At 55.8% G+C, this 44416-nt stretch carries 30 protein-coding genes and 2 pseudogenes (1 of these 32 running past the window's edge); 15 read left to right on the forward strand and 17 right to left on the reverse strand.

Features of this window, described 5'->3' with window-relative positions; genetic code table 11:
- Window positions 1-577, forward strand: a pseudogene (locus FFS64_RS19035) (MFS transporter); it begins 721 nt to the left of the window's first position.
- 161 nt (window positions 578-738) lie between these two features.
- Here FFS64_RS19035 and FFS64_RS19040 read toward each other — a convergent pair.
- From FFS64_RS19040 to FFS64_RS19060, 5 genes are all read right to left on the reverse strand, one after another.
- Window positions 739-2412: a methyl-accepting chemotaxis protein gene (locus tag FFS64_RS19040; protein WP_137806691.1), complete on the reverse strand. Its 1674-nt coding sequence runs from the start codon at window positions 2410-2412 to the stop codon at window positions 739-741.
- An 80-nt stretch (window positions 2413-2492) separates the two neighbouring features.
- Complete coding sequence (locus FFS64_RS19045) at window positions 2493-3746, reverse strand: OprD family porin (protein WP_137806692.1); 1254 nt, start codon at window positions 3744-3746, stop codon at window positions 2493-2495.
- A gap of 91 nt (window positions 3747-3837) precedes the next feature.
- Entirely contained in the window at window positions 3838-5142 is a 1305-nt protein-coding gene (locus tag FFS64_RS19050) for a CitMHS family transporter (protein WP_137806693.1), read from the reverse strand.
- Between the two features lie 141 nt (window positions 5143-5283).
- Complete coding sequence (gene dctA / locus FFS64_RS19055) at window positions 5284-6615, reverse strand: C4-dicarboxylate transporter DctA (protein ID WP_137806694.1); 1332 nt, start codon at window positions 6613-6615, stop codon at window positions 5284-5286.
- A 43-nt stretch (window positions 6616-6658) separates the two neighbouring features.
- Window positions 6659-7741: a 4-oxalomesaconate tautomerase gene (locus FFS64_RS19060; protein ID WP_137806695.1), complete on the reverse strand. Its 1083-nt coding sequence runs from the start codon at window positions 7739-7741 to the stop codon at window positions 6659-6661.
- Window positions 7742-7907: 166 nt separating this feature from the next.
- Here FFS64_RS19060 and FFS64_RS19065 point away from each other — a divergent pair, with 166 nt between their 5' ends.
- Both FFS64_RS19065 and FFS64_RS19070 read left to right on the forward strand, forming a co-directional pair.
- Complete coding sequence (locus FFS64_RS19065) at window positions 7908-8798, forward strand: LysR family transcriptional regulator (RefSeq protein WP_137806696.1); 891 nt, start codon at window positions 7908-7910, stop codon at window positions 8796-8798.
- Window positions 8799-8829: 31 nt separating this feature from the next.
- Window positions 8830-9531: pseudogene (locus FFS64_RS19070) on the forward strand (transposase); the annotation flags it as partial.
- Between the two features lie 194 nt (window positions 9532-9725).
- On the opposite strand, the gene FFS64_RS19075 reads toward FFS64_RS19070, so the two are convergent.
- The 7 genes from FFS64_RS19075 to FFS64_RS19105 all read right to left on the reverse strand — a co-directional run bounded on the left by FFS64_RS19075 (window position 9726) and on the right by FFS64_RS19105 (window position 21214).
- Window positions 9726-11162: an IS1182 family transposase gene (locus tag FFS64_RS19075; RefSeq protein WP_137806697.1), complete on the reverse strand. Its 1437-nt coding sequence runs from the start codon at window positions 11160-11162 to the stop codon at window positions 9726-9728.
- 215 nt (window positions 11163-11377) lie between these two features.
- Window positions 11378-12895 (reverse strand): efflux transporter outer membrane subunit, encoded by a 1518-nt coding sequence (locus FFS64_RS19080; protein WP_137806698.1) that lies wholly within the window; start codon window positions 12893-12895, stop codon window positions 11378-11380.
- Window positions 12892-16029, reverse strand: a complete 3138-nt coding sequence (locus tag FFS64_RS19085; RefSeq protein ID WP_137806699.1) for an efflux RND transporter permease subunit — start codon at window positions 16027-16029, stop codon at window positions 12892-12894. The genes FFS64_RS19080 and FFS64_RS19085 overlap by 4 nt, the downstream gene beginning before the upstream one ends.
- 22 nt (window positions 16030-16051) lie before the next feature.
- Window positions 16052-17278 (reverse strand): efflux RND transporter periplasmic adaptor subunit, encoded by a 1227-nt coding sequence (locus FFS64_RS19090; RefSeq protein ID WP_137806700.1) that lies wholly within the window; start codon window positions 17276-17278, stop codon window positions 16052-16054.
- Window positions 17279-17570: 292 nt separating this feature from the next.
- Window positions 17571-19616, reverse strand: a complete 2046-nt coding sequence (locus FFS64_RS19095; RefSeq protein ID WP_137806701.1) for a pyridoxamine 5'-phosphate oxidase family protein — start codon at window positions 19614-19616, stop codon at window positions 17571-17573.
- 51 nt (window positions 19617-19667) lie between these two features.
- A complete protein-coding gene (locus FFS64_RS19100; RefSeq protein ID WP_137806702.1) occupies window positions 19668-20294 on the reverse strand; it encodes a glutathione S-transferase family protein in 627 nt (208 codons plus the stop codon).
- Window positions 20295-20326: 32 nt separating this feature from the next.
- Complete coding sequence (locus FFS64_RS19105) at window positions 20327-21214, reverse strand: alpha/beta fold hydrolase (RefSeq protein ID WP_137806703.1); 888 nt, start codon at window positions 21212-21214, stop codon at window positions 20327-20329.
- A 172-nt stretch (window positions 21215-21386) separates the two neighbouring features.
- On the opposite strand from FFS64_RS19105, the gene FFS64_RS19110 reads away from it, so the two are divergent.
- Window positions 21387-21965, forward strand: a complete 579-nt coding sequence (locus tag FFS64_RS19110) for a CGNR zinc finger domain-containing protein (protein WP_137806704.1) — start codon at window positions 21387-21389, stop codon at window positions 21963-21965.
- Between the two features lie 237 nt (window positions 21966-22202).
- Here the strand turns inward: FFS64_RS19110 and FFS64_RS19115 are convergent, their stop codons facing one another.
- Window positions 22203-23087: a LysR family transcriptional regulator gene (locus FFS64_RS19115; RefSeq protein ID WP_218571088.1), complete on the reverse strand. Its 885-nt coding sequence runs from the start codon at window positions 23085-23087 to the stop codon at window positions 22203-22205.
- Between the two features lie 181 nt (window positions 23088-23268).
- Between FFS64_RS19115 and FFS64_RS19120 the strand changes: the two genes are divergently transcribed.
- The 6 genes from FFS64_RS19120 to FFS64_RS19145 all read left to right on the forward strand — a co-directional run bounded on the left by FFS64_RS19120 (window position 23269) and on the right by FFS64_RS19145 (window position 33454).
- On the forward strand, window positions 23269-24477 hold the full coding sequence (locus tag FFS64_RS19120) for an MFS transporter (RefSeq protein WP_137806706.1): 1209 nt from the start codon (window positions 23269-23271) through the stop codon (window positions 24475-24477).
- Between the two features lie 74 nt (window positions 24478-24551).
- On the forward strand, window positions 24552-25727 hold the full coding sequence (locus FFS64_RS19125; RefSeq protein ID WP_137806707.1) for an efflux RND transporter periplasmic adaptor subunit: 1176 nt from the start codon (window positions 24552-24554) through the stop codon (window positions 25725-25727).
- Between the two features lie 82 nt (window positions 25728-25809).
- A complete protein-coding gene (locus FFS64_RS19130; protein WP_137806708.1) occupies window positions 25810-28986 on the forward strand; it encodes an efflux RND transporter permease subunit in 3177 nt (1058 codons plus the stop codon).
- Complete coding sequence (locus tag FFS64_RS19135) at window positions 28979-30397, forward strand: efflux transporter outer membrane subunit (RefSeq protein WP_137806709.1); 1419 nt, start codon at window positions 28979-28981, stop codon at window positions 30395-30397. Before FFS64_RS19130 ends, FFS64_RS19135 begins: the two co-directional genes overlap by 8 nt.
- Window positions 30398-31015: 618 nt before the next feature.
- A complete protein-coding gene (locus FFS64_RS19140) occupies window positions 31016-32389 on the forward strand; it encodes a transposase (RefSeq protein WP_137806710.1) in 1374 nt (457 codons plus the stop codon).
- Window positions 32390-32794: 405 nt separating this feature from the next.
- Window positions 32795-33454: a carbonic anhydrase gene (locus tag FFS64_RS19145; protein WP_137806711.1), complete on the forward strand. Its 660-nt coding sequence runs from the start codon at window positions 32795-32797 to the stop codon at window positions 33452-33454.
- 733 nt (window positions 33455-34187) lie between these two features.
- Here the strand turns inward: FFS64_RS19145 and FFS64_RS19150 are convergent.
- Complete coding sequence (locus tag FFS64_RS19150) at window positions 34188-35903, reverse strand: cyanophycinase (protein ID WP_256660492.1); 1716 nt, start codon at window positions 35901-35903, stop codon at window positions 34188-34190.
- A 337-nt stretch (window positions 35904-36240) separates the two neighbouring features.
- Between FFS64_RS19150 and FFS64_RS19155 the strand changes: the two genes are divergently transcribed.
- The 4 genes from FFS64_RS19155 (at window position 36241) to FFS64_RS32230 (ending at window position 40839) form a co-directional block, all read left to right on the forward strand.
- Window positions 36241-37017 (forward strand): ABC transporter substrate-binding protein, encoded by a 777-nt coding sequence (locus FFS64_RS19155; protein ID WP_137806712.1) that lies wholly within the window; start codon window positions 36241-36243, stop codon window positions 37015-37017.
- A 58-nt stretch (window positions 37018-37075) separates the two neighbouring features.
- Entirely contained in the window at window positions 37076-38188 is a 1113-nt protein-coding gene (locus FFS64_RS19160) for a succinylglutamate desuccinylase/aspartoacylase family protein (RefSeq protein ID WP_137806720.1), read from the forward strand.
- 70 nt (window positions 38189-38258) lie between these two features.
- Window positions 38259-39185 carry a MurR/RpiR family transcriptional regulator gene (locus tag FFS64_RS19165; RefSeq protein WP_137806721.1) on the forward strand — a complete coding sequence of 309 codons (927 nt, stop codon included), beginning with the start codon at window positions 38259-38261 and terminating at the stop codon, window positions 39183-39185.
- A 1324-nt stretch (window positions 39186-40509) separates the two neighbouring features.
- The gene (locus FFS64_RS32230) at window positions 40510-40839 is read left to right on the forward strand and encodes an SH3 domain-containing protein (protein ID WP_372242177.1); all 330 of its coding nucleotides are present in this window, start codon (window positions 40510-40512) and stop codon (window positions 40837-40839) included.
- Window positions 40840-41153: 314 nt separating this feature from the next.
- Here FFS64_RS32230 and FFS64_RS19170 read toward each other — a convergent pair whose 3' ends face one another.
- Window positions 41154-41771, reverse strand: coding sequence for a hypothetical protein (locus FFS64_RS19170; RefSeq protein WP_137806713.1), 618 nt, complete (start codon window positions 41769-41771; stop codon window positions 41154-41156).
- 61 nt (window positions 41772-41832) lie between these two features.
- Window positions 41833-42042, reverse strand: coding sequence for a hypothetical protein (locus tag FFS64_RS19175; protein WP_137806714.1), 210 nt, complete (start codon window positions 42040-42042; stop codon window positions 41833-41835).
- A 322-nt stretch (window positions 42043-42364) separates the two neighbouring features.
- On the opposite strand from FFS64_RS19175, the gene FFS64_RS19185 reads away from it, so the two are divergent.
- On the forward strand, window positions 42365-43621 hold the full coding sequence (locus tag FFS64_RS19185) for a hypothetical protein (protein ID WP_137806716.1): 1257 nt from the start codon (window positions 42365-42367) through the stop codon (window positions 43619-43621).
- Between the two features lie 660 nt (window positions 43622-44281).
- Here FFS64_RS19185 and FFS64_RS19195 read toward each other — a convergent pair.
- On the reverse strand, window positions 44282-44416 hold a 135-nt coding region (locus FFS64_RS19195), incomplete at its 5' end, for an integrase core domain-containing protein (protein ID WP_171017041.1).

The raw sequence follows: 44416 nt of genomic DNA on the forward strand, positions 1-44416 counted from the left end.
CGGTATTGGCTGGTGGACTATTAGCTTCGATGACTACAACCACGTTCTATCTGATAACGGTCTACACACCGACCTTCGGCCGGTCCGTATTGAACCTGAGCACCACCGACAGCCTGGTGGTCACGCTCTTCGTCGGCCTGAGCAACTTCATTTGGCTGCCCATCGGCGGCACACTATCGGACCGCATCGGCCGTCGCCCCTTGTTGCTGGCAATATCCTTGTTGTGCATCTTCACTGCTGATCCCGCCATGCATTGGCTGGCCGCAGCGGCCAGTTTCGAACGGCTGCTCAGCGTGCTGCTGTACTTCTCTTTTTTTTTGGCATTTACAACGGCGCGATGGTGGCGGCATTGACCGAGGTGATGCCCCAAAACGTAAGGGTCGTAGGGTTTTCCCTGGCATTCAGTTTGGCGACGGCTGTGTTTGGCGGCTTCACACCGGCAGTATCTACCATCCTGGTGCAGGCAACCGGCGACAAGGCGTCGCCTGCCTATTGGCTGATGTTTGCGGCTTTGTGCGGGTTCACAGCGACGACGATTTTGTATCGCAGGCAAAAAGTAATGCCTGTCAACGCTTGATGAAAGAGAGGTCTCGGTGGAATTCAGAGCCTTGCGCTGAATAAATATCGCCCCCTCGCCTGCATTGACTCATTCTTCGTATCAATGCAGGCCGACCACGTACTTATCCTGTCTATCGCCCTGCTCCACCATCGAACTGACAAGCGCCGTACAGGTCGCCTTCATATCTTGAATTGTCCTAGCAAACCTTGTAGACGCCTGCCGATCAAATACAACTCATCGACTGTCTTGACCCCGAGTTCAGTCTGGCCGGCTACGCTATCAATTGCCCGCGCGATCTGATGCACCCCGCGGTTGATCTCTTCGGCCACCGAGGTCTGCTCCTCTGCAGCGCTCGCAATCTGCGCGTTCATCGCATTGATAGTAGCGATCAGTTCGACCGTGTTGCCCAGAAACTCACCCGCCTGATCGGCCTGAGCGTTAGCGCCTTGAGCGGCTTGCGTGGATTGGTGCATGGCGCTTACTACGCCACCCGTGGTGTTCTTGAGACGCTCGACCATCGCCTGGATTTCTTCGGTACTGCGCTGGGTACGACTGGCCAAGGCTCGTACTTCATCGGCCACCACCGCAAACCCGCGCCCGGCAGCACCGGCACGGGCCGCTTCAATGGCCGCATTGAGAGCTAGAAGATTGGTCTGCTCAGCAATCGAGCGAATCACATCCAGCACGGTGACGATAGAAGTTACATCGTTCTGAAGACCCTTCATGGAGACACCACTCTCACCGAGTTCGACGGTCAGTGCCTGTATTCGAGTCATGCTGCCATTGACTATCTGCCTCGCGTGTCGAGACTGTCTGTCGGTCTCGACAGCCGCGTCTGCGGCATTTTGCGCGCTGACCGCCACTTCTTGCGCCGCCGATGACATCTCGTTTATGGCCGCGGCCACCTGGTCGGTTTCCTGGCGCTGCCTATCCATAGCGCGGTCAATGTGTCTGCTCTGCTCGGCTACATGAGTGACGGATCCATTCAACTGCTCGCTCATGGCAACGATCTGACTGACGAGGCTGTGAATCTTTTCGATAAACGCGTTGAAAGAACCGGCAAGTTGTCCCAGTTCATCTCGACTTACCAGCGGCAGACGCTGCGTCAAATCACCTTCACCCGCGGCGATTTCGTCAAGATGGGTCCGGATCAAGGTTAAGGGACGCAAGCTGCGCCTGACCAGCAGTAGAGTCAGTGCTCCGATAACGCCAACCAGCGTGATAGCGATAATGCCAATACTGAACATCAAGTTACGTACCCGCGAATCTACATTGGCCCGCACCTTGGCGACCTGAACCTCAATACTGTCCAGATTGATCGCGGTAACCACAACCATGTCCCACTTGGGCAAATAAAAACTGTATGCGAGTTTCGGCACGACTTTATCGGTGTTGACTACCCCACCGGTATAGTTGACGAAATGAGTGTCATTTTTTGCCGCAGCGACCATTTCACGGTTCAAGTATTTCCCGTTGTTGTCTTTGCGATCACTCATGTTGATGCCAACGCCTTCGCTGCTGTCACCGCGGAAAAGACGTACAACCTGACTGTCATAACCGATGAAATAACCGTCATCACCATACTTCACTTTCGACAAGCGACTGATCGCCAAGGCTCGGCTGGACGGATCCCCAGGAGCAGCCCGATCATAAAGTTCGGCTATGGAAGTGCGAGCAATGTTCGCGTAATCCTTGAGTCGGGTACGGCTTGCCTCAAGCAGTCGCTCGCGGGTCTGAGCGACTTCTTGCTCGGCTTGGGACTGCAAGGTGCCGCGGGCGCTGAAACTTAAAACCAGGGCAAACAACATCACCGGAAATAAGGTCAGCAACAGTATTTTGGTTTTGAACGACATCATTGAAATCCTTCACCCAATCCTATGAAACCGCCGCTGAAATGGCGGCCTGCGAATAGCTCGAGGCCGCGATCAGGGGATCACCAGAGAGCGATGTCGTAGGTAAAGTAGATCCGGTTGCTATCTCGTCCACGGGAGTAATCCGAACGGTAAACGTAGTTACGCAACCGCACACCCAGACCTTTGAAGGCGCCTTGTTGCACGACGTAAGCCAGCTCGGCGTCACGCTCCCACTCCTTGACCGTGGTGTCGGACTTACCGTCGTTACCGCTCAGATAACGGGTGGAGAACGTCAGGCCCGGTACACCGACGGCAGCAAAGTTATAGCCGTAATTGAGCATCCAGGTTTTTTCATCTTCCTCGACGAACTTGCCTATCCCGGCGTTGCTGAACGAGTAAACCGTTGCGCCACTGATAAAAGGCAATCCGGCATCGCCACTGAGGGTCTGGTATCCACCACCGAAGGTATGGCCGGAGATGGCGTAGAACAGCTGTCCGCTCAGCATGTTGTTGTCGATTTTGCCACCGAAGGCTGAGCCGGTATCGACACTGTTGAAGTAGCGCAAGTCACTGGTCAGCACGCCGCCACCCAAGGGCAGATCGTGCTGGATACCTGCAAAGTTCTGCCGGTAAAAGTTTTCCAGTTCGCCGTAGAAGTAACTCAAGCGAATTGTTTTACCCAGCTTGTATTCGGCCCCGGCATAGCTGAAGTCCCCTGATTTATCTCCGCCATAACCGTCGGGCACAATCGGCATGCTGTCGGTGGAATCACGCTGTTTGAATCGATCCAGGTAGCCCCCGGTGAGGGTGAGGTTGTCGATGTCGACGCTACTGATCTGTGTGCCCTGGAACGTTTGCGGCAACAGTCGCGCATCGTTGTAAATGAGCACCGGAGTCTTGGGTAACAAGGTGCCGTATTTGACCGTGGTCTTGGCCAGCTGGGCCTTGGCCGTCATGCCCAGGCTTGCAAACTCGTCAGCCGCGCGACCGTCGTCATGGACGGGCAGCAAGCCCGTACCGCTGCGGCCACGGCCGGAGTCGAGCTTGACCCCGAACAGGCCAAGTGCATCTACACCAAACCCGAGGGTGCCAGGGGTAAATCCCGACTGGTAATCCATCAGAAACCCCTGGGCCCACTCGGTTCGTTCGCTCTTCGCCGTCCTTGCTGCTCTGGCACTCAAGCCATGCTCGTCACGGAAGTTTTCGTTGAAATAAACGTTGCGCAATTGCAGCTTGAGCTTGCTGTCGTCGATAAAACCTTCAGCGCTAACACTCGCCAGTGGCAACAGTGCAAGAAGAGGGAATGAAACGCCACGGGTGAACACAGTCTTCATAGCGAACTACTCATTGTTGTTATTTAGGGTGCAGAACAGCGCGCGCCTCGCTTGAGAGGCGCGTGAGGAAAAAACAGGTGGTCTGGTTGATTCAGCTGAAGAGACTGATCGCCCCGGTCAGCAGGGCTAGTGCAGTGACTACCAATGAAGTGAGTACCGCCCATTTGACGGTGGCTTTCTGGAAGTCGCCGATATCGCGATCGACCATCCCCACCAGCAACAGGGTTGAGGCTACCAACGGACTCATCAGGTGTACCGGCTGGCCGAGAATCGATGCGCGAGCAATTTCTACCGGGTCAATGCCATAGGCTGCAGCGGCATTCGCAAGGATAGGCACCACACCAAAGTAGTAAGCATCGTTGGACAGGACGAAGGTCAGCGGCATGCTGGTAATCGCCACCACCAGCGGGAACAGATGCCCCCAGGACGGTGGAATCCAGTCAACCAGGGTTTGAGCCAGAGAGTCGACCATCTTGGTGCCCGAGAAGATCCCGGCAAAGATGCCTGCGGCAAACACCAACAGTACGACGGTCATGGCGTTGCCCGAATGGGCAAGAATGCGTTCCTTCTGAATATCCAGTTGCGGATAGTTGATCATCAGCGCCAATACGAACCCGATCAGGAACAGGATCGCCGAATGCATGACCCCCATTACCAGCGCGACCATCACAGCGATCACCAACAGCAAGTTTACGTAGGCCAGTTTCGGTCGCTTGTGCGGCGTGTCTTCAAGAATCGCCTTGATGTAGCAGTCTCCCCCGCCGCTTTCCAACTGGATATTGCCGATCCGTTTACGTTCGGCGCGACCCAGAAGGAAAGCTGTGAACACCACCCACATTGCACCGCCAATCATGGTCGGCAGCAATGGAACGAAGTATTCGCCGGCATCCAGGCCCAGCGCCGCGATCGCCCGAGTCGCGGGCCCTCCCCAAGGGGTCATGCCACTCATGATGCTCAGGGAAAGCATGGCAATAGTCGCCAGAATCATCGGATTCATCCCGATACGCTTGTACAGGGGAAGCATGGCCGCACAAGTGATCATGTAGGTGGTGGTGCCATCACCGTCCAGGGCCACCAACAGCGAGAGCAACGCTGTACCGACAGCGATTTTCATAGGATCGCCATTGACTCGCTTGAGGATCTTGCGAATCAGCGGGTCAAACAGGCCGGCGTCGATCATCAAGCCGAAAAACAGGATTGCGAACAGTAGCAACGCGGCCGAAGGAGCGACCATTTTCAAACCGTCGAGCATCATTTTTCCGGTGGTACCACCGAAACCACCAATGACGGCAAATACAATCGGCACCACTGTCAATGCGACAATCGGCGACAACCGTTTGGTCATTATCAAGACGGTGAAGACCACCACCATGGCCAAGCCAAGCAATGCGAGCATAGGTAAGTTCTCTTGTTCTTATGAGTAGCGTGGCCGACGCACAGGCGCACGACCCCGTCCCCGCCTGATGGCACGACCAACGGTGCCTGGCGGGAGGTGTTCGCTTGATTATTTAAGGGGTATCGATTCAGCCGCGACCGGTTAGATGTGTTTCGTGACCTTCAGGTCGTCCCATTCCGGGAGCTGAACCGGGATTGGGGTCGCAGCGGACGAAGGTTTGCCGTCCAGGGTCCGCAACAATGTTTCGCGGTCGCAGGCGTTCTCCGAGATGGACATCACCACGGTAGCCACCGCGTTGCTTGCCAGGCTGGTCAAAGCCCGGGCTTCCGACATGAAACGGTCGATACCGATCAGCAGCGCCAGGCCGGCCAGGGGAATGTCATGGATCACCGTGAGTGTCGAGGCCAGCGCGACAAAACCGGCGCCGGTGACACCTGCAGCACCCTTGGAGGACAACAGCATGATGGCCAGCATGGTCACGGTCTGAGTCAGACTCAGTTCGATATTGCAGGCCTGAGCAATGAACACCGCTGCCAGCGAGAGATAAATCGCTGTGCCGTCGAGGTTGAATGAGTAACCCGTTGGCAGCACCAGCCCTACCACACCCTTTTTGCAACCCAGGGCTTGCAGCTTTTCCAACATCCGCGGCATCACCGGCTCAGTGGAAGAGGTCCCGAGCACCACCAGGAATTCTTCGCGGAAGTAACGCAGCAACTTCCACAGACTGAAGCCATTCGCCCGGCAAATGCTCCCCAGCACCACAATGACGAAGAAGGCACAGGCGATGTACAAGGTCATGATCAGCTTGACCAACGAGCCCAACGAGGTAATACCGTACTGGCCCACGGTGAACGCCAAAGCGCCAAAGGCACCGATCGGAGCGAAGCGCATCAGGTAGGAGAAGATCTTGAACACCATGTGCGAGGCGGATTCCAGTACATCCAGTACCGGCTTGCCACGCTCGCCTATGGCCGAAAGAGCAAATCCGCTCAGCACCGCAATGAACAACACCGGCAGCACTTCACCTTTATTGAAAGCGCCGATGAACGTGTCGGGGATGATGTGCATGAAAAACTCGACCACACCCAGTTTCGCAGCGGAATCGGTGTACTGCGACAGGCCCTTGGTGCTCAACTGGGTGGGGTCGATGTTCATGCCCACACCGGGCTTGAACAGGTAGACCGCCACCAGGCCGATGATCAAACTGATCACCGTCAACCCCAGGAACAGCAGCATGGTCTTGCTCAACAGGCGCCCAAGAGAGCGCTTGTCGCTCATGCCGGCGATACCGGTGACGATGGTGCAGAACACCACCGGAGCGATCATCATCTTGATCAGCTTGATGAAGGCATCACCCAGCGGTTTCAAGGCAACGGCCTGTTGTGACCAGAAATGCCCGACCAGCACACCCAACAGCACGGCTAAAAGAATCTGGAAGTAGAGCGATTTTACAACTTTCATGGCATCACCCATTTTTAGAATTGTGCTGATGCAGAAACGGCAATGACCAGGGAATTTATCCGGCAAGTCGTTGGGAAGCCGCGGCGTAGACAAAACCGGAGAACAGCCTGCGTGATGTACGCACCACCGAAGCTCGAATTGTCTCACCCTGAATACCGGTGTAGGACAATACGACATCTATTCCACCACTTGGGTGTTCAATTCGTACTTGTTTCAAGCGCGGCTCGCTAACTCCGCCAAGCAATTGCGCGACCACACTGCCTTGCGTGACGCAAGCAGTGGCCAGGCCGATGGAACCGGTGATCGCCAAGGCACGGTGACAGTTGTGTGGCATGAAGTAGCGCACCTGGATGGTCCCGCCAGCCTTGGCCGGTGATACCAGAACTGGCTTGGGGATCACTTTGTCACTGACATCACCCAGGCCCATTGCCAGGCCAGCCTGCAGTCGCAAGGACTCCAGGCGACGCAGGAACTCTTTGTCGGCATCCAGCTCCGTAGGACTTTCATCGCCGCGCTTACCCAGCTGGCCGGCTTCGACGATCATCATCGGCATCGCCATGTCGATACAGGTCACTGCAGTACCGTCGATCACATCCTGCGTTTGACCGGTCGGAAACAGTTTTCCGGTCTTGCTGCCAGCAGCATCCAGGAAGGTCAGTTGCACAGGAGCGGCGGTACCCGGCACACCATCGATAGCGGTGTCGCCCTCATAGCTGACCGTGCCACCGGGCGTCTGCACTTCCGAGTTCACAAAAGTCCCCGTGTTGATGTTGCGGATACGCACACGGGTGATGTCTTTGGAGGCTTTTACCAGACCCTGCTCGATGGCGAACGGGCCAACGGCGCAAAGCATGTTGCCGCAATTGGGCGCAGTGTCGACTCGACGCTGAGAGACCATGACTTGAACGAACAGATAGTCGACATCCGCCTCAGGATGCAGCGACGGGCTGACAATCGCGACCTTGCTGGTTTGAGGACTGCCACCACCGATGCCGTCAATTTCCAGCTCATGGCCCGAACCCATAAGGTTGAGTAACAGCTCATCACGGTCTTCGATCGCAACAGGTAGATCCCAGGCGAGAAATACTGGGCCCTTGGAAGTACCGCCGCGCATTAACACACAGGGAATTCGTTGCATGAATACTGACTCTTGTTGATCAATCGGGGCAATTGATGTCTTGCAAGCAAGAGTCGCAGGCTTTCAAAATTGTTTCCAATGCAAATATCAGCCTTATTATTGCGTTTGACGAATGATAAATTTAGAATGAACTGGCTGGATCACTCTCGTCTGCAGAGATAAAAAATTGAATTATGAGCTCAATGACATCCGATCTTTCGTGAAGATCGCAGAACTTGGAAGCTTCCACGAGGCTGCCGATGCATTGCACCTCTCCCAGCCAGCGCTGAGTCGGAGAATGAAAAAGCTTGAGGAGGGATTGGGAACAGCACTTCTTGATCGCACCACAAGAAGGGTCAGTCTCACCAGCGTTGGGCGAGACTTCCTGCCCAAGGCACGACGCTTACTGGATGACTTCGATGACTCGATACTTAACATCCGAGAGCTGGCCGAGCGGCAGAGCGGCCGTGTAACCCTTGCCTGTATCCCCACTGCAGCTTTCTACTTCCTCCCCTCGGTAATCCGCCTCTACAACGAGCGCTATCCACAAATCCGCATTCGCTTGCTTGATCTCAGTGCAAACGAAGGGCTGGAGGCTGTTCTGCGTGGCGAAGCCGACTTTGGCATCAACATGATGAGCGGCCAGCACCCAGATATAGAGTTCGTGCCGTTGGTCAACGAGCCTTTTGTTTTAGCTTGTCGACGTGATCATGAGCTGGCTGAGCGTAGCTCGGTAACCTGGTCTGAACTGAGCAATTACCGCCTTATCGGGGTCGGTCGCCTAAGCGGCAACCGCATGTTGCTTGACCACGCTTTGTCGGGCTTGAGCTGGCGTCCACAGTGGTTCTATGAGGTACAACACCTGTCTACATCGCTGGGCCTGGTAGAAGCTGGATTAGGCGTCTCGGCAATGCCGAGCCTCGCAATGCCTGCTGTGGATCATCCAACATTGGTGAGCGTCCCTTTGATAGAGCCCGTAGTTAACCGATCGTTGGGACTGGTTTACCGAAGAGGCGCCTCACTATCTCCGGCAGCAGAAAAATTCGTCTCGATACTGCTGGAACAGTGGGAGCAATGACCTCAGACACCTTTGGGATCTTTCAAGTAGCCGAGGCCAAGGCACCTTACTTCCCGAGAGCCTTGACGACTACGTCAGCGATACCAATCCGGTGCGCGTAGTCGACGTCTTTGTCGACGAACTCGACCTGGTCAAGCTGGGTTTTGAAGGTGCCATTCCAGCCGATACTGGACGGCCGGCTTACCACCCCGCGATCCTGTTAAAGATCTACATCTACGGCTATCTCAACCGCATTCAGTCGAGCCGTCGGCTGGAACGAGAAGCTCAACGCAACGTCGAGCTGATGTGGTTGAACGGGCGTTTGATGCCGGATTTCAAGACCATCGCCAACTTCCGAAAAGACAACAGCAAGGCCATCCGAGGCGTCTGTCGCCAGTTCGTTGTGCTGTGTCAGCAGTTGGGGCTGTTTGGAGAAAATCTGGTCGCCATCGATGGCAGTAAATTCAAGGCAGTCAACAACCGCGACCGCAATTTCACCAGCGCCAAACTGAAACGACGCATGGAAGAAATTGAATCGAGTATCAATCGTTACCTGGCGGCACTCGATGCTGCCGATCGGCAAGAACCAACAGCTTCCGAGCCCAGCGCCGTGCGGCTGGAAGAGAAAATCGCCAAGCTAAAAACTCAAATGAAGGAGCTTCAAGCGATCGAAATCCAGCTCAATGAATCGCCGGATAAACAGGTCTCACTGACCGATCCAGACGCCCGTTCCATGATGACGCGCGGCACAGGAAACCGTCCGCTTTGGGTCCAGGCTGTGTGAAAACGCACTGCACACATCGAAAACTGAGAGCTACGGGCGCTGCCTGCGAAACCAGCAGACGGAAGCGTGAATTGCCTTAGTCAGCTACATAGGCGTTCGTAAATGCTGTTTGGGCCGCGTCAGCGGCCCAAACAGCCACTCACTGACGATCAAGCAGCTTGGATTCACGCCCTGATCGCTTCAAGCAGTCCTGAGATGCCGAAGATGCTCATCATTCGTTTGAGGTTGTAGGCGAGCACATGAAGGCTCATCTCGGTGCTTACCCTCGGCAAAGTTTTGGTCAGGAAGTGGATACTTCCCATCCAGTATTTGAGCGTTCCAAATGGCTGTTCAACGGTCTGTCGGCGACGCCTCATCATCGTTGGATCATTTTCCAGTCGAGCCTGCATCGCATCGATTACAGCCTCATGTTCCCAGCGCTTCACACGGCGCTCCTTACCCGTCGTACATTGCTTGTGCATTGCGCAGGACTGGCAGCCCGAGAACCAATAACAGTGCAATAGCATGCCGTCTTCCACCGAAGAATGCCGCCGGGTCAGTAACTGTCCCGCAGGGCATCGATACTCGTCCGATGCAGCAAGGTAGATAAAGTCCTGCTTACCAAATCGGCCTTCAGCTTTGCTGCCCGATGTCAGGGGTTTCGGTACGAAGGTGGTGATGCCAGCCTGCTCGCAGGCAAGGATTTCCAGACCCTTGTAATAACCTCGGTCGGCTACCACCGTCAGCGACTCCGCGCCGATCTCTTTACGCGCCTGGATCGCCATATTGCTGAGCTGCGTCCGGTCATTGCCAACGTTGGTCACCTCATGGGCAATGATCAGATGGTGCTTGTCGTCGACGGCTGTTTGGACGTTGTAGCCAACCGTTCCGGTGCCTCGGCCACTCGTGGCCATTGAGCGTGTATCTGGATCAGTAAGAGAGATTTGCTGGTCCGGACTGTCCTGAAGCTGCGCCTCGATGTCTTTGAGTTTCTGCATCTGCTGTTTCAGGGTTTCTATCTTTTCTTTAAGCTGCTCTGCTTTGGCCTCGGCCACTTCGGGCGTTGCCCGATCCGCCGAATCCATCGCCGCCAGATATCGATCTATGCTCTGCTCGATCTGCAGCATGCGTGCCTTCACCTTGCCCTGGGTGAAGTTGCGGTCGCGGTTGTTGACGGCTTTGAACTTGCTGCCATCGATGGCGATGATCGACTGAGAGAAGAGATTAAGGTTGCGACAAAGCACCACGAATTGCCGGCAGACGCTGCGAATAGCTTTGCCGTTATCTTTGCGAAAGTCGGCGATGGTTTTGAAGTCAGGAGCCAAACGCCCCGTCAGCCACATCAACTCGACGTTGCGCTCGGCCTCACGTTGAAGCCGGCGACTGGACTGAATCCGATTGAGATAGCCGTAGATATAGATCTTCAGCAAGATCGCGGGATGGTAGGCCGGACGCCCCGTTGCAGCAGGATCAACACCCTCAAACCCAAGTGCACCCAGATCGAGCTCATCGACGAAAACGGCGACCACTCGCACTGGATTTTCTTCGGCTACGTAATCGTCCAGGCACTCCGGCAGCAACGTGACTTGCGTCCGAGCCTCACCTTCAATGAATCGCTTCATGATCGTCCCCGCCACGATCTAGACGATCAGAAGATTAGACAAACGCTGGTGTTTTCACACAGCCTGGGCCGGTAACTGCCCGTCGCGACAGACAGAAAACGGCCATGAGCTGCCTCCAGTGGATGTGACCATCTGCGTAATGCTGAGCTTCCATGCTGCTATCCCTGCAGGAACTAGCACGCCGACGACTAAGAGGATTCCCCCGTAGGAGTTTGCTAAGAGGAAGGCACTCTTGGATCTGGCTCTTCGACGGAAGAGATCGCTGGCTGGTCTTGTTGTGCTGGGGGTGTCGCCGGATCCCAGCCTCCACCAAGGGCGCGGAAGACCCCCACCGCGGCTCGTGCAGCATCAGCACGGTTCGCGTCGAGTTCATCGCGCGCCGTCAGCAACTGACGATCTGCGTCCAGGACATCGGTCAGGGTGATCGATCCTGCACGGTAAGCCTGTTCAGACAGATTCCGAGATTTTTCCAAGGCCTCCACCTGCTCCTGAAGCTGGACCACGTGGATCACGGTCTGACCCAGCTGAATGAAGGAGTTCTCCACATCTTCTGCGGCCCGAAGGACGGATTGTCGATAGATGGCCAAAGCTTCGGCATTGGCGCCGCGAGCTTGTGCGACTTCAGCGTCGACCTTACCGAAATCGAATAGCCGCCAGCGCAGGCCAACTCCACCAATCGTGGTGAAGGATTTCGAACTGAAGAGGCTGCCACTCGTGCTATCGAAGCCCAATGCCCCTGAAAGCGAGATCTTGGGATAGTAATTCGAGATCGCCGCACCGATGAGTTCATTTGAAGCCGCTAATCGGCGTTCAGCCGCAATAACGTCAGGGCGTCGACGGAGCACGTCACTGGGCTGTACCTCGGCCGGAATGCCTGGGACGAATGGAATATCCGTCACGTACTCAAGATTTTTGGCATAGGTCCCTGGTTGTACGCCCATCAGTACGTCGAGTCGGTTCAGTTGCCGCTCCAAAGCTATTCGGAGCGGCGGCACGGTTGCCCGCGCATGCTTGAGCAGCGCATCGGCCTGAGCCACTTCTAGCCCCTGGGCTGCACCCGCTTCATACCGATCCTGCACGAGTTGCAAAAGATGTTGATCGGTTTCAATTTGCTGCTGCGCGATCACCAGGCGGGCTTGGTAGCCACGGATCTGGAAGTACGCATCAGCTACATCGGCCGCAACAACTACTCGCGTACCGACTTGCTCAGCCTCGGCAGCTTGGGCCCCGTTTTCAGCAGCCTTGGCACTACGGCGCAGTCCGCCGAAGAGGTCAAGTTCCCAGCTCGCTGCAGGACCGATGGTGGTGTCGTGCATGTTCCGTTCGAAGCCGGGACTATCACCTGCGATCGTCGCTATGGGGCCACGCATGCTCTGGCGCTGAGCAGTGGCTGCAGCACCTAGGTCAACGGTGGGCAAGAGCTTAGCACCCGCCCCGGAAGCCAAGGCACGAGCTTGGCTGACACGTGCAAAAGCCGCCGCCAAATCCAGATTCTGATCCAGCGCCCGCTGGACCACAGTGACCAGCATGGGATCGTTGAAACCGGTCCACCAACTATCGAGGGGAGGTGCCGATGGCACCTTTTTATTCTCCACCGCGTCAGCGTTAGGCAGTGGAGCGAGGTCGGGGGTCGAGGCCACATAGTCAGGACCAACGACACAGCTGGCCAACGAGATACCAATAGCCAAGCTGCTCAAGGCAGTCTGAAATGCCTTTGCATTGAAGCAGTTCATACCGCCCCCCTGCTGCTGAGCTTGCGAATGAGGGTGTAGAAGGCCGGGGTAAACAGCAGACCGAAGACGGTTACCCCGAGCATGCCGAAAAACACGGTGGTGCCGAGGGACTGACGCATTTCCGAGCCGGCGCCGTGAGCAACTACCAGTGGGGCAACCCCTGCGATGAATGCAATTGAGGTCATCAGGATGGGGCGCAAACGAGTACGCGCTGCGTGGACCGCTGCTTCTTCAGCGCCGACGCCGTCCTCGTCCTGGCGCTGCTTGGCGAACTCGACGATCAGGATCGCATTTTTTGCTGCGAGCCCTACCAGCACCACGAATCCAATCTGGGCCAGGATGTCGATCGGCATATTGCGCAGGTCCAGGCCGAATGAGGCGGCGAGCAAGCACATTGGAACGATCATCACGATGGCCAACGGCAGTCTCCAGCTTTCGTACTGAGCCGCGAGCACCAGGAACACGAACAGTGCAGAGGCCGCGAAAATCAGCAGAGTAGGCGTGCCAGCTTTTTTCTCTTGATACGACAAGTCAGTCCACTCAAGGCTGATACCCGCCGGGAGAACCTGCTTGGCCAATTCCTCGATGCGCTGCATGGCCGTGCCAGAGGCAATGCCTGGTGCTGCAGCGCCGAGGATCTCGGAGGCCGGGAACAAGTTATAGCGCGGCACACGATACGGCGCAGTCTGGTCTTTGAAGGACGCGACAGTACCGATCGGGACCATGTCGCCGCTAACGTTACGCACCTTGAGCTGAGAGATGTCTTCCTTGGTCTTGCGGAACTGCTCGTCTCCTTGCACGACTACTTGGTAAGTACGCCCCAGATAGTTGAAGTCGTTGACGTACTGGGACCCGAGATATAGCTGCAGCGTCGAAAACACATCTGGAGGTGTCAGGCCGACTTTTTCAGCTTTCAGGCGATCGATATCCGCAAAAACGGACGGCGAACCTGCGTTGTACAGGGTAAATACGCCTCCAAAGATCGGGTCTTGGTTGGCGGCCGCAACCAAGTCGTTGGTTGCTTTGGCCAGCGCTTGAGCACCAAGACCTTCTTTGTCTTTCAGCATTAGCTTGAACCCACCAGCAGCGCCCAGGCCTTGTACTGCAGGCGGTTGAATCACGATGACATAGGCGTCTTTGATACCGGCCAGGCGTTGGCGCAGCGCTTGAACCATCGAAGCCGCATTGACACCAGGAATGTGCTTTCCATAAAGCGATGGAAGCGAGGTAAAAACGGTGGCCACGTTCGGCGCCGTGGTCGACGTCGCAACGTCAAACCCGTTAATGGCCGAGGTATGTTCGATACCGGGAGTCGTCAGGGCAATTTCATTGATCTCTCGAACGACCTTCTCGGTACGTGGCAGGCTGGAGCCTGGGGGCAACATAACAAGAATGGCGAGGTAGCCAATGTCCTGATCCGGAATGAATCCGGTGCTCATACGTGACATCTGCAACCCCGTCAGCCCCATCAGGCCGACATACACCGCCAGAATGACCATGGTGGCTCTGACGAAGCGGCCGGTCATATTGCCGTAGTGGTTCGACAACCATTCGAAACTCGCGTTGAAGCGACCGAACAAGCCATTGAGGACCCAGCTAATTCCGCGCGGGCCGTGCTTCTCGTTCGGTACATGCGGTTTCAGGAATGCTGCACACAGTGCTGGGCTCAGGGTCAGCGAAACGAATGCCGAGATGATCGTCGAAGCAGCGATGGTGATGGCAAATTGTTTGAAGAACAGCCCCGTGATGCCGCTGATGAACGCTGCAGGGACAAACACGGCACATAGTGTAAGAGCGATCGCGATCAGTGCACCGGATACCTCGTCCATTGTGCGGTGAGCAGCCTCGCGGGCGGACATGCCCCTGGCCATGTTTCGCTCGACGTTCTCCACCACAACAATAGCGTCGTCGACCACGATACCCACCGCCAGCACAATACCGAACAGGGATAAGTTGTTGATTGAGACACCAAACAAGGCCAGGACTATGAAGGTACCGATGAGCGAGATCGGAATGGCCAGCACCGGGATGATGGTTGCGCGCCAGCTCTGCAGGAAGAGATACACAACGCCGACCACCAGGAGAATCGCTTCAAAGATGGTGATGATCACCTTCTCGATGGACTGGCTGACGAAAGTCGTAGGGTCATAGATGTTGCTGTAGTCGACGCCAGCTGGGAAGGTCTTCTTAAGCTCTTCCATCTTGGCCCAAACGGACCGCTCGACCTCGACTACGTCCGCGCCGGGAGTAGCGATCACCCAGAAAGGGGTCGAGATGTAGCGGTCGGCGTAGGCAATCGAGCCGTAATCCGCCGAACCCAGTTCGACCCGTCCGATATCACGAATCCGAGTGACCCGGCCCTGGCCATCCGCCTTGACGATGATGTTGTCGAATTGCTCCGGAGTGGTGAGCCGTCCAAGTGCTTCGACGTTGATCTGGAAAGCAGCGTCGCTCGCTACAGGTGGCTGATTGAGCACACCTGCAGAGACTTGCGCGTTCTGGGCACGCAGAGCCGCGAGGATCTCACTGGCACTGATGTTGTAGGAAGCAGCTTTGTCCGGGTCGATCCAAATCCGCATGGCGTATTGACGCTCGCCGAGGACCCAGAAGTCCGCTACACCTGGAAGGCGTGCAATTTCGTCTCGAATGCGCAGCGTGTAGTTCGAAAGGTATTGCACATCACGCGATCCATCGGGCGAGTACATGTGCACGCCGAGCAGGAGAGCCAGGATCGTCTTCTTTGCCTGGACACCCTGTAACTGAACTTCCTGAGGCAGGCGCGACAGGGCATCTTGTACCCGGTTGCGCGTGAGCATCAGAGCCAGGTTCGGGTCAGTGCCAATCTTGAAAATCACCGTAATGGTGAGCTGGCCGTTACCGGTCGACTGGCTACTGATGTACTCCATATTCTCGACGCCGTTGATGGCTTGCTCAAGCGGCGTTGCAACAGTCTTGGCGACTGTCTCAGCCGAAGCGCCCGGATAAACCGTGGTGATCTGGACGGTTGGCGGAACGATGTTTGGATACTGTGCAACCGATAGCTGTGTCATCGCAGCCAAGCCGAACAGCATCAGGAATATATTGATCACCGCCGCAAAACGCGGGCGCTCAATAAAAAAGTGGGCGAGTTTCATGATCGATTTCCTAAGCCTCGTCCTAACCTTGCTCGGTGCTGAAATGGATGGATTCGGCACGCGGCTCGACCGTAGCGCCAGGTGCTGCGATCGGGATGCTGTCGATGATTACGCGGTCCGAAGGCTCGAGTCCCGAGCGGATTACGCGCAAACCACCACGAACATCCCCCACCTCCACCTGCTTGGGCGCGACCTTATTGTCTTGTCCAACGGTCAAGACGATGTGTTTGAACTGTTCTGGTAGTACGGAGGAATCGGGCACGAGTAACACAGGGGCGGCTTTCGAATAGTCCATGCGAACGCGTGCGAACCCGCCGGGGGTCAGAAGAAGATCCGGATTGGCCACAATGGCGCGTGCATGAATGGTCCCGCTGGAGCGGTTCAAAGAGTGGTCGACGAAATCAAGGGTGCCTTGACGCTGGTAAGTGCCCTCGTCGGCCAAAGAAATATCGACTTTTCCGCCGATAGCGCTCTTCTGATCAGCGCGACCACGCATGAAGGTCATGTAGTCACCTTCGCTCATGTCGAAGTCCAGATACACAGGGTCGAGAGACACCAGAGTGGTCAGCAATGTGGTGGGGCTAGTCGCGGCCCGACTACCTGCTACCAGGTTGCCGACCGACACCAAGTGAGCTCCGATACGGCCGGTGAAGGGTGCGGTTATGCGGCAATGATCGAGGTCGAACCGAGCATCACGAACCAGTGCTTTGGCTTCATCCACCGAAGCTTGCGCAGCTCGTTTTTCCGCCGCGCGTTGATCGACGTTCTGAACACTGCCCGCATCCTTTTGCCGCAGTTTTTCAGCACGATCCAACTCGCGGATGGCCAGATCAAGACGCGCGTTGGCACTCGCCTGTTGGGCTGTGGCCTGGGCCAATTTGATCTCGTAAGGAGCTGGGTCGATTACAAAAAGCAGCTCGCCCTGGCGTACGATATCGCCGTCTTTAAAGTGGATTCCGGTGAGTGTGCCCCCTACTTGGGCGCGTAGCTCCACCTTCTTCACAGCCGAAAATTGTCCGAGGAAACCCAACCGCGGCGCGATGTTCTGTTGCAGCGGCGTAGCGACACCGACTGAAGGGATAATCGGCTGAACTGCAGCCGTGGGTGCTTGCGAGTTGAAGGTTGCAATAGCACCGATGGTCATCGCTACTGCGGTTGCTGCCGTAATGCCCCAAAACTTGATGTTTGGTTGGAACCTACGTTGGCCTTCTAGCGCATTGGTTATGGGCCGGGAGATTTCTTTTTTCATTGTTTGCAGCTCCAAAAAAACATCACATGTACATTTGCCATCGCAACAACAGCGCGCCGCTTACTACATCAGGCACTCACCATGGCCTTCCGAATAAATGCGACTGGCTTTGTAGCCGGCCGTTGCCAGGAGGCGTTCAGGCCTAGGTCGTTTCTCAACCAGCGCCTAACCGGTGCAAGCGAGCGTTTCGAACCGAATCTTGAGATTTCCCTGGCCAGCCACAGCACGGAAGGTTTCAGTCCGGTGATGAAGACGATGGAAGTGATTTCATCGGCTATTTCGTTGTTCCTCATCAAATGTCCAGAACCAGCGGCTGCACTCCGCTTTCGTCTAAAGCGGGCACAGCGCAGCAGATCAGCGCGATGCCTTCGTCAGGCATTTGCGCCGGGGGATTGGGGTAGTGCACCCGGCCGCTAAGAACTTTCGCCCTGCAAATGCCGCAGGAACCACCACGGCAACTGAAGTCGAGAGACAGCCCACGGCTTTCCGCCAGTTCCAGCAAGCTGCCACTCTCTGGCTTCCAGCGGGCTTCCTTGGCCGAGGCAGCGAAATACACCGGTACTGGACCCGAGGCCGCTGGCGGTTGATCGAATTTGGCTGTCTGGCTGTTCACCTCGCGTTGCAGAGTCGAGGGGCCGAAGGTCTCGGCGTGGATGCGTCGATCAGCGATGCTCAGTGCACGCAGGCCGTCGTAAATCGTCTGGATAAAGCCCCCTGGGCCGCACAGGTAAAAGTCGTAGTCGTCCATCGGCAGGTGAGCCTTGATCGTCGCGAGGTCGAGGCGTCCGACCAGTTCATGATCCCGGCCCAACAAAGTGTTTTCTTCCGGACGGCTAAGGGCACGATGCACCTGCAGCGTGTTGGGGCTACGCTGCTGTAATTCAGCGATCTCCTGCTGGAAAGGCAAATGCTGCAAGGTTCGCGCGGACTGGAACAGGTGGACGCGGCGTTTGCTTCCCGACAGCAGGTTCTGCGCCATCAGTTCCCTCAGCATCGAAAGCAATGGCGTAATGCCGACACCAGCGCCGATCAGCACCACAGGTCGTTCCGTGCTTTCGGAAAGTGTGAAGCTACCCATGGGCGCGCGCACCTGTAGCCGGTCGCCGGCCCGGATCTGTTCGTGCAGGTGCCGCGAGACCAATCCTTGGGCTTTCACGCTGATTCGCAGGTGCCCGTCAGAGGGGGCGCTGGACAGGCTGTAGGTGCGAACCAGCACGTCCTCCCCGGTAACCGCAGGAATACGCAGCGGTAGATGCTGTCCCGGTTTGAAACTGACCATCTCGCCATTTGGGGGTTGGAGGTAGAAGGAGCAAATGTCCTTGCTCTCTTGCTCCCGGCGAATCACCTGCCACTCCTGCCACTGACCACGCTGCTTCTCATCAGCCTCGGCCCAGGTACCGGTCATCAGGCTTGTCGGTGCGTACGCCTGAAAATCCCAATGGATCGACAACGCGCGCGGCCGGAGTACGGCCTGCTGTACATCGAGGGTCCAGAGGCGCTGAGCGCCCTTGAAGGCGCCCATCATCGGGCTGTTTGAAATCAGCTCTGTCGTTCCACTCAATTGCAGTACATCACCGCTGACGAAATCGACAAAAAGCAGTCCAGCAACTGGATTGAGCTGGAGGTTGCCCAGGGTGTTGAAGTGCAGGTTGCCGGCGTAATCAGGGATGGTCAGACGATTCCCAGTGACTTTAATGAAGCCAGGTCGACCGCCGCGATGTGAAACATCGACTGAACGTAGACCGTCGTCATGCTCGATGTAGCTGGCAACGAAGAACGTGTCAGCTTTGCGAATCATCTCTCTCAGGGTCTCGTCCATTAACGTGAAATCCTGACGTGCGCCCTGCTCCTTACGACGTATGTCCTCGCGGGTGTAGGTGCGCTGCTGGATGTACTGCGGGCAGTTACCGAAGGAGTGCTCGACGGCGACTTCCAGACGGCCCGCGTCCCCTTGTTGGACAATGCCGTTGATGCGGTTGCGTCTGCGCGTATGCAACTCAATGCCCAACAGGCCGATAGCGCTGCCAGCGTCGAACCCACTTGCAGCCGGGTCCTGAGGGTCGAGTTTGGTGCCTAGTACCAGACGCCGGGGATCGGGCGAGGTGACAAAGCCTTCCGGCCCTTCGAGTAGTGTCGCCCAAGGGCGGCCTTGGGTATCTACAGCGCCAACGATCATGAAAGGCAGTTGGCGATAGAAGTCGCGATGCTGGTCAGGCATATAGTCGCGAATCACTCGCTGACCGTAGGCCTCCATGTTCTCGGCGATGCCGACTTTTTCATGCATCGCTTTTTCGCCGGCGTGCCAAGGTGACGGTCGACGATTGGGTAGATGGTCCATCGCGGATACCTCGCAGGAGGGCTGCCAGTCTGATTGGCAGCTGGGACGCGTTTAACCGGCCTGCAGGCCGACAGCGCTGCGTTGCATGGGCACAAACCCAGGCAGCGCCTCGATGCGGGCCAACCAGGCGCGGAGGTTGGGGTAGCCTTCCAGGGACACGTTGCCCTCAGGCGCGAGGGCGATTGAGGTGTAAGTGGCGATGTCTGCGATCGTCGGTTCGTCGCCTACGAGAAAGGGTGTTTTAGCCAGCTCACCGTCCATTATCTGGAACAGGGAATGAGCGCGGCTGATGACCTCATCGGCATTGTAGCGAGCGCCAAATACGGTGATCAGCCGCGCAGCCGCCGGGCCGTAGGCGATCTGGCCAGCGGCAATTGACAGCCAGCGTTGGACGCGGGCCATACCCAATGGGTATCCCGGCAGCCAGCGGCCGTTGCCGTACATTGTTGCCAAATAGACGAGGATAGCGTTGGAGTCGCTGACGATGATCCCGCAGTCGTCAATTACCGGCACTTGGCCGAAGCTATTGATGGCAAGGAACTCGGGATAATTTTGAGCGCGTTTGGCGAGATCGACGAACACAAGTTCAGTGGGCTTACCCAACAGCGAAAGCAGCAGCTCAACACGGTGGGCGTGGGCGGACAGCGGGTGACGGTAAAGTTTGATGGCGCGGGACATGGCAGTGGCTCCAATTTGAGTTCAGGACAGCTTTAGGCCTGGATATCACCCAACACATCGCGAATCCGTCGAGCGATTTGGTCAACATGGGTTTCCAGAGCGAAGTGCCCGGTATCGAGCAACTCAACCACTGCATTTGGATTGTCGAGCTTGAAGGCCTGCGCGCCCGGCGGGATGAAGAACGGATCGTGCTCGCCCCAAATCACCAGAGTCGGCAACTGGGTATCGCGGAAGTAAGCCTGAAATGCCGGGTAGAGCTTCAGGTTGTTCGCATAGTCGAGGAACAGGTCGAGTTGGATGTCCTTGTTACCTGGGCGTTCCAGCAACAGCGCATCCAGGTAGTACGACTCGGGAGCCACCAGTTCCAGGTCCGTCACCCCATGCAGGTACTGCCAGCGGGTGCCTTCCAGGTGCAACACAGCATCGTGCACCACCTTACGGCGCTCGGGATTGCCCGGCTCAGACCAATAAGCCCGAATTGGCTCCCAGGCATCACCCAAGCCTGCCAGATAAGCATTGCCATTCTGCGAGATCAGCCCGGTGACGCGATCCGGATGGGCCAAGGCCAGGCGCAGGCCCGTGGGTGCGCCATAGTCGAACACATAGAGTGCATAGCGTTGCAGGCCCAGCTTCTCGACGAATGCGCCGAGGGTAACGGCGAGTGCATCGAAGCTGTAGCGGTATTCGCGCTCAGCGGGCACTTCAGTGAAACCGAACCCCGGCAGGTCCGGCGCAACGATATGGTATTTGTCAGCCAACAGCGGAATCAGGTCGCGGAATTGATGAGACGAGCTTGGAAAGCCGTGCACCAGCAGCAGCGTGGGAGCCGCGGGGTCGCCCGCTTCACGGAAAAATACGCGGACACCATCGACTTCAACAAACTGGTGGCGAACCGGGATATGCACGATAGGCGAGGTCATGCCAGTCACTCCGTAACTTTCAAAATCATTATTATGGGTTACATACGACGCCAATTATGAACCTAAGCTGTAACCTGTCAACTGGCTAGAAATGGTTACGGTCTATTCTCCGTAACTATTCACCTGCGATTTGAAGGGTTACCATTCAGCCAGTTACCTTTAGAGCATGATCATGAACACCGTCGTCCCTTCGCCTCCCCTCGAACCCTTCGTACTGGCCGACCACCCAGTGCTGGACATGCTCAACACCCTGGCCATGATGGACGGTGCTCCTTTGGAGTTCTGGCGCAGCGACGAGGATGTCCGAACCTGGCTGGTCCGCACTGGCTGGGACCTACCCGATGCACACTTTCCCAAGGGCGAGTTGCTACAAGCGGCACTGACCCTGCGCGAAGCGGTGCGTGGTTTGGTGGAGCAGCGCAAGACGCTAGGCCTGGGATCGCCGAAAGTGCTCAATCGCTTCCTGGCTACGCCCAGTCACCTGCGGTTGGACTGTTCGGCAAACGGAGAAATGCGGCTAGAGAAAGTGCGTACAACAACCACCGCCGAGCAGTATCTGGTGCCTCTGGCCGAAGCGGCTGCACAGTTGCTTGTGGAAGGAGACTTCAATCTGGTGCGCCAATGCGAACATCCGGACTGTGTGCTCTGGTTCTATGACCGCACAAAGTCCCATCGCCGACGCTGGTGCAGCATGGCAATTTGCGGAAATCGGCATAAGGTGGCCGAGTTCCGCAAACGCAAGCAGCAGTGATGCCGCTTTACCTTGGTAATGGCGGATCGGCTGAACAGGACCGCTTGACTATGGGCCGGTTGAGTACAACACCGACCATGAAAGATCTCGAGGCGCAGGCATCTGTCGACGCCAGGTTGGAGCGTTGGCTCGGTTCGTCACCGGAGCCGGCATGTGGCCAAACATAAACTTAAGCGCGCAAGTAGCGGCTACCTCAGTCATGTGGGGAAGTAAGCGCGCGGTGCACCGCCCTAAAACCTATTTGTTCACAATCAGCACTTGTTCGAGACGTTCGGTCGCAAGCGCCAAGAAACAACGCGTCTTCGCTGGCAGCCTGCCTTGGTGTGCATAGAGCAAGTTCACCGGAGATGGCGTGGGTTCGTACTCCCTCAAGAGGCGGACCAGTGAGTTCTGCGCAAACTGGGAAGCGGCCTGATAGCAAAGTACTCGGGTGATGCCTAGGCCGTTCGTGGCGGCGGCCACCGCCGTATCGGCGGTGTTCACGGATAAGCGAGAGCGGATCGGCACCCGCGTCGTGCCCTTAGAGCTGGAAAAAGACCATGCCTGCGATGACGAGAGGCCCGAGAAGGTCACGCACTCGTGGTTACGCAGATCGGACGGGCTCTTCGGTGTCCCATGCTTCTCAAGGTAGGCGGGACTGGCGCACACCACCCTGGTGATCTCGCCTACCTGCCTGGCCGTCAAGCCGCTGTCGGGAAGCGCTCCAATACGCACGGCCACATCGATGTTTTCTTCCAGCAGGTTCGCGTTGGTATCACTGAGCACAAGGCGAACATTCATATCTTCGGACCGACTCAAGAGCTCCGAGACAATCGGCAGGACATGCTCGCGCCCAAACATCAAAGGTGCGGCAATGACCAACTCACCCCTCGGGTTCATGCTGCCGCCGATCGCTGTTCGTTCGGCTTCGGCCACACGATCCAGGATCTCGCGAGACGCGGCCAAGTAGTCTCGCCCCGCATCAGTCAGCGTCAATTGCCGCGTCGACCGGGTCATCAACCGAACGCCCAAGTGAGCCTCAAGATCAGCCAGCTTGCGACTGACCGAGGGAAGTGGCATCTGCAGTCGCCGCCCTGCGGCTGAAAGACTTCCTTCCTCTGCTGCAGCGACGAAAACACCCATGGCTTCTATCCGATCCATATTCTCACTTTCCGAAATACTGACTCTTAAATTTCATTTTTCGAGATACTGACTTGTTAATCGGCAGTCTAGTTCTCCAAGTTGAGAGTGTCTACATTGTGCTGGCCGAAATCCCCTCGGCTTTTCACATCTCCCGACGACTTGAAAATCTTGGAAAATTTCAATGACTGACAAAACATTACAGCTCGATGGTGAGCTGCTAAACCTTGATACCGAGGCGCCAACCAGGTGGAGTCTGAAAACCTGGTTTGCAGTCAGTTCTATGGCGGCTACCAGCTTTGCTTTGGTGTCAGCCGAATTTTTGCCGGCGGGCTTGTTGACGCCCATGGCGCGCGATCTGGGCATCAGCGAGGGAACGGCGGGACAGGTTGTCACGGCCACGGCATCGGTCGGCGCCGTGATGGCCCTGTTGAGCAATGTTCTGATCGGCAAGTTGAACCGCAAGACAGTGCTGATGGGGCTCATGGCCCTGGCGATCCTCTCCAACCTGCTTGCTGCTGTGGGCACCGAGTTTTGGCAAATACTGATAGGCCGGGCCGGGCTGGGGATCGCCCTCAGCGGGTTCTGGGCGCTTTCATTTGCCGTCGTCGCGAGGCTGGTGGGTGCCAATGCGACGGGGCGGGGGATGTCGATCGTCACCCTCGGTGTCTCGCTCGCCACCATTGCCGCGCCTTCGATGGGGGCACTGATCAGCGACTGGCTGGGTTGGCGCAGCGCCATGGCCATGACCGCGGGGCTTGCCTTGTTGGCGATGGTCATGCAGTGGCTCGCCCTGCCGGCGTTGCCTGCATCCACCAGCAACAGTCTGGGCGATGTCTTGGGGCTGACACGCCGGCGCGGTATTCAACTGGGCATGCTGGCCATCCTTCTACTGATGACAGGGCATTTTGCAGGTTCAGTCTATCTGCGCCCCTTCTTCGAACAGATTACCCACCTTGAAACCGGGCCGATTGCTCTGGCGCTGCTCGGTTTCGGTATCGCCGCAGTCATTGGCAATGTTGTGGGTGGCCGCATGGCCGACACCAATATCCACACAGCCGTCATGACCACCGCAGTACTAATGGCGTTTGCGGCGCTCGCTTTGGTCATTTGGGGAATGCGCCTGGACGTCGCCTTCGTCTTCGCTGCGCTGTGGGGTCTAGCTTTCGGTATGGCGCCGGTGGTGCTGCCGATCAACTTGTCCAGTGCGGCGCCCGACTCGCTGGAGGCAGCGGGGAGTTTGATGATCACCTCCTTCCAGGTCGCCATCACAACCGGCGCGGTTGTCGGCGGTTATGTCGTGGACACTTATGGCGCCATGGGGCCTATCACACTGACCGCCATCCTTGCTTCGTCGACCGTCGTACTGACGCTGCTACAACCCCGTAAATAGTCTGTTTTTGCGCACGGGTTAAAGCAGCCAAAACGATTCAGATCAGTGATCCCCCGACGGGAAGTGAGAACAACATGCAAGCAATCACCTTCAAGGCCGCCAAAGTGACTCTGCTTGGCGCCCTATTGCCGACCCTCATGGCTGGCTGCGACTCCCACGGCCAAGACAAAGCCGCACCCACAGCGCCAAAGCCAGAAGTTGAAGTCGCCGAGGTCCAGGCCGAACGCGTGACTCTCTGGGGTGCCTTCAGCGGCCGGGTCGAGGCGCCACAAACGGTGGAGCTGCGGCCGCGGGTCAGCGGTTATATCGATCAGGTCGGCTTTGAAGAAGGCGAGCTAGTCAGCGAGGGCGACGTGCTCTTCGTCATAGACCCGCGCCCCTACAAAGCCCGTGAGCAACTGGCCCAGGCCGAACTGGCGCGTATGCGCAGCCAATTAACCCTGGCCAGCAGTGAAGCTGCCCGGTCTGAACAACTGTGGGAGCGCCGGGCGATCTCCCGCGAGGAGTTCGAGCAGCGCATTGCGGCCAAGAGCACGGCTCAGGCAGCAGTCAATGCAGCTACCGCAGCGCTAAAAAGCGCGCAACTGGATCTGGAATATACCCAGGTCAAGGCGCCGGTGAACGGTCGTATCGGTCGTGCCCAAGTGACCCGTGGCAATCTGGCCACGGCGGACAGTACCCTGCTGTCAACGCTGGTATCGGTCGACCCGCTCTACGTTTACTTCGAAAGCGACCAACAGACTGTGCAGGACAATCCGCACGGTCAGGGCGTGCCGGTGCGTATCGGGTTGGCGGGTGGAGACGACTTTCCCTTCGAAGGTCAGCTCGACTTTATTGATAACCAGTACAACCCCCGCACCGGCACCCTGCAGTACCGCGCGCAGGTGGCTAATCCGAACGGCGCCCTGCGTCCGGGGCAGTTTGCCCGGGTAGAAATGCCGGTGGCTTCAGCCAGTGCCGCATTGCTGGTCGATCAGAAAGCAGTGATGACCGATCAGGATCGCCGCTACCTCTATGTGTTGGGTAAGGACAATCGGGCCGAGCGGCGCGTTGTCAAAACCGGCCGTCGAGTCGATGGTCTGCTGGTGATTACCGATGGTCTGGCCGCAGGCGAGCGTGTGGTGGTCAAAGGGTTGCAGAAGATCCTGTTCCCCGGCATCGAAGTGGTGCCGCAGTCGGTTGATATGCGCAGCACGCCGCATCCTGTACCCCGGACCCCGGACCCGGTGGTAGCCGCGAAAGCGCCGTGAGGCAGTAGCGCTCAATTAGCTTCGTTTCTTTATCTGACTGATACGGACGCGTCTTCCGGACGCGTTCCGGGAGACTGTTGCCGTGAATTTTTCGCGTTTCTTTGTAGACAGACCGATCTTTGCCTCGGTGCTGTCGATCATTATCTTCGTGATCGGGTTGATCAGCATTCCGCTGTTACCGGTCAGTGAGTACCCCGAGGTAGTGCTGCCCAGCGTGCTGGTCAGCGCCAGCTATCCGGGAGCCAACCCCAAGACCATTTCCGCGACCGTGGCCACGCCATTGGAAGAAGCCATTAACGGCGTCGAGGACATGATCTACATGAAATCAGTCGCCGGCAGTGATGGCAGCCTGGCGCTGACCGTGACCTTTGCGCTGGGCACCGATCCCGACCAGGCGCAGGTGCAGGTGCAGAACCGGGTATCCCAGGCGCTGCCGCGCTTGCCCGAAGATGTACGCCAACTGGGTGTAACCACCCAGAAGCAGGTGCCGAATCTGATGATGGCGGTGCACCTGATCTCGCCGGACGACAGCCTGGACGCCACCTATATGCGCAACTACGCGGTACTGCATATCCGTGACGAACTGGCACGCATTCCCGGCGTGGGCCGGGCGGGGCTGAATGGTTCAGGCGATTACGCCATGCGCTTATGGATAGACCCGCAGCGCGCCGCTGCGCTGGGCGTCACTGCGGGCGATATCAGTGCAGCCGTGCGCGAGCAGAACATCCAGGTGTCGGCCGGGCAGATCGGCGCGCCGCCGATGCCGGATGGCTCGGACCTGCTGCTTTCGATCAACGCCCAGGGCCGCCTGGAGACTGTCGAAGAGTTTGGCAATATCGTATTGAAAACCGCTAAGAAAGGCGAAGTCACGCTTCTCAAGGACGTCGCACGCATCGAACTGGCTCCTTCGCAAGATGCCTTGAGGGCATTACTGAACGGCCGTCAGGCGGTAGACATTCCGATCTTCCAGGCCCCGGGCTCCAATTCGCTGGATGTGTCGGCCGCCGTGCGCGCGAAAATGACCGAACTGCAGAAGGATTTCCCGGAAGGCTTAAGCTGGGAAGTGGTCTACGACCCCACCGTATTTGTCAGTACCTCCATCAAGGCGGTGATCATTACCTTGCTTGAAGCGGTCGCGCTGGTGGTGCTGGTGGTGATCCTGTTCCTGCAAACTTGGCGGGCGTCCTTGATTCCGCTGCTGGCGGTGCCGGTATCGATTGTCGGTACTTTTGCGGTGCTACTGATGATGGGCTTTTCGATCAATACGCTGACGCTGTTCGCGATGGTGCTGGCCATCGGTATTGTGGTCGACGATGCCATCGTGGTGGTGGAGAACGTCGAGCGTAATATCGAGGCCGGCCTCGCGCCGCTGGCCGCCGCGCATCAGGCGATGCGTGAAGTCAGCGGGCCGATCGTGGCCATCAGCCTGGTGCTCTGCGCGGTGTTTGTGCCCATGGCATTTCTGGACGGTATTACCGGCCAGTTCTACCGCCAGTTCGCGATGACTATTGCCGTCGCCACGGTTATTTCGGCGATCAACTCGCTGACGCTATCACCCGCTCTGGCGGCGGCTTTGCTGAAACCGCACGGTGCAGCGCCAGATCTGCCGGCTCGCGTCATCAACCGCCTGTTTGGCTGGATATTCCGTCCATTCAATCGGTTCTTCCTGCACTATGCGCAGCGCTACGAGTCGCTGGTTGGACGTAGCCTGAGCCGTCGGGGATTGGTCTTCGGGGTCTATCTCTTGCTGCTCGGTGGTACCGCGTTGATGTTCACCCAGGTGCCTGGCGGTTTTATTCCGACCCAGGACAAGACCTACCTGATCGGCACTATTCGCTTACCCGAAGGGGCATCGCTGGACCGGACCGAAGCGGTTGCCCGGCGAGTCAGCGAAATGGCGCTGAAGACCGAAGGGGTAAAGCACGCTGTGGCCTTGGTTGGTTTCAATGCGCTGCAGGGGGCCAACACGCCTAACGTAGGCACCGTGTTTGTTCTGTTCGAAGATTTCGAAGTGCGCAAGCGTACCGCGCAGGCGATCTCGGATGACCTCAACGCCCAGTTGGGCGGCATCAACGAAGGCTTCGCGATTACCTTTATGCCGCCGCCGGTGTTTGGGCTGGGCGCAGGCGCGGGTTATTCGCTGTATATACAGGATCGGCGCGGCGCCGGTTACGGCGCACTGCAGACTGCGACCAACAAGCTGGCCCAGGCGCTGAGCGAAACGCCCGGCATGTTTTACCCGTTCAGTTCGTACCAGGCCAACGTGCCGCAACTGGATGCCGATGTAGACCGCATGCAGGCCAAGGCCCAAGGGGTGCGGCTGAATGATCTGTTCGCCAGCCTGCAACTGTACTTCGGCTCGCAGTACATCAACGACTTCAATCTGTTCGGCCGCACCTACCGGGTGATGGCCCAGGCGGATGCGCGGTTCCGTGACAACCCCAGTGACCTCGACCACCTTTATACGCGTAACGCGAAAAACGAAATGGTGCCGCTCAACACCATGGTGACGCTGCGCGAGAGTTTTGGGCCCGACCCGGTGATCCGCTACAACGGCTATCCGGCGGCCGACCTGATTGGCCAGTCGAATCCGACCGTACTTTCTTCGGCGCAGACCCTGGCCGCGGTGACGGCCGTGGCGAATAAGGTGTTGCCACCCGGCATGACGCTGGAATGGACTGACCTTAGCTTCCAGCAAGTGACCCAAGGCAATGCAGCGATGGTGGTGTTCCCGCTGGCTTTGCTGCTGGTGTTCCTGGTGCTTGCGGCGCTGTATGAAAGTTGGGTGATGCCGCTGGCGGTGATTCTGATCGTACCCATGTGTCTGCTCGCAGCGCTTTTCGGAGTATGGATGGTCGGTGGCGACAACAACATTTTCGTCCAGGTCGGATTGGTGGTGTTGATGGGGCTGGCATGCAAGAACGCGATCCTGATCGTCGAATTTGCTCGCGAACTGGAAATGCAGGGGCGCGATACCGTCAGCGCAGCACTGGAAGCAAGCCGCCTGCGTCTGCGCCCGATCATCATGACCTCGGTGGCCTTTATCGCTGGTGTCGTGCCGCTGGTGCTGGCGACCGGAGCGGGTGCCGAGGTGCGCAACGCCATGGGCATTACGGTGTTTACCGGAATGATTGGCGTGACGCTATTCGGCTTGCTGTTGACCCCGGTGTTCTATGTTGCCCTGAGGGCGCTGGCCAAGCGCTTTAAGGATAAGCCGGAAACGGCAGATGCAGAATTGCAAGGAGAGGCACATGAGTAAGCTGGCAGGACTCTTTACCATGGCAACGCTGCTCAGTGCCTGCGCAGTGGGTCCGGACTACCAGGTCCCGGAGCCGGTGCAGTTACAACACTTTGCCAACGATCAAGCACCGGCTGACGCCCCAGACACAGCTGTGGCCAGCAACGAGAAGCTTTTCTGGCAGGGGTTTGAAGACCCTCTGCTAGCCAGTTTGATTGAGCAAACTCTGATTGAAAACCAGAGCCTGCAAGCGGCGTTGGCGCGATATCAGGAGGCCGAAGCGCAGCTGCGCGGGTCGCGCCGCGATCAGTTGCCGAGTGTTACGGCAGGCGCCGGTGTTTCCGGGCAACGGCTGGCGGAAGTGGAACGCCCCCTGCTTGATGAGCGAAGTGTGGAGCTGTATCAGGCAGGTGTCGCGCTGAGCTGGGAACTCGACCTGTTCGGGCGACTGCGCCGCGCCACTGAGGCCAGCGAGGCCGAACTGCAGGCGGCGGGAGCCGACCGGCAGACACTGCAGGTAGCGCTTGCCGGCCAGATGGCCAGCAGCTACTTCCAGCTACGCGGCTTACAGCAACAGCTGCGGGTGGCCGAAGAGAATGTCAGTTTGCAGCAGGCATCGCTGGATATTGTTAGCGCGCGATTGGACGCTGGCCGCGGCACCCTTTTTGATCAGGTCCGGGCTCGCGCTCAGTTGGACGCCACCCGAGCGGTGATTCCGAAGTTGAAAGCAGGTATCGGCGCAGAAATGCATCGCATCGGGGTGCTGACCGGGCAAACGCCGACCGCTTTGGTTCCTCTGCTACAGGTCGCTGCAGATCTGCCGGCCAGTCGTCCATCAATAGCAGCAGGTAGCCCCGGTGACGTGCTGCGGCGCCGTCCGGATATTCAGGCTGCCGAACGGCGCTTGGCCGCAGCCAGCGCCCGTATCGGCGTTGCCAGTGCGGACCTGTTCCCGCGCTTTACCCTAGACGGTCTGATAGGTTCGATGGCCGGCAATGGCTCAGACTTGTTTACTGGCGGTGCTAGTACAGGTCGCGTGGCTCTGGGGATTGACTGGAGCTTCCTCGATCGGGCCCAGGTGCAGGCGCGCATCGATGCGGCTGATGCCCAATCCGCCGAGTTGCTGGCCGACTACCGGCAGACAGTGCTACTGGCCTTGGAAGAAACTGAAACCTGGTTGTTGCGTTATCAGCAGGCGCATAAGAGCGCAGCGTTGCTGCAAAGTGCTACCGACGCCGCCACGCAAGCGGTTGCACAGGCACGCGACCGCTATGAGCGGGGCTTTATCGGTTATTACGAACTGCTCGCTGCCGAGCAGGAGCTGACCGCGATGCGTAACAGGCTGGTGCAAAGTGAGACGGAAGTAGTGCTGGCGATGGTGAACGTGTACCGGTCACTGGCTGGAGCTCCGGAATCCCCGGTTACCGGCTAGAAAGCAAACCTCAACTTATTGCAGATACGCAAAAACCGCTCCCTAGAGGAACAATAGGGGACAGATAATCCCGGTCTGACTGATCTGTGTAACTCAAAGGCCCCGTGAGTTTATGTTCACGGGGCCTTTTGCGCATCATGTGGCATTAGACAGACGACCTCCATGCATCCTGCCCAGGTGGTGAAGGGCCACTGCAAGCAAGCCACCATTTTAGGTAGTCAACTTGATGGACAGACAGAGTGGTTGACTAGAAAGCCGTCCACCTTCGTTCGCTTCAATTGCGAGTGACAAATCGCAAGGGATGCTTTCCCTGAAATAGGGGTTGCTGGGAGTACGGTGTTGGTCAGGCGTGCACCACCTTTCGGTGCAACGAACGCGCCCCCGCGTCCAGGGCATACCCCAAGGCGCCGATCAGCAGGACCGTGGCCGACTCTAATCAAGGCGTTAGTGCAAAGACAGGTGACTGCTAAGGGCGATTTCTGCCTGTCGCCACCGTCAGCTATGAGGCTTTTTCAGATGGTGGCGACAGGCAGAAAACGGCCGATTCTGTTGAAAAAGTAGCTCCCCTGTCTGGCCTGCGGCAAAATCTTCGCATCGGCCAGCAGGGAAGCACGCAGCATGATGGGACAGTTATCGAGTGGGCAGGAGCGGCTGTTTTACTCGTTCAACCTTGAAGATCACATCCCCGCCAATCACCTCCTGCGCAGCATTGATCAGTGTCTCGATCTGAGCGACCTGCGCCATTACCTCGCCGATTTCTACAGCCCGATTGGGCGTCCGTCGATTGATCCTGAACTGATGATCCGCATGCTGATCGTGGGCTACTGCTACGGCATTCGCTCAGAGCGGCGGTTGTGCGAAGAGGCTCATTTGAACCTGGCGTATCGCTGGTTCTGCCGGTTAAGCCTTGAAGATGAAGTGCCCAATCACTCGACCTTTTCCAAGAACCGACACGGCCGTTTCCGGGACAGCGATCTGTTTCGCTGGTTGTTCAATGAGGTGCTGCGTCGTTGCATGGACGCAGGCTTGGTCAAAGGTGAAGGCTTTGCCGTGGACGCCAGCATCATCAAAGCGGATGCGAGTCGGCAGCGCGGCGTACCGGGTGACGAACAGGTCAACTGGAGCGATCCGGCCCTGAGCACCCGCGCCGTGCGTGAGTACCTTGAGGCACTCGATGAAGAGGCGTTGGCCGAAACGCTGCCGAAGCGTTTATCACTGACCGATCCTCAGGCCCGCTGGACAGCTGCTCCAGGCGGCCCAGCGTTCTACGCTTACTCCACGAATTATCTGATCGATACCGAGCACGGCGTCATCGTGGATGTGGAACCCACACCGGCTCATCGCACGGCCGAGGTCGAGAGCACCAAGATCATGATCGACCGGGTCGAGGCGCAGTTCGACATCAAGCCGGAACGCCTTATTGGCGACACCGCTTACGGAACCGCGCCGATGCTGGCCTGGATAGTGGAGGAAAAAGACATCGAGCCGCATGTGCCGGTGTGGGACAAAACCGAGCGCAAGAACAACAGTTTCTCGAGCAACGATTTCCATTGGAATGAAGAGGCTGAGGAATACCTCTGCCCGGCAGGCAACGCATTACGCAGCGAATGGCGAGCCTTCAAGAACGAGCGCTCGCACGTCACGAAAGCCAACACCATCATCTTCCGATCTCGGCAGACCGACTGCGTTGCCTGTCCGATGAAAGCCAAGTGCTGCCCGAATACCGCGTTCCGCAAGATCGCTCGCAGCGTCCATGAAGCCGCTCGTGATGTGGCACGGCGCATCGCAGCGACGGCGCAGTACGTGCGCTCTCGCCACGAACGTAAAAAGGTCGAAATGTTGTTTGCCCACCTCAAGCGCATCCTGAAACTGGATCGTTTGCGACTACGTGGCATGAGTGGCGCGACTGATGAATTCACACTGGCCGCCGCGGTGCAGAACCTGCGCCGGCTGGCCAAATTTACCTCTCAAGGGCCACCGGTCACGGGATAGGTGCGTCTGCACTAAGCAAAAAACCTCAAACCAACCCACTAACAGAGCAGCAAAGGTCAACGAAGGGTCGAAAAACCACTCAATGTGGTGGGTCGGTTCTCCGCTGATGGCCGTGCCTGAGTTCAGGCGAACTGAAAATCCGACTTTTTCAACAGAATCGGCCAGAAGCGGTCGTTCGAAAGCGTTTATGGAAGCAGGACCGATTCGCCCGCCTTTAAAAGCAGCGAAAAATAAACGGAGGCTGTCAGGGTGCTTCGGACATCCGCCGCACTGGTCGCGGCTCGAGGTCCATAGTTGATCAAATACAGCCAAGGCCTAGGAGGTCTGCGATAATGACGACCTCAGTGGCGCGATGGCATATGGAAGGTTCGTGCCAGCATTCGGCATTCGGGTTTGGAGGACTCTATGCGTGACATTATTGATGGCTTTCTACGCTTTCAGCGCGAGGTTTATCCGCAACGCGTCGAGCTATTTAGGCAGCTCGCGACGACACAAAATCCGAAGGCGTTGTTCGTCACCTGCTCGGACAGTCGTGTTGTGCCTGAACTCCTAACACAGCGCGAACCGGGCGAGCTATTCGTGATTCGCAACGCCGGTAACATTGTGCCGTCGTATGGTCCCGAACCAGGCGGCGTCTCGGCTACCGTCGAATATGCGGTCGCAGTGCTGGGCGTACAGGACATCGTGATCTGCGGCCACTCGGACTGCGGAGCAATGGGCGCGATTTCACGCTGCACGTGTCTAGACCATCTTCCAGCGGTCGCTAACTGGCTACGTCACTCGGACGCCGCGAAAGCAATCAACGCGGCGCATGAGTTCGACACGCCTCGCGCGAAGCTCGACGGCCTCGTGCGCGAAAACGTGATCGCGCAACTGGCGAATCTGCGTACGCACCCATCGGTGGCACTCGCACTCGAGCAGGGGCGCTTGAATCTGCACGGCTGGGTCTACGACATCGAGGCGGGTTGCATCGATGCGCTTGATGGCGCGACACGACAATTCGTTTCTCTTGCTGATTCGCCGACCACCGTCGCGATCGCTGCCCGCAATGGCAAACAGATGTAATGGCGACATACGAGTGAGGTGGGTCGCATTACTTCCGGAATATTTTCGCCCCAGCTAAAGTCAGCGAAACCGCATTGTCACTATCGGGCAAGTTTCGGATTGGATCAGCTGACTGTTTCTACCCAAAGCCGCCTGACATCACAGTCGGCTTTGGGTCGTTATTTGTAGGTTATGTTCACGATTCTTGCTGATCAAATCCGATGCAATTGACTGGTATCCGTGTCGTCTTCATACAGTCTGCCACGCGGCTAAGCGTCTGCCGCACACTTAGTTAACAAGCGTATACAGCAACGACAGCAGTTAAGACGAAAGGTAATATTGCAACCAGCATAAAAAAAACAATCCGCAGATCAAAGTTTCTTAGGCAAAAGTTCCGCAGGCCATTCGCCTTCATGACTGAATGCCTCCAAACACAAAGTCCGGTTGTCATCGGGCCAGCAGACAAAAACGCCCTGTTGCCTCAGCGAAGCATGATCGAATATCCAGCAACGCTCCTTGATCTTATCTGCCCATCGCCCTTCTAACGAACACTGAATGATCGAGTAAAGCCCGCGTTGGTTTTCTCGCGCGCAATCACTCGAAACATTGGATTATCACTCTTTGCCGAAGCCGAGCCTATTTCCTCACCGGCAAACAGGTTAGAGAGCGCAAAAATCTCAATCTGGTCGAGGCGCATAGGAATCAGTTCGTTCAGTCAGCACGCATGCGCTACTTGGCCGAAAAACAGACGACGTCAAGATTTGTCTCCAAAACCGTAAGCCCGGGCGATCAGATCGGCCACTTCATCACGGCGTACGGTCGACGCTTTGCTCGACTCGGGCACCACCTTTGTGAAGCGACCTTGAGCAGCCAAGACCTTGGCGGCTTCAAGCCACTCTTCCCGGGTAACCGGTTTGTTCGCTTCGAACGCCGGTCCACTTTTCATCCAGCCATTGGAAACCACAATCTCGGCTTGATCAAACAAAGGGGAATCCGCTGGCAAGTCAGTGAAGACTATTCTTTTGTCGACCTTCACCTCACCGGCCAACGTCATTTGCAAGGTGTTGGCTAACTCTCCTCGGGTAATTGCACGGGCCGGCTCAAAGGCATTGGCCTCGTTACACGTCATCATCCCGCGGAAAACCACCGCACGCACTGCATCGGATGCTTGATTGGCCGGGATGTCGGCGGGCACGCTTTTTTGCGCTGGTCTCAATCTCGCGTCAACCGGCGTAACGTCCAGACTCACGCCCTGTGCGGTGTAGTTGGTCAATGAGTCATAAGTCTTGCTGTGTGCAACAAAACCTGGGGCTTTGGTGAAATCAAACCGGTACCCGTAATGGTACCCATTGGCAGGATTGTACCGGGTCATCAATCCCGTCTGACGACTAGCGGTGTTGTCCGCCAGACCATACAGCACCGCCCGGCGCATTGCCGCCACTGCCGATAGGTCTGTAATCAGCTGGTTACCCACCAGATACTCATCGCCCGGCTTGATGACCTCCTTGCCTTCAGCCGGTAAGACTGCATTTGTCGAAAGGTTGTAATGATCGCCGTTGCCCAGCATCGCGAGCTGCACGTTATGCAGTTCAGTTCCGTAGACCCCGAACTGCCTAGTCGCATGGCTGGCATCCATCACCGTCAAATAACCTTCGCCAATAACCTCGATCTGACCGTCAGGCTTTACCCACATGGCGGTGTTGGTATCCAACCCGAAACCCTTGTCACCCGGGTTGCCTGCCAGATAACTGGCCATGCGCGCGGTTCGCCCGGTACTGGTCTCTTCGAGCTGATCCAGGTGCTGATCGATTATCCCGGCCTTGAACAAGCCAGACCCTTTGAGCAATGCCGCACCACGCTGCCCGGCTGACTTTGCTACACCGAAGTCCAGCGTGTCCATGACAATCCCATAAGCCGTCGGCATCTGTGCGCCGAGAATACTCGCCCCCGCGCTCGTGCCACCGATTACTCCGCCCTGCTCATACACTTTGCGCACGGCTTGCATCGCCAGCGAATCACTCCCATCGGCGTTGAACAATGCTTTGGCAATTCGCGCTTGATCGCCGCCAACAAACCATACGGCGCTTGCCTCAGTGATCGGTTTGACAGCCTCGGGATCATTCATGGTTTGTGCGTAATTCTTGCTGTCGATCGACGCAATCGTGACGTGAGAAGCCGGCACACCCAACGCCACCAGCTCGGCTTGGAATCGCTTACTTGAACCCAGGCTGCCACTGGCGGTGGGGAAAATTACAATCCTCGCCGCACCAGACCCGCCCGCCAGATCCACGAATTTGTGATACACGGGCAAATTGCTGGCTCTCAGCATGCCCCCTACCGCCAGTAAATGGCCATCCGCGAGCACCGACGTCGCTGAAGAAGCGATAGCCAACGCGACCAACACCCTGCCCTTTCTCACTTTGCTCATCCGCATTTGCTCTTTTTGTGGGGAGAACATCACTGGCTTCACAGCCGATCCTGACGGCGTCGATCTGAAAATTTTTCTATCAGACTCACTCCAAGTGAAAGCTTATACGCCGCATATTTTGACTGATCAAGACCTCTGATCTGAGCTAAAAAATTCGAATTCTCGTAAAAATTAAATTTTCACCGTTATTTTTCAATTAGTTAAACGATAGTCGTAAATGACTTTTCGCCTAGCCACATTGGATTAATAATTTTCTTATTTTACATTCAGTGAAAATAATCGTTTCATTGGTGGCGTGACGAATACCGATCCCAAGCAAACGCCATACGCGCTCGTCGACCCGTTCCTCTCTCTGATACCCGCTATAAGGAGTAATAAAATGAAAACAATCACACTTCTCGGCGCCGTGGCGCTGACCGCCATGAGCGCATTCGCGACGGCAGAAGAACAGACACTGCGCATCGGTATCGAAGCGGCCTATCCACCCTTCGCATCCAAGACAGCAGACGGCGCAATCACCGGTTTCGACTACGACATCGGCAATGCGCTGTGCGAGAAAATGGCGGTCAAATGTGTATGGACTGAACAGCAGTTCGACGGATTGATCCCGTCGCTCAAGGTACGCAAGATCGACGCGATCCTCTCCTCCATGTCGATCACTCCCGATCGGCTTAAATCGGTCGACTTCAGCAAAAGGTACTACCACACTCCCGGCAAACTGGCGATGAAGGCCGGTACCGTCGTCAACGACCCGCTGGTTGACCTCAAAGGCAAGCGGGTGGGCGTTCAGCGCGCCTCTACCTACGATCGCTATGCCAGTGACAAATTCGCCGCGGCGGGTATTGAAGTCGTGCGCTATGGCTCCCAGGGTGAAGCGTTTCTTGACCTGGCGTCTGGACGCCTGGACGCCACCCTTGCCGACATCGTCAATATCGATGAAGGCTTCATCAAAACCGACGCAGGCAAGGGTTTCGCGTTGGTAGGCCCGGACTTCACCGATAACAAATACTTCGGCAATGGGGCGGGTATTGCGGTACGTAAAGGCGATTCCGCAACCGCTGAAAAACTCAATGCCGCCATCGACGCCGTTCGCGCAGACGGGACTTACCAGAAGATTCAAAGCAAGTACTTCAACTACGACATCTACGGCGGCTGATCACTTGCGCAGGAGTCGTGTTTTAGCGACTCCTGCTTGCCTTCTTCAGGAACTCTTCATGCAACACATTGAGCACTTGCTGCCCTGGGGCAGCCCGGGTATCGAACGACGTCTGTCGGTTTTCCGTTTTGGTAGTGGTCCTCGCAAAGCCTACATTCAGGCCTCGCTGCACGCGGATGAATTGCCAGGCATGCGCGTAGCGGTCGAGCTGAAAAAGCGTCTGCGCGAGCTGGAGCAAGAAGGTCGGCTGAACGCGACGATTGAACTGGTTCCGGTGGCCAATCCCATCGGGTTATCCCAGATGTTTCAAGCCACTCATCAGGGGCGATTCGACTTTGCCAGCGGCAAGAATTTCAATCGGGATTTCCCGTCACTCGGCGAACCCGTGGCTGCCCGGGTGACCGGACGCCTGAACGGCAAGGCCAGGGATAATGTGGCGGTCATCAGAGCAGCCATGCACGAAGTGCTAAACGAGCTGCCCCCAGCGAACTCGACGCTGGAAGGGTTGCAACGCCTGTTACTGACTCACGCCTGTGATGCGGATGTGGTGCTCGATCTGCATTGCGACTTTGAGTCCATTCTTCTGCTTTACAGCCTGCCACAGCTTTGGGACTCACTCGAGCCCTTGGCAAACCGCCTCGGCGCCGGCGCGGCGTTACTGGCCAAAGCGGCCGGTGGCGATTCCTTTGACGAAGCATGCTCCACCCCCTGGCTCCAGTTGGCCAGGCAATTTCCAGACGCATCCATTCCGCTGGCTTGCATGGCGACGACCATAGAACTGGGGGGTATGGCGGACACCGGTCACCTCGCTGCCCAAGCTCATGCAGAAGTCATTCTGGCGTACCTGGGTGACCTGAAGATGATCAGCGGCGACTGGCCAAAAATGCCACCCTCGTACTGTGAAGCCACGCCTTTTGCAGGGGCGCAGTATGCTTATGCACCCCACGCGGGAGTCGTTTCATTCCTGGAACCATTAGGTGCGCGGGTCAACAAAGGTGACGCGCTATTTGAAGTTTTCGATCCAATCACTGACCGTCATACACGTGTTTGCGCTACCACCAACGGCGTGCTCTATGCCCGTGAGCGCCTGCGGTTTGCTCAGCCCGGCCTTTGGCTGGCCAAGGTCACCGGTAGCGACCCCATTCGTCATGGGCGCCTCTTGACCGATTAAGGCAACACCTCCCGTGAATCCGCTCGCTTCAGATACACTGGTGCAACTGATCGACAGGCCGGCCCACCCTATGCTCCAACCTCCTCGCAATGCCACCGTGTATACAGCCCCCATCATGCGCAACCTCGCCGAGGCCGCACCGGATTTACAACCTTCGCTGCGTAAGGTGGCTGACTTTATCCTGCGTCATCCACTCAAGGCAGCGACGCTGACCATCGAAGAACTGGCCCAGGAGTCTCTGACCTCACCGGCAGCGGTCAATCGCCTTGCGCGCGCCATAGGCCTTAAGGGCTATACGCAATTGAAGGTCGAACTGGTTGCGACCTTGCAAGACATGGTTTCGCCTGTCGACAAATTGCGCAATGAGATGGCCCATCGGCCCTCGGGCGAGTTCGGCTTGACCGAACAACTTCAACTCGCAACCAGTAATCTGAGCACGACCAACACAAACAACCCGACAGCAGTATTCGAGGTCTTCGTCAGTTCTCTTATCAATGCTCGGAAAATTTATATCCTAGGCTTTGGAAACAGCGCTTATATGGCGGGGCTTGCTGCCGCTAACTTCATTCCATTTATCGCTGATGCCCAAGCAATCAGCATGGAAGGTGGTAACGAGAATGCTGCTTATCGACTAGCGTCTATCACGTCGTCAGACGTACTACTAGCGATCTCGCTGCCCCGTTATTCCCAAGACACGCTCCAATTGGCGAAATTTGCTAAAGAACGCGGTGCGTCGGTGCTTGCTATCACCGATACACCGGCTTCGCCTCTGACCAATATTGCTCATCACACTCTATTCGCTGCTGCGAACCATCCGGTCTTGATTAGTTCAAATTCGTCCGTTCTAGCACTAATTGAAGGACTAGTAGCTGCTGTAATGACTCGCAATAGGGAAGCAGTCAAGTTATCGGCTGAGCTAACCGAAAGTGTACTTTCCTATTTACACATCTCTACAAACAAAAAACCAAACATCAAAAAACGACGACTTGCACGCTGAAATTCGAAAGCGGATAAATTAAGCGACATTCGATATTTTTGGCTTTGATCAAAACACGAGTAATTCAGGCCAAATATAGGCCACCCCGAGCCAAACATTTAAAATACAAACAACCAACAAACAACCTCAGCAAAGATAAACAAAGGAGCCTATACCCCTCTTTGGTATAGGCATCTTGAAAAAACCACAACACAGAGTAATTTTATAAAAACCTAAAATATTATTGAGCACTGAAACATTAAAGTAGCCCATTGCTTTAGCGCAACCCTCATAGAATGATCACTGGCACTTTCGACGGTTGCACCCGTCAAAATTATATATGTCTTTAGAGAGTTCTTTCACGTTGTCGCAAACCTGCTCCTCTGGTGATAGATACACGCCTTCAGACTCAACTATTCAGCAGTTGCGCTTACCTAACTACACGTTGGTAAACAGTCCCCTGAGACGATTTCTCAGGGTTGTCAGAAAAAACGCGTGCTAACAGCTTCTTTTCGGACAATGCAGCTCATGCGCCAAAAACTGCATACCCTCACCACAACCCGCGAAGCCATCCGAAGGAGACAGGATTTGTCTCATGCGAAGAGGATCTAGCCCCGACTAGGTACTCCTGAGCCGGCCAACCAGGAAATAGTTGTACAAAAAAATTGACTTGTACAGCACGCCTTCTATTCTTTAAAAAAGCTATACAAGAGACATTTCTCTGTACAAGAAAAGCGGAGAGAGGCTCATGATCGACACAAAAAGTACCAGCAAAATCGAGATCAGCACCTCGTCCACGCAATGTGATCCATCTGGCAGAGCGAAATCCCAAGATAGGTGTTCAACCTATCCGGACGACACCTGCGTACGCTGAATTCGCCCATGAACCAGCCGGCAACGGAGACCCAGGGCTTTCGGTGACAGCACTCAACTGAAGCAGATCGCTGAACAGGCCAGGGCTTTCGGTGACAGCGCTCAACTGAAGCAGATCGCTGAACAGGCCAGGGCTTTCGGTGACAGCACTCAACTGAAGCTGATCGTCGAACAGGCTAAGGCTTGGAGTAACAACTTTCATTTGAGCCTATTCGCTCAACAGACGCTACCTGCAAGTCTGACTTTCGACGCTCTGGTAAGCGAGCTTGTCGCTCGCTCTACTAAGAGTGGAGAGGTACACAGATCAGCGGACAGACCAGACCAAGTTGTTGCTAGTACTGAAGATGCGGTGTCGACTGTGGACTTATTCACCGTCGAAATTTATCCCGACTCTAGTGCACGGCCAATAATTTCTGAAATCCCTACTTGGCTACTATATCTATGGCTGATTTGCATCGCGCCGACGCTGGCTGTGCTGACTGATTGGGAGGCCATACGAACGGGCTTGGTAGATATCAATGCACGCATCCCGCCAACGCATTCTTTCGCCGACCTAAGGCGCTTCATAAGCTCCAACCTCGCTGGCAAGCCCGGAGATGTTCGTCTTGTCATAGGTTCTAACGTTCGGCTGAGGGTAGCGCCCGGAATGAAATCGGATTTGATTTTAACCCTACCCAAATATGCTCCTGTAGTTGTCTTAGGAAAGGAAGACCGCACTTGGCTCTACGTTACATATGAGCATGAAGGCTTTCTAATAAAGGGGTATGTTTCTACTAAGTTTCTAAAAAAAATCAGGAAGTAGATCGAGGTTCAGGGGCAGTATGTGGTCGCTCTTGGCCGAAAGCTGTCAGTTTTCGAACAGAAATTTTCGACGCCCTTGACCCCACCATATGGCACCTACTGATCTGGCGGGGGAAGGGTTTAGGGCAAAATTAGGGCATATTCAGGGCCTTTACTGGCCGTTGTCGGCCATGTCCGCACGGGGAAATCCCCCCTATTCGATGGCCTAGAGCGGTCCTGATGAGGGCTTGAAGGGGTTCGAATCCCTATCCAAATGCCGACGGACGGCGCAGGCTGTAGGAGGTCTGCTCAACGGCGGTGTTAGTCAACGCATTGTCAGACTTCTACAGAGAACAAGAATGGAAACTCTGATTGGCTACCATTCTTTAATTTCTTGAAGAGAGTATTAGCTTGGTCTCCTACACCTTCCTCATGAGTTGCTAAGTCTAAATAATAATTACTATTTTCGTATTTGGCATATATTAGCCAATCGCCAGTTAGACCTCTTTCAGCGCGGTCGGTGAGTCCGCCAATGACGAGTTGGTGAGCTAGATAGCCTGGCCAAGAATTTTGATCTTCGCCATATTGAATGACAACATCATTAATCATTTTGTCCAAATCTCGATTACCGCCGTTAAGCATATTCCATCGAATGCCAACGTTTTTTATTAAATGTTGTGCAGAGAAAAAATGCTTATGCCAAAAAGGGAAGAGTGGTGGTTTTTTGAATTGAGCCTCTGATTTCGTTCGTGAGGCTTTCGTTATGCCTTCTAGATAATCAATTTCATCAAGAACGGCAAAAGGGTTAAATCTTGGATCTGATGAATTTAGAAGCCGACATGCTAGAGCAATACTAATTCGATCGGTATAGGGTTTGCCTCGAGTTGCCTCAGCCTTTAGACGGCTTATCTGCTCCTTATCAAGGCTAACTTTCACGAGCTCTGGAACGGTCATATGAGTAACCTAACGATTAAGCTGAGGGGCGAGGGTGTTCAGTTACGGCATGCGGTCCGGGTCACTCCGGTGTAAGAAGGACCGCGAGTGTCATCTTGATAAACTCTTCGTTCTTGTCAATCGTCTGCAGTGCGCCGCGTACGTTTCCACCAACTTCAGTCGCTCCTCGCTGCTCGACCCAAAGCGTAAGCTCCATGATGGCAGCCTCAAGGGCGAGTTGGTTTTCGTTGATCTTGAACGGCAGTGAAGGGAGCAGGTCTGAATTTCGCATCGCGAATCCTCCGTGAAGGATTCAGCGTAGCAGTCGAATGATGAGAGGGTGACTTACTACAGCCTTTTCCCAGGCAAGGTCGACTCCCCAACGCGACAAACAAAGAACCGGTAGTGCCCGTGTCGGGTCTGTGTGAAAGCCTGCTTAAAAATTGCTACAAAGATGAAAAGATAAAGCAAGGTGGGCTAGGCCGGTCGGGGCTACGGTGGAGTCCGTCCTACCATTCCGCGATCTTGCTGACTCACTCTATCTACGTCTACCTGAATCGCGTTCAGTCCAGCAACCGGCTTCAGCGTGAGACCCAGCGCAACCTGGGGTTGATGTGCTGACTACTTCAAATCTTCCGCAGAAGAAAGCTATGCTAAGTTTATTCGATTTCGGCGGTAAATCAGCAGGAGCTTTCATTATGAGTGAGGATTCTTCTACCGTAACCATTCTCGCAAGCATCCTCGGAGCGGGCATCGGTGCCATGTGCGCTCAATTTTTGGCAAGAATGAGAGGTGGATTAATTAAGATTGCCCAGGCATCGGACAAAAATAATACAACAATAGTGAGCAGCAGTTTGTTGAGCGAAGTTGATTTTCGCGAATGGATGCTTGAGAGCTTAAACTTCGAGCAAGACAGATTGTTGGTGTTTAAGCATGCCGATACAATTTGGCCAGCTTTTCGAGTGTGGACGAAAAAAGATATTGAACAAGATGCAATGGCAGTTGGAGTTTACTATGCGGTTTTAAATTTAAATGTTCATTTCGCAAACATCGGCAACAGCCCGACTATAATGTTGAGCCTTAAAAAAATCAGCTCATCACTGGATCACATCGCCATCATTGAAGTCGCGCCAATTGATTGTAAATTCCCGATACCTCTAAAAGAAGGTGAGGTATTCCATGTTCAGTTGTCCATTACGCTAGAGGCCATAAACAAAGGAGTGCGGGAGGCGCATGAACTTTTCCAGGCACTAAATGACGGGTTTCATTTGACATTGAGCGTGCAATGGCTATCCATTAGCGCCCTAATAATACGAAAAGTAAAACCGATCATAAAAAAAGAGGATGTATTTGTTTCGCTTGAAACCACCCAAGAGAATATGATTAGCCCGGGTGAGTTTAAATTTGCCATGGCGAATTTTGATGAAATACAAGATGCAATAAATAAAGACTTGCGTGACCAATTGAAAAAAACAAAAAATAAAAACATTACAAAAATGGCGCGGCCATCCACCGACAAATCTGATCAGGCACTGATCGAACTACAACGGTTCGCTTACACAGAGGAAATAAGCTGCTTGCCCGCAAAGAATGATGAATTCATCATATTGCAACGGAATGATGACGCAAGGTATAGCTGGAGTATGACTGTAGCTCGCATCGATAGCGAAACAATTTATTGTATGTCTTTTATCACCCAGGAAATTTTAGAGTATCACGGATTAGATGGATTGATCGAGCTAGTTGAGATCGACGAAAAAATAAAGCAATATAATAACTTCGGTTATTACCAAGGATTCCTATCGTCCTTAGAAAAAATCGAAATTGTAAAGAGAGTGATAATGATCCTGGAAATTGAAAATACACCATAACGTATCGGTTTATCCCGCAGTAGTACCAGGGGGTAGAAAAAGCGTAATGAAGCCTGGGTTATATGTTCCCGGTCGACCTTTCAATCCTTGTCTAGCTTAGGGCTGGTCGCGGCAAGCGTGACACCGGCCAGAGAAACACGGCAAGGGCGACGGTAAGCCCCGTGCCCTTCTAGATTCGAAAGCAACATCGGTGGCACAACCTATTGCCATCAATGTGTCCAACGTTCTCTTCTGACCGACTGCAGCCCTTCAATCGAATGCCCGCTTCTGGCCGATTTCTGCCTGTCATCAAGGGCTGCACCCGATCCGATACGGTTTCACACCGCCGGCAACTCCTTTTCAATCGCAAGCGTGCTCAGTGGTCGAACACAGCTAGCCCCTTCACGACAGGGCACATCACGCAAGACTACGACTTAGTTAGGTTAAACATTGTGCGATTTACCTCTAGCGGATTGATCACACAAACATTCGTTGTTTACCCTCGCGTCGACTCCCGATAGACTTTACGCAGGGTGACTACAGGGGTCCTAATTTTATCAACTGCATCGACCGCATCTAAGCCGCTCGCGCAGCTTCCTGATTTTTTTCGCTGCCCACTCTCTCGCCACCCTGATGACAGAAACTGGACTTGCCCCTACAAAACCGGACACCAACTCCCTGTTAAATTGATGCTGCTGCCAAGCGCCTGAATTCCCTCGGCGAGCGATAGTTCAAAGCGCTGTGCGGATGCTGCTCGTTGTAGTGTTCGAAGGCAATTGCCAGGTTGCGTAAGGCCGTTTCTCGATCCGGCTTGGG

This window comes from Pseudomonas sp. G(2018) (genome assembly GCF_005502415.1).
GTDB lineage: Bacteria > Pseudomonadota > Gammaproteobacteria > Pseudomonadales > Pseudomonadaceae > Aquipseudomonas.

Coding starts and splice junctions, on each gene's coding strand:
- FFS64_RS19040 (WP_137806691.1), bottom strand. CDS start 2,412: ATGTCGTTCAAAACCAAAATACTGTTGCTGACCTTATTTCCGGTGATG.
- FFS64_RS19045 (WP_137806692.1), bottom strand. CDS start 3,746: ATGAAGACTGTGTTCACCCGTGGCGTTTCATTCCCTCTTCTTGCACTG.
- FFS64_RS19050 (WP_137806693.1), bottom strand. CDS start 5,142: ATGCTCGCATTGCTTGGCTTGGCCATGGTGGTGGTCTTCACCGTCTTG.
- dctA (WP_137806694.1), bottom strand. CDS start 6,615: ATGGGTGATGCCATGAAAGTTGTAAAATCGCTCTACTTCCAGATTCTT.
- FFS64_RS19060 (WP_137806695.1), bottom strand. CDS start 7,741: ATGCAACGAATTCCCTGTGTGTTAATGCGCGGCGGTACTTCCAAGGGC.
- FFS64_RS19075 (WP_137806697.1), bottom strand. CDS start 11,162: ATGAAGCGATTCATTGAAGGTGAGGCTCGGACGCAAGTCACGTTGCTG.
- FFS64_RS19080 (WP_137806698.1), bottom strand. CDS start 12,895: ATGAACTGCTTCAATGCAAAGGCATTTCAGACTGCCTTGAGCAGCTTG.
- FFS64_RS19085 (WP_137806699.1), bottom strand. CDS start 16,029: ATGAAACTCGCCCACTTTTTTATTGAGCGCCCGCGTTTTGCGGCGGTG.
- FFS64_RS19090 (WP_137806700.1), bottom strand. CDS start 17,278: ATGAAAAAAGAAATCTCCCGGCCCATAACCAATGCGCTAGAAGGCCAA.
- FFS64_RS19095 (WP_137806701.1), bottom strand. CDS start 19,616: ATGGACCATCTACCCAATCGTCGACCGTCACCTTGGCACGCCGGCGAA.
- FFS64_RS19100 (WP_137806702.1), bottom strand. CDS start 20,294: ATGTCCCGCGCCATCAAACTTTACCGTCACCCGCTGTCCGCCCACGCC.
- FFS64_RS19105 (WP_137806703.1), bottom strand. CDS start 21,214: ATGACCTCGCCTATCGTGCATATCCCGGTTCGCCACCAGTTTGTTGAA.
- FFS64_RS19110 (WP_137806704.1), top strand. CDS start 21,387: ATGAACACCGTCGTCCCTTCGCCTCCCCTCGAACCCTTCGTACTGGCC.
- FFS64_RS19115 (WP_218571088.1), bottom strand. CDS start 23,087: ATGGGTGTTTTCGTCGCTGCAGCAGAGGAAGGAAGTCTTTCAGCCGCA.
- FFS64_RS19120 (WP_137806706.1), top strand. CDS start 23,269: ATGACTGACAAAACATTACAGCTCGATGGTGAGCTGCTAAACCTTGAT.
- FFS64_RS19125 (WP_137806707.1), top strand. CDS start 24,552: ATGCAAGCAATCACCTTCAAGGCCGCCAAAGTGACTCTGCTTGGCGCC.
- FFS64_RS19135 (WP_137806709.1), top strand. CDS start 28,979: ATGAGTAAGCTGGCAGGACTCTTTACCATGGCAACGCTGCTCAGTGCC.
- FFS64_RS19140 (WP_137806710.1), top strand. CDS start 31,016: ATGATGGGACAGTTATCGAGTGGGCAGGAGCGGCTGTTTTACTCGTTC.
- FFS64_RS19145 (WP_137806711.1), top strand. CDS start 32,795: ATGCGTGACATTATTGATGGCTTTCTACGCTTTCAGCGCGAGGTTTAT.
- FFS64_RS19155 (WP_137806712.1), top strand. CDS start 36,241: ATGAAAACAATCACACTTCTCGGCGCCGTGGCGCTGACCGCCATGAGC.
- FFS64_RS19160 (WP_137806720.1), top strand. CDS start 37,076: ATGCAACACATTGAGCACTTGCTGCCCTGGGGCAGCCCGGGTATCGAA.
- FFS64_RS19165 (WP_137806721.1), top strand. CDS start 38,259: ATGCTCCAACCTCCTCGCAATGCCACCGTGTATACAGCCCCCATCATG.
- FFS64_RS19170 (WP_137806713.1), bottom strand. CDS start 41,771: ATGACCGTTCCAGAGCTCGTGAAAGTTAGCCTTGATAAGGAGCAGATA.
- FFS64_RS19175 (WP_137806714.1), bottom strand. CDS start 42,042: ATGCGAAATTCAGACCTGCTCCCTTCACTGCCGTTCAAGATCAACGAA.